Genomic DNA, 56,326 nt, shown 5'->3' on the forward strand with positions numbered 1-56,326 from the left:
GCTGCGGGGCAGAGCGTGCACTGGCTGCGCGGAATCGAGCCCGTGGCAGCCGTGATGGACCGCCTGGTGACCGAGACACGCCAGGCCTTGCAATCAATGGCGAGTTACATCGCCTAGAACCGGAGAGACAAGCATGGACCGTCGGCAATTCCACCTTCACCTGTTGCTGGCCGGCCTGGTGCCCGGCATGGCCCGCGCCGGCACCGCTCCGAGCCCGGACGGCTACCCCGATCGACCGATCCGCATCGTGGTGCCCTACCCCGCAGGCGGCGTCGTCGACGTGGTGCTGCGCGCCGTCTGCGACCCGCTGTCCAACGCACTGCCGCAACGCATCGTGATCGAGAACCGTCCCGGTGCCGATGGCCGCATCGGCCTGGATGCGGTGGCCAAGGCCCCGGCCGATGGCTACACGCTGCTGGGCGTAGCGCCGATCCTCGCGGTGGGCGAGCACCTGATGCCTGAGATGAAGGCGCGCAGCAAGGACTTCGTGGGAGTGTGCGGCGTGGCCGCGCCGCCGACGGTGTTCGTGGTGCACGACACGGTGCCTGCCAGGACGCTGAAGGAGTTCGTCGCGCTGGCTGCCGCCAGACCGGGCGAGTTCAACGCAGCCAACCCCGGCACCGGCAGCTCCATCCACCTGGCACAGGAACTGTTCTTCGAGCGCACCGGAATCCGCTTGACCAACGTGAGCTACAAGGGCCAGCCGCCGGCGCTGCTGGACCTGGGCTCCGGCCTGCTGCAGTTCGCGCTGATCTCGCAGAGTCTGGTGCTGCCGCTGATCCAGTCCGGCAAGGTACGGGCTCTGGCTGTCAACGCCGCAGCGCGCACGCGCTCGCTGCCCGAGGTGCCCACCATCGCACAGGCCGGCTATCCCGATATCCTGGTGCAGTCCTGGTACGGCATTGCCGCAGCGGCGAAGACGCCCACACCGGTGGTCGAGTGGCTGAGCCAGCAGTTCCAGCGCGCGCTGGCGATGCCTGAAGTGCGCGCGCGGCTGGCAGCCACCGATGCGGAAATCCTGGCGCTGGATGCGGCACGCTTCACCGAGCTTATCGCCGTGGAAACCAGGCGCTGGGGCGCGTTGATCCACAAGCGCGGCATACGGTTGTGAGCGCCCGCGCCAAGAGCCGCAACTAGGGAAGATGCGAGGCGCCGTGCGCCACGCCCTGCCCACAATCGATGACCATGCTCTCCCCCAGCCAAGTCATCGTTCTGGCCACGCCGGTCTTTTTCGCACTGATTGCCGTGGAATGGATCATCAGCCTCAGACGCGGGCGCAATGCCTATGCGCTGGCCGATGCCATCAGCTCGCTGAACCTGGGCATCCTGAGCCAGACCAGCGCCGTCTTCACCAAGCTGCTGACGCTGGGCATCTACACCGTCGTGGCCAGCCATGTGGCTCTGATCGAGGCCGATGCCTTCTGGCTCAGCCTGCCGGGCTGGCTGCTGGCCCTGCTGTTCTACGACCTCTGCTACTACTGGCTGCACCGCATGGGCCACGAAGTGGGCGTGCTCTGGGCCGCCCATGCCGTGCACCACCAAAGCCAGGCCTACAACCTCTCCACCGCGCTACGCCAGACCAGCTCCGGCGCGCTGCTGGGCTGGATCTTCTACCTGCCCATGGCCTTGGCAGGCGTGCCGCCACTGGTGTTTGCCGTGGTCGGGCTGATCGACCTGCTCTACCAGTTCTGGGTGCATACCGAGCAGGTCAGGAAGCTGGGCTGGTTCGACCGCTGGTTCTGCGCGCCCAGCAATCACCGCGTGCACCATGCCGTCAACGAGCGCTATCTGGACCGGAACTACGGCGGCATTCTCATCGTCTGGGACCGGCTCTTCGGCACTTACAAGACCGAGGACGACGAGGAGCCCTGCGTCTACGGCACACGCGGCCTGCTCAAGAGCTGGGACCCGCTCTGGGCCAACTTCAGCGTCTACCGCCAGCTGGCGCATGACAGCTGGCATGCACGCAGCTGGCTGGACAAGCTTCGCGTCTGGTTCAAGCCGCCGGGCTGGCGGCCAGCCGATGTGGCTCAGCGATTTCCCAGGCCCGTCTTCGATCTGGACGAGCACCGAATCATCTATTCGCCTCCCATGAGCACTGCGCTGCGCTGGTTTGCCGGCCTGCAGTTTGCAGCACTGGTTGCGGGCACCTCGGTCTTTCTCTGGCATGCCGACCAGTCACCGCTGGCCGCCAATCTGATCTGGTTCGGCGTGCTCCTCACCGGGCAATGGGCTCTGGGCGCTGCCATGCAGGGACGCATCAGTCTGTGGCTGGCACTGATGCTGCAAAGCGGCGCACTGGCCACGGCCACGGCAGCGCTCGGTCTGCAGCAATGGCATTGGCTGTTCAAGCCTGCCACCATGGTTTTTGCTCTTACATACATAGCTTCCTGCGCAATTCAGACAATGAAATCAATGCAAAACCTGCCTCAAAAGCATGTTCAACTGCTGCTGGCAGCTATTGTTTTTTCCATGGCTGGCGATGTCTTCCTGATGCTGGACGGACAGCTGCCATCCAGTCTGTTCATTCCCGGTCTGGTCAGCTTTTTGCTGGCCCATGTCTGCTACGTTGCGCTATTCAAGTTCGATATGCCCTGGTTTGCCGACCGCCGCGCTCTACTGCTGGTGGCTGCAATCGGCGCAGCCATGTATGTCTTTCTCTGGACCCATGGCCTGCCTGCCGCCCTGCGTCTGCCCGTGGCCGCCTATGTCGGCGTCATCGCCTTGATGGCGACGCAGGCCTGGGGACGCTACCAACTCCTGCAAAGCCGTCCCGCGCTACTGACCGCACTGGGCGCCAGCTTTTTCATGCTCAGCGACTCCATCCTGGCCATCAATCGTTTTGTGCAGCCTCTGCCCTGGTCGTCGGTGAGCGTGCTCGGCAGCTATTACACCGCACAGGCCCTGATCGTCTGGGGCTGTGTGCGCCAATGGGCCGAGCCTGCAAGCCGCCAGGCCCAGCCGCAATTGCAACTGAAAACCACCTAGGGTTGACCCTGAACCCGGTCTGGGCCGATAATTGCCAGATCGCAATTTCAGGAGTCCCCCGTGGACAGTGCCAGTTCAACCAGTGACAAACAGCGCGCCGCAATGGCTTCGCTGCAGGCTGACTGACCGACTCCCGTGATGGGGGCGGCCATGTCGGTCGGCTCTCATCCATTGCTGCGTTTCCCCTTGGATCCTTGCGCCCGGCCGGCGCATCAGGGTCATGGCGCGTGCCTACAGCATGCCGCTCATGCACCTCAGACTCCAGGCGCTGCTTTTCACTGACCGCGTGCCTGTGGCTGCCTTGATGCTGCCCCTGCCCACGCCGCTTGACGGCCCTGCTTCACGGCGGTCCTCCTGGTTCGCCAAGGAGAAAGCCATGACCACACCGTTCGTTCGCCCCGCCATGCACCGCCTGCAGCCTGCTGCGGCCGCACCTCGCCCTGGCGCCGCCGGCCAGTGCATGGCTGCGCCCCAGGCACAGATGCAGGCACAGGCCCCATCTGCCATGGAGCATGCCATGCACCTGGACCTACAGACCAGCTGGCCCACGCACCGCATCCGCAGCTTCCTGAGCCTGCAGCCACGCTGAGCGCGCGCAGCCGCCCTCCCCGCCCACCCGTCAGAAAGGAGTTCCGCCATGGACCCTGATCCGAGTCGATCTTGCCCTGACTTCGCCCCTGATGTCCGGCCGCGCACGCCTGCGGCCTGTCCATTCCTTCCCAAGGCCCCGGCCGGGAGGCCCGTGCACGTCCATTGACGGACAAGTGCCGGGCTTCTTTCGGCCGCAATGAAAGAAGCCCGCCATGCAACACATCATCACCCCGCTGCGCGCCACTCCCACCGCCCCACGCGCCAGCACGTCCCGCACCAGCACACTGCAGCTGGCACTGCAAGCCGCCATTGCGGCACGCCACACCGGACAACTGCACACCCTGCTGCAGCAGCACGGTCCTGACCTCTTCGCCCATGCCCTCGTGGCGCTCACGCAGCGCCAGCAGGCCGACGTTCTGTCCCTGCTGGCGGCGCAGGAGCGCGCCGAGGTGTACCGCCATCTGCCCGCCCATGCCCGGCGCCAATGGCTGCAGTCGGCCACCGTGGCCCGCCTGCCACTGCGCCGCCGCCTGCTGTGCGCCTGCCAGCGCAACTGGCACTGGCTGCGCACCACCCTTCGTTCGAGCCAGGCCTGAGCCACCGGGGAGGTCGCCATGAAAAACCTCAAGCACCTGTTCCAAGCCTTTCTGCGCAGCCGCCACGCCCTGGGGCTGTTTCGGCGCAACGCCCTGCCCTCGGGCACGGCTGTGCACCGCTCGGTGTCTCCCGCCCTCACGCGGGAGTTGCTGCGCGCCTCGCGCGACGACATCTCCACCGTGCTGGCGCGCACCGGCTCCAGCGAGGACGGATTGACGCGCGAGCAGGCCCGTGCTGCGCTCACGCGCTTCGGTCCCAACGAGGTGGAGCACGAAAAGCCCCTGCCCGCCTGGCTGCACCTGTGGTACTGCTACCGCAACCCCTTCAACCTGCTGCTGACGCTGCTGGCCGTGGTCTCTTATGTCACCGAGGACATGAAGGCCACGGTGGTCATCGCCTCCATGGTGCTGCTATCCACGCTGCTGCGCTTTGTGCAGGAAGGCCGCTCCAACCGCGCCGCCGCGCGGCTCAAGGCCATGGTCAGCAGCACGGCCACGGTGCTGCGCCGCAACGGCGGCCCCCATCTGCCAGCCGACGCCGAGGCCCCCGACGCCCAGCACAGCGGCTTCGGCCAGCAGGCGCGTCGCTACGAGGTGCCGCTGTGCGAGGTCGTGCCCGGCGACTTCGTGGTGCTGTCGGCCGGCGACATGATTCCCGCCGACTGCCGCGTGCTCAGCGCCAAGGACCTGTTCGTGAGCCAGTCCGCCATGACCGGCGAATCCTTGCCTGTGGAAAAGCGCGCCGACGCGGGAGCCTCGAATGGCGCAGGCGTGCTCGACGCCAGCAACCTGCTGTTCATGGGCACCAACGTGGTCTCGGGCACGGCGCTGGCCATGGTTCTGAGCACGGGCAACCGCAGCTACTTCGGCACCATCGCCACGAGGGTCACGTCCAATGAGCGTGCGCCCACGGCCTTCGAGACCGGCGTCAACAGCGTCAGCTGGCTGCTGATCCGCTTCGCCGCCGTGATGGTGCCCGTGGTGCTGCTCATCAACGGCTACACCAAGGGCGACTGGGCCGAGGCCTTCCTGTTCGCGCTGTCCGTGGCCGTGGGCCTGACGCCCGAGATGCTGCCCATGATCGTGACTTCCACCCTGGCCAAGGGCGCCGTGGTGCTGTCGCGCCGCAAGGTCGTGGTCAAGCGGCTGGACGCCATCCAGAACTTCGGCGCCATGGACGTGCTGTGCACCGACAAGACCGGCACGCTGACCCAGGACCGCATCGTGCTGGAACGTCACACCGACGCCTTTGGCCAGCCCTGCGACGAGACGCTGCGCTTTGCCTTCCTCAACAGCCACTACCAGACCGGCCTGAAGAACCTGCTGGACCGGGCCGTGCTCGAGCATGTGGAACTGCACACCCAGATGCGCGTGGCCGAGGACTACCGCAAGGTGGACGAAATCCCCTTCGACTTCGAACGCCGCCGCATGTCCGTGGTGGTGGCCGAGCGCAACCACCACCACGAGCTGATCTGCAAGGGCGCGGTCGAGGAAATCCTGGGCGCCTGCACCCACCTGCGCGAGGGCGACAGCACACGTCCGCTGGACGAGGAGCAGTTGGCCCGCGTGCGCCGCGTGACGCGCGAGCTCAACCGAGAGGGCCTGCGCGTGGTCGCCGTGGCCATGAAAGAAGTGCCACCGCAGAAGAGCGACTACGGCGTGGCCGACGAGTCGGAGCTGACCCTGATCGGCTACATCGCCTTCCTGGACCCACCGAAGGAAACCACGGCCGAGGCGCTGGCCGCCCTGGCCGCGCACGGCGTTGCCGTCAAACTGCTGACCGGCGACAACGAGCTGGTGGCCGCCAAGGTCTGCCGCGATGTGGGCCTGCCCGCAGACCACATCATCCTGGGCACACAGATCGAGCACATGAGCGACGAGAAGCTGCGCCAGACAGTGGAGCAGTTCCAGCTGTTCGCCAAGCTCACGCCGCTGCACAAGGAGCGCGTCGTGCACGCGCTGCGCGCCAACGGCCACATCACGGGCTTCATGGGTGACGGCATCAACGACGCCCCGGCCCTGCGTGCGGCCGACATCGGCATCAGCGTGGACAGCGCCGTGGACATCGCCAAGGAAGCCGCCGACATCATCCTGCTGGAGAAAAGCCTGATGGTGCTGGAACAGGGCGTGATCGAGGGCCGGCGCACCTTCAGCAACATGCTGAAATACATCCGCATGACGGCCAGCTCCAACTTCGGCAACGTGTTCTCGGTGATGGTGGCCTCGGCCTTCATCCCCTTCCTGCCCATGCTGCCGCTGCACCTGCTGGTGCAGAACCTGCTGTACGACCTCTCGCAGATCGCCATCCCCTTCGACAACGTGGACGACGAGCTGGTGCGCCAGCCGCTGCGCTGGAACCCTCAGGACCTGGGTCGCTTCATGCTCTTCTTCGGGCCCATCAGCTCGCTGTTCGACATCCTGACCTTCGCGCTGATGTGGTTTGTCTTCGCGGCCAACACGCCCGAGCAGCAGACGCTGTTCCAGTCGGGCTGGTTCGTCATCGGGCTGCTCACGCAGACGCTGATCGTGCACATGATCCGCACGCCCAGGATCCCCTTCCTGCAAAGCCGCCCGTCCTGGCCGCTGCTGCTGGCCACGGCGGCCGTGATGGCGGCCGGCATCTTCCTGCCGATGGGGCCGCTGGCCGGCTACTTCAAGCTGGAGGCGCTGCCGCCGACCTACTTTCCGTGGATGATTGCCATATTGCTGGGATACGCTTGCCTGGCCACGCTGCTCAAGCGCGTCTACATCCGCCGCTACGGCTGGCAGTGATGCCCCCTTCAACACATTCACCAGGAAAGCCCGGAACCCCATGCAGGCCCTCCAGAACTTCAACCCCGGCGCCATGCTGGACACCTTCGTCAGCCTGACCACGGCCTTCGTGTTCGGCGCCCTCATCGGCCTGGAGCGCCAGGTGCGCCAGCGCACGGCGGGGCTGCGCACCAACACCCTGGTTGCCGTGGGCGCGGCCGTCTTCGTTGACCTGGCCGTGCGCCTGGGCGGAGCCGAGGGCGCCACGCGCGTGGTGGCCTACGTGGTCTCCGGCGTGGGCTTCCTGGGTGCGGGCGCCATCATGAAGGAAGGGGCCAACATCACCGGGCTGAACACGGCGGCCACGCTCTGGGGCTCCGCCGCCGTGGGCGCCTGCGCGGGCGCCAGCCTGGTGGCCGAGGCCGGCCTGGCCACGCTGTTCGTGCTGGCCAGCAACACCTTGCTGCGTCCCGTGGTCAACCGCATCAACCGCCGCCCGGTGAATGACGAATCGACGGAATCGACCTACTACGTCTATGCCATCTGCCACCGGGGGGCTCAGGGCGATGTGCGCGAGCAGATGCTGGAGTTGCTGGAGAACGCCAGCTACCCCGTGCGCGGCGTGGAAACCCATGCCTTCGGCCCGCAGGACACCGAGATCGAGGCCATGCTCTACGCCACCTCGGTGGACTCCGACGAGCTGGACAGCGTGATAGCCGCCATCGAGGCCCTGCCCGGCGTGCTCCAGGCCTTCTGGAACGCCGGCACGGAGGAATGAGACAACAGGCCTGCGACGCTCAGGAAGCGTCGTCGCCCGGCACCGGCAATCCGAGATGGCGGTACGCCGCCTGGGTCGCCATGCGCCCGCGCGGCGTGCGCTGCAAAAAGCCCTGCTGGATCAGATAGGGCTCGATCACGTCCTCGATGGTGCCCGACTCCTCGCCAATGCTGGCGGCGATATTGTCCAGACCTACCGGGCCGCCGTCGAAACGATGCACCACGGCTTCGAGCAGCTTGCGGTCCATGATGTCAAAGCCCTGGGGGTCCACATCGAGCATGGCCAGCGCCCTGTCGGCAATCTCGCGCGTGATGCGGCCGTCGCCCTTGACATCGGCATAGTCGCGCACGCGGCGCAGCAGACGGTTGGCAATGCGCGGCGTGCCGCGCGAGCGACGCGCGATCTCGAAGCAGCCTTCCGCGTCAATCGGCGCATTGAGCAGTCCGGCGCTGCGCCTGACGATGCGCGAGAGCTCCTCCGAGGTATAGAACTCCAGCCGTGCCACGATGCCGAAGCGATCGCGCAGCGGGTTGGTGAGCATGCCGGCGCGCGTGGTCGCGCCCACCAGCGTGAATGGCTGGAGATCGAGCTTGATGGAGCGTGCAGCCGGACCTTCGCCGATCATGATGTCTATCTGATAGTCCTCCAGCGCCGGGTAGAGGATTTCCTCGACCACCGGGCTCAGGCGGTGAATCTCGTCGATGAACAGCACATCGTTGGGCTCGAGATTGGTGAGCAGTGCCGCCAGATCCTTGGGTTTTTCCAGCACCGGGCCGCTGGTCTGGCGCAGGTTCACGCCCAACTCGGCAGCGATGATGTGGGACAGCGTGGTCTTGCCCAGGCCCGGCGGGCCGAACAGCAGCACATGATCGAGCGCCTCGCTGCGCTTCTTGGCAGCGCCGATGAAGATCTCGAGCTGCTCTCGCGCCTTGGCCTGGCCCACATATTCGTCGAGCTGCTTGGGGCGCAGGGCACGCTCCAGCGCCTCTTCGCCCTGGGACGAATGCCCGGCCGAGACCATGCGCGGCGCAGCCGCCTCGGGGTCGGCGGCCGCGCTTCTGGCCTTGCGTGCAGGTGCGGGGCTGGCCGCAAATTCGTCCACATGAATCGTCATGGCGGCAATTGTGCCCCAAGCATGACAGGGACACTGATTAAAAATACAGGGGAAAACAAAATCCCACAGTTGCAGTGCCCCACATTGACGGCCGGCCCCTGGCTTTGCGCACAATGACGGCAAAGATCCGAGGAGCTTTTTCATGCGTATTCACACCCTGGCCTGTACGGCCGCCCTGCTTTGCCTGTCCGTCGCTGCCCAGGCTGCGCTCAAGGCCGGCGATGCAGCACCTGGCTTCAAGACGCCCGCAGCCGTTGCCGGCAAGGCCTTTGACTTCGATATGGCCGAGGCGCTCAAGAAAGGGCCGGTGGTGCTGTATTTCTTCCCCAAGGCCTTCACCCAGGGCTGCACGCTGGAAGCCCATGCCTTTGCCGAAGCCACGCCCCAGTTCGCGGCCATGAAAGCCACGGTGGTGGGCATGTCACATGACGATATCGACACCCTCAAGCGCTTTTCCACCGAGGCCTGCCGCGACCAGTTCGCCGTGGCATCGGACCCTCGGGCCGTCACCATCAAGGCCTATGACGCGGGTGCTGCCGCCAACCCTGCCAGGGCCGACCGCATCTCCTATGTGGTGGGCCAGGACGGCAAGGTGAAGTTCGCCCTTGTCAGCAGCGACCCGCTGGCCCATGTGGAGCAGACCAAGGCGGCCGTCAGGCAGTTGCAGGGGAAATAGGCCCTGCCCGGCCCTCGGTCACTGCGCCAACCAGTTTCCGATCTGGCTGCTGAAGGTCCGGTCGAAGCGGCTGTAGACGTCGGAGCCCCCGCTGACCGTACACGAGCTGCTACCGCCGGACAACGTGCCCACGACGCGTCCGCCCGCAAACATGGCCGAGCCACTGCTGCCGCCTTCGGTCACGCCCTTGCTCCAGCCGACGTTCACAAAATCGCTCTGGGCATTGCCCGGGCTGCAGGTGATGCTGCCGGCGCCCAGGCTGCAGTTTCTGTAGCTCTGCACTTGGCCTTCGCTGTATTTGAGCAAGTCGCCCTGCGGGTGATGCAGTCCGTAGATGGCCGTCCCCGTCACCGCCGTTCCTCTCGCATCCCAGCCGGCCAGCGTCGCACCGGCAGGTGGCACCTCATTGAGTCGCATCAGCGTGGCATCGGTCACAGCGGTCGAATACAGCAGCGTGGCACCGCGCTGCAGCGCCAAGGTGCTTGCATTCGGCTCGAAGCTATTGCAGCTTGCCGAACGGAAAAACCAGTCCGTGCGCAGCGAAGTGGCGGCTGCCTGCGTCGAGATGCAGTGACTGGCCGATAGAAAATACGGCGTGTAGTCCCGCTTGGTATTGTTCAGCAGGGAGCCCGTGCAGTAGTAGTAGCGGTTGTCGGGGCCCACATAGGTCATGCGCGCCACGGCATTGCGCTCGACCGCGTACTGATCGGCGCAGCTGGCATCGAGCTCGCAACCCGCGGCATCGCCCACATTTCTGGGCACAAGGCTATCGCGCAGCTCCAGCTCCACGGGCAAAGCCAGGTTGACATAGGCATGGGTGAGCGTGGGTATGGCAATGCGCAGCTGCGATGTCGACAGCCCCGCAGGCAGTGCGATCTCCAGCGTGACCTCATCGGCGCCCAGGTCGGGGGTCCACCAGATGCCAGCCGCCCGGGTGTCGCCGTCGGCGCGACGGTTGCGCGCAATGGCCTCGTTGATGGCCTTGCCCGTGGTCTCGAACCCGGTCTTGCTGCGATCCTTGCGGTACAGCCTGAGCTCGGCGGCATCGGGCATGGCATCGACCACCAGCCCCAGCCGCAGGCCATGGGCGCCGGTCGATGTGATGCTGATCGCCGCCACCTGTCCGCCGTCCGGTGCCCCGGCCCATCGCAACGTACGTGCCATGTCGCCTGCGGACTGCAGCGAAGACAGCGCCCGCGGCGCCCCGATCTGCATGGGCACACCAGGCATGGGCATGACCGGCAAAGGCGCGTCGTTCCACTGCGGCAATGCCAAATCGACGGCCTTGGGTCGCACGGCCACGGATGCCACGGCCACGCCTCTGGCCGAAGCCGCAGTCTGGGCGGCAGGCACTATCAGCGAATCCAGCACATAGGCCGTGGGCGGACCCGGCGGAGGACTGGTCTCTGCGACGCCCACACCATTGCCGCCGCCGTTACCGACACCTGCGCCGCCAGGGCCTGGGTCCGGAACACTGCCTCCGCCCCCTCCGCCGCCGCAAGCGGTCAGCACCACCAGCATCAGGCTTGCGCATAGAGAGGGAATGCGCCTGCCCTGTATCCACCAATGCATATCGTGTTCTCCTGCAGTTCACGATCAGACTGGCACAGGGCCAGCGAAGCTATTTGGTCAAAGCCTTGAGCGCGAGCTTAATGCCCTCGCTCACCCCTACATCGGGTGGGAGTTTCTTGAGGGCGGCCGAGGCCTCCTTGTCCGAGTAGCCCAGCGCCATCAGTGCCTGCAGAATATCGTTCTGGTCGTTGTTATTGGCAAACAGCGACTGCGCACCGGTATCCGCGCCGATCTTGCCCTTGAGCTCCAGCAGCAGCCGCTCGGCGGTCTTCTTGCCGATGCCGGGCACCTTGACCAATCGCCCTGCTTGCTGCTGCGATACCGCGTCCGCGAGATCATCGATGCTCATGCCGCTGAGCACGGCCAGTGCCATGCGCGGTCCTATGCCGGTGATCTTGATGAGTTCGCGGAAGGTCTGGCGCTCGCGGGCCGTTGCGAAGCCGAACAGCAGCTGGGCGTCTTCCCGCACCACGAAATGGGTCAGCAAGGCTACCTTGGCACCATTGGCAGGCAAGTTGTAGAAGGTGCTCATGGGCACCTGCACCTCATAGCCCACACCGGCACAGTCCACCAGGACTTCGGGCGGGTTTTTTTCCAGCAGCGTTCCAGTCAATTTGCCTATCATTGAAATCCTTTGCCGCACCGTGCGGCGATTCTTTTGAGAAATTATCCGCGTGATCCTGCGCCATACCTTCACACCCCATAACAATACGCGCCTGACCCATCTCTGCGGCCCGGCAGATGCGCATCTGCGCACCATCGAAATCGCGCTGGGCGTCAAGATCGCTCACCGCCACGAGCAGTTCAAGATCGACGGCCCCAAGGCCAAGGCCAATGAGGCGCTGGAGCTGCTTCAGGCTCTCTATGAGATCGCCGACTACGTGATTGCAGAAGATACGCTGCAGCTCATGCTGGCCGGCGATGTCGAGATGCTGGAGGCCGACCTGACGGCTCCGCAATTGACTACGCGCCGTGCCGATCTGCGCGCCCGCACGCCCAACCAAGCGCTGTATCTGGAAAACATCGCCAATCACGACATCAGCTTCGGCATCGGCCCGGCCGGCACGGGCAAGACCTATCTGGCCGTGGCCTGCGCCGTGGACGCGCTGGAGCGCAGCGCCGTGCAGCGCATCGTGCTGACCCGGCCCGCCGTGGAAGCCGGCGAACGCCTGGGCTTTCTGCCCGGCGACCTGACGCAGAAGGTGGACCCCTATCTGCGCCCGCTGTACGACGCGCTCTACGATCTGATGGGTTACGAGAAAGTGCAGAAGGCCTTCGAGCGCAATGCGCTGGAGATCGCGCCGCTGGCCTTCATGCGCGGACGCACGCTGAACAACGCCTTCGTGATCCTGGACGAGGCGCAGAACACCACGCCCGAGCAGATGAAGATGTTTCTGACCCGCATCGGCTTTGGCGCCAAGGCCGTGGTCACAGGCGACGTGAGCCAGGTCGACCTGCCCAAGGGAGCACCCAGCGGACTTGTCGATGCCGAGCGCGTCCTCAAACGCGTCAAGGGCATCTCCATCAACCACTTCACCAGCGCCGACGTGGTGCGCCACCCGCTGGTGGCCCGCATTGTGGACGCCTATGACGCACGCGGCCGCGTGTCCGAAGGCACTTCGGCGCCCAAGCACCGCAGCAGCCCCCGTTCGGCCCGCCCGCTGCCAACGGCAGACGAACTTTAATCAAAATCAATAGCTACTAGCGCTTACCTCATAAGGGCTAAAAGCCAAAATGACCTTAAATCAACTGCAACTATCGCTGCAATTCGGCCCCAGCGCCGAGGCCGCCGCCCATCGCGAACTGCTGAGCCGCAGCCGCGTCACGCGCTGGATCCGCCATGCGCTGGCCGTGGATGCCGAGATCACGGTGCGCATCGTGGATACAGAGGAAGGCCGCAAGCTCAATCGCGAGTACCGCAAAAAGGACTACGCGACCAATGTGCTGACCTTCGACTATCAGCAGGAGCCGACCGTGATGGCCGATCTGGTGCTCTGCGCCCCCGTGGTGGAGCGCGAGGCCCAGGAGCAGAACAAGAGCCTGGAAGAGCATTACGCCCACCTGCTGGTGCATGGCACGCTGCATGCCCAGGGCTGGGACCACGAGACCAGCGAGGAAGACGCCGAAGAGATGGAGGCTTACGAGACCGACATCATGAAGGAGATGGGTTACGAAGACCCTTACGCCAAATAATCCGCGACAACACCGGCCATCATGATCATCCCCCACTGGCGCCGCCCCCTGGCCTGGCTGCTAGCCTGGGCCCTGGTGGCCATTGCGGGCGCAGGCTGGCTCATGCATGCGCGGTTGCTGGCCCTGGAGGATGCATTCGTGACGGATGCACGCATCGTGCATCGGCTGCTGAGCCAGCGTGCCGTGCAACACGATGCGGTGATGGCCATGCTGCCCCTGCTACAGCCACCTGCGGAAGGCCGCAGTGCCAAGGCGGCCTTGCCGCTGCCGCGCCTGCCAGCCGCCTATCCGCAGATCATCGAAGTACTGCGCCGCCTGCCGGACAGCAGCTGGCCGGCTGACTGGCCTCATGACCTGGGTGCCGCGCTGGATATGGCAGAGGCCCGCTCGCTGCAAAACGGCCATGCCGAACTGGCCTGGGCCGACCTGCCCAAAGGCCGGGTATGGCTGGCGCTTGCCGGCCCAGCCGCCGACCACGCCCTGCTGCTGGATCTGCATGCCACCATTCCCTGGGACGAGTGGCCCATGGATGCCCAGACCAGTCCAGTGCGCGTGCGGCTTAAGTATCAGGGCCAAGCCTTTACCGTGCAGGCCGGGCGGCGTCTGGAGCATGGCTGGAATTACGACTTTCACAAGCTGCTTGCCTCGCAGAGCCAGCCCTTCGATGTGGTGCTGGAGCGCGACGTGGGCTGGAGCGAGCTGCCCTGGGCCACCATGCTGGCCTGGGTGGCGGCCAGCGCTGCAGCACTGGCCGCACTGCGCACCCTGCTGCGCCAGCGCGTGGCCGCACGCCGGGCAGAAGAGCTGCTGCGTCTGGGCCAGGTCGCCCGTCTCAACCAGCTCGGCGAACTGGCCGCGGGTATGGCGCATGAACTCAACCAGCCGCTGACCGCGCTGCTGGCCAATACCCAGGCGGCACAGCGCCTGCTGGGCGATGAGGAGCCAGATCTGGACATGGCGCGCCATGCCATGAGTCAGGCCGTGGCCCAGGCAAGGCGCGCCAGTGCCGTCGTGGGGCGCCTGCGCCGCGTGGTCGAGCGGCCCGATCTGTCGGGCCAGGTCCAGGCTCTGCCCCTGTCCACCGCCGTGCATGATGCACTGCACCTGCTGGAGCCCGAGCTGCGCCGCCGCAGCATTGCCGTGCAGGTGGATGCTCCCGCAGACCTGCCGGCCGTGCGCGCCGAGCCTGTGGCCTTGCAGCAGATCATCCACAACTTGGTGATGAACGCGCTGCAGGCCATGGAGCAGACCGAGCCCGGCCAGCGCCGCTTGCGCCTCACGCTTAGCCCCCAGGGCGCGCGAGTCCTGCTGAGCGTGCGCGACACCGGCCCCGGCGTGGCGCCCGAGGCGCGAGCGCGCCTGTTCACCCCGTTCTACACCACACGCTCCGGCGGCCTGGGATTGGGCCTGTCGCTGTCGGAAAGCCTGGCGCAGGCGATGGGAGGCGAGCTCACTTTGGCGCCCCCCTCTCCTTCGCCTGCCGACGGGCCTGGGGCCGAATTCCATCTGCAGCTCCCGCTGGCACACCTGCCTTGAACGCGACATGACCTCTTCCCTCTCGCCCCTGATTCACCTTGTGGACGACGATGCCGCCGTGCGCGACAGCCTGGCACTGCTCATAGGCACGGTAGGCCTGCGCGTCCAAACCTGGTCCGACCCGCATGTCTTTCTCGCCGAGTTCGACCGCAGCGACGTGGGCGCCATCGTGCTCGACGTGCGCATGCCCGGCACCAGCGGGCTGGCGGTGCTGGACAGGCTGGTGGCGCAAGGGGTGGATCAGCCTGTGATCATGCTCACGGGCCATGGAACCGTGGAGATGTGCCGCCGCGCCTTCAAGGCCGGGGCTGCGGAATTCCTTGAGAAGCCGGTCGATGACGAGCTGCTCATCGAGGCGCTGCAGGCCTCCGTGCGCCAGCATGTGCGCTCGCGCGAGCGCCACCAGGCCGACCGGCAGGCTCGCGAGCGTTATGCACAGCTCTCGAGCCGCGAATGCGAGGTGCTGGGCCTGATCGTGGAGGGGCTCACCAACAAGGAGATCGGCCGCGCGCTGTCGCTCTCGCCGCGCACGGTGGAGACCCACCGCGCCAACCTCTTCGCCAAGCTGGAGACCGACTCGCTGGCCATGCTCATCCGGCGCTACGCGGCCCTGGTCGAGGACGCCGCTCCGTAGTTCTACGGAGGTAGGCGCGTAGCCTGCCGCATGGACGCCCGAGTGGCGTTTTTCTACAGTTGCGTTCATACCCATCCCCCGGAAAAACGTATGAAACACACTCTGACACTTGCCGCCCTGACTCTGGCCATGCTGACCGCCGGCACCGCCAACGCCCAGGCCGTGCGCACGGAAAAGAATATGTCGCTGGAGCTGGCCAACCAGATCGCCACCCAGTCCGTCTCGGCCTGCGCCGCCAGCAGCTATGCCGTGACCGCCACCGTGGTCGATCGCGCCGGCGGCGTGCGCGCCGTGCAGCGTGCCGACAACGCCGGCCCACACACCGTGGCAGCCAGCCGCGAAAAGGCCTTCACCTCGGCATCGGCCAAGGCGCCAACGCTTGCCATCATGGAAAACTCCCAGAAGAACGCCGGCGCAGCCAACCTCAAGGACATCCCCGGCTTCCTGCTGCTGGGCGGCGGCGTGCCCGTGAAGGTGGGCAATGAGGTGATCGGTGCCGTGGGCGTGGCCGGTGCGCCCGGCGGTCATCTAGACGACCAATGCGCACAGGCCGCCCTGGCCAAGGTGCAGGACCTGCTGAAGTAATCGGATCTAGGATTTTTCGTGAAATTTCAACGCCTTGCCCCCCTGCTGATCCTGGCTGCCGCAGGCAGCGCTTTTGCCGACGATAGCTACTACGGCGCCCTGCGGATCAATTCCGCACGCTACCAGGCCCACGACATGGACTCCAGCGCCCGCCCCGGCCTGGGCCAGTTCGTGCCTGGCGACGAGTCGAATACCGCCACAGGTGGCTCTCTGGCCCTTGGTTATCAGCTCCCGTCGAACTGGCGCGTGGAAGCTGAGTACACCCTGCCCAAGAACAACGAGTTCACCAGCGGCTCTACCCGCTTCCCCACCAGCTTCAACCACCACCAGATCCGCTCGCAGCGCCTGATGGTCAATGCATACAAGGATTTCCCCCTGAACTCCCAGTTCTCGCTGTACGGAATGGCCGGCCTGGGCCTGGCACGTCTGGAGTCCAGCGGCTGGCAGGGCAATCCGGGCCGTCAGTACATCAGCGACACCCAGAACAATCTGGCGTATTCCGTGGGTTTTGGCGTCAGCTATTCGCCCGTCCAGAAGCTCAGCATCGATCTGGGCTGGCGCTATGTCGACATGGGCAAGGCCAAGAGCGGTGCCAACAACTTCGCCAACGTCCGCGGCCTGCAAGACGAGCAGATGCGTGCCAAGCTGACGGCCAGCGAAATCTCCATCGGCCTGCGTTACAGCTTCTGACCCAGTCCTCTAGAGCAAAGAAAAAGCGGCCCTCGGCCGCTTTTTCTGCTGGTGCGTAAAGCCGTTTACTCGACGCTCAGGCCAATGCTGCGCACCAGTTGGGCAACGCGCACATCTTCGGTCCTGATCTGTTTGGCAAACACTTGTTGGCCCTCAACCACGGGGGTGATGCCCTGCTGCAGCAGACTCTTGCGCAGCTCGGGGTCCCTGAGCGCCTTGTCCGTGTCCTGGGCAATGGCCTGAACCACGGCAGCGGGCGTGCCCTTGGGTGCGAACAAACCGAACCAGGCACCGGCCTCAAAGCCCTTGTAACTCTCGGCCAGGGTCTGCACCTGGGGCAGCAGTGCATGGCGCTGCAGGCCGGACACGGCCAGCGCCGTGAGCTTGCCGCTCTGGATCTGGGTAAGCGCCGGAGCAATCGCAATCAGCATCACATCGACCTGGCCGGCCAGCACATCCTGCAGGCCCTGAGGACCGCCGCGATAGGGAATATGCGTGGCGAAAAAGCCTGCGCGCTGCTTGAACTGCTCCATGGCCAGATGCTGGGCGCCGCCCGTGCCCGAGGAGGCGTAGTTGATCTTGCCCGGGTGGGTCTTGGCATAAGCCACAAAGTCCTGCAAGGTCTTGAAGCCCTTCCTGGGATTGGCCACCAGCACAAAGTCGGACTGGCCCAGCTTGGTCACCGGCACCAGATCGTTCTTGACGTCATAGGGAAGATTGCGCTGCACATTGGGCATGATGGTGATGGCGCTGTCGCCGCCCACCAGCAGGGTGTAGCCGTCGGGCTGGGCCTTGACCACGGCATCCACGGCCGAGACACCGCCGGCCGCGCCCTTGTTTTCCACCACGATGGCCTGCTTCCAGTCCCTGCCCACCAGATTGCCCACCTGACGGGCCAGCAGATCCGGAGCGCTGCCCGGACCGTTGGCCACCACCAGCTTGACGGAGCGCGCCGGAAACTCCGGCTGCTGGGCCATGGCTGCGCCCGATACACAGCTTGCAGCCAGCATGGCCCAGGCGGTGCGGGAGAAGAAACGGGGCAGATTCACGGCAAAACTCCTTAACTAAGGAGTTGATTGTCAAAACAATCACTTATTCCTCAAAATACTGTTTTCACATTCTTTTATTTCCAAAAATAATTAACTACGCAAGAAAAAGAAAAGAGGTGACGCGAGCCAGCGCCTAAGATCGACCCCAACCACAAGGCGCAATGCCGATAGAGAAAATCAGGAGACAAGAACATGGAGAACCTGGGCCACCTCGCCCTTTTGCTGGCCGCCGCTTTCACGGCCGGCGCGCTCAACGCCGTCGCCGGTGGCGGCAGCTTTCTGACCCTTCCCGCACTGGTCTTCACCGGCGTGCCACCCGTGATTGCCAATGCCACGGGAACCGTGGCCCTGCTGCCAGGCTATATGGCGGGCGCCTGGGGTTTCAAGGACGATATGCAATCCCCGCCTGGACTGTCCATGAAGCAGGTGGTGGCTCTGTCCCTGATCGGCGGCTCCGCCGGTGCGGCGCTGCTGCTGTTCACGCCCGACGCCACCTTCCGCAAGGTCGTGCCCTGGCTGCTGCTGGCCGCCACCGCCATGTTCGCCTTCGGCCCGCAGCTGCGCGCCTGGGCTGCGGGCAAGAATTCCGCTCATGCCACCCCATCGATGGCCAAGGCCGCTGCAGGCATGCTGATCGTGGCCATCTATGGCGGCTACTTCAACGGCGGCCTGGGCATTTTGCTGCTGGCCTTGTTCGGCCTGCTGGGCCAGACCTCGCTCAACGCCATGAACGGCATGAAGAACCTGGTCTCGGCCCTGCTGACGGCGATTGCCGTGGTGATCTACGCCGTGGGCGGCATTGTGGAGTGGAAGCTGGCCCTGGTCATGATGGCGGCCGCCACCCTGGGCGGCTATCTGGGAGCGCGCGTGGCGCGCAAGATTGCGCCCCATGTCCTGCGCTGGGGCATTGTGGCCACGGGACTCGTGATGGCAGGGCTGTTCTTCGCCAAAGGCTGAAGCGGCGTCCAAAGCAAAAAGCCTTCTCGTGACCGAGAAGGCTTTTTTGTGAGCATCCCGCGCTTTGTGGGAAAGCGCTGGAGATCAATTTGATGGACGGTGCTTAGAACGTGTTGACGTGCTTAGAGCAGCCGCGCCTTGACGGTCTTGCCCTTGACCTTGCCTGCATTGAGCCTGGCGCAGGCCGCCGAGGCAATCTTGCGATCCACGGCCACATAGGTGGAAAAGTCGTTGACGCTGATCTTGCCGATCTGCTCGCGGCTGTAGCCGAAGTCCGCGCACATGGCGCCCATCACGTCGCCGGCGCGGATCTTTTCCTTGCGCCCGCCAATGATCTGGATGGTCATCATGGGTGGCAGCAGCTCGCCACCGGCGGCAGGCGTGAGTTCGTCAACGGGGAAGAATTGCGAAGCACGGCCTTGCAGCTGCTCGATCTTTCCCACGCTGCCCATCTCGTCCATGCTGACCAGATTCAGCGCCAGGCCTTCGGCATCGCCACGGCCCGTGCGGCCGATACGGTGGATATGGACCTCGGGGTCGGGCGTGACATCTACATTGATGACTGCAGACAGGTCGGCGATGTCCAGGCCACGCGCCGCCACATCGGTAGCGACCAGCACGCTGCAGCTCTTGTTGGCAAACTGCACCAGCACCTCGTCGCGCTCGCGCTGCTCCAGCTCGCCGAACAGGGCCAGAGCGCTGAAGCCCTGGGCCTGCAGCTCGCTCACCACATCGCGGCATTGCTGCTTGGTATTGCAAAAGGCAATGCTCGACTCGGGGCGGAAGTGCGCCAGCAGCTTGGCAACGGTGTCCACCTTGTCACGAGCGCCAACCTCGTACCAGCGCTGTGCGATCTTGCCGGCGCTGTGCTGGGTCGCGACCTTGACGGTCTGAGGATCGCGCATGAAGCGGCTGGCCAGCGAGGCAATGCCTTCGGGGTAGGTCGCCGAGAACAGCAAGGTCTGACGATCCGCCGGGCATTGGCGCACCACGGTTTCGATGTCGCCGAGAAAGCCCATGTCCAGCATGCGATCGGCCTCGTCCAGCACCAGGGTCTTGAGGTTGCCGATGTCGAGCTTGCCGCGCTCCATAAGATCCATCACGCGCCCGGGTGTACCGACGACGATGTGCGCGCCGTTTTCCAGCGAAGCGATCTGGTTGCGCGAGGGCACGCCGCCATAGACGGTGACGACCTTGATGTTGTCCTGCGCACGCGCCAGGCGGCGGATTTCGGTGGCGACCTGGTCGGCCAGTTCGCGCGTGGGGCACAGCACCAGGGCCTGGACGGCAAACCAGCGCGGGTTCAGGCGGTCCACCATGGGCAGGCCGAAGGCAGCCGTCTTGCCGCTGCCGGTGCTGGCCTGGGCGATCAGGTCCTTGCCCTGCAGGGTCAACGGCAGGCTGGCGGCCTGGATGGGCGTCATCTGCGCATAGCCGAGCTGCTGGAGGTTGGCCAGCATTTCGGGGGACAGGGGCAGCGCCGAGAAAGCGGTGGAATCAGAGGCCTGGGCGGCGCTGGTGGAGGTATTCATGGGAGCGGATTATCCCGGGCCTGCGCCGCAAAAGCCTTGAGCCATCGCTATTCACGGTGTCGTTTGCGGGTTGCCCCTCTTCAATTCGAGCCGGCCATGCTCCTAGTCTGAAAGCGCGGTCTTCAATGGCCGCCTCTGTTTGAAGCCAACCACAGACCCTCACATGCACCCTAGCCTTACCCGCAAGTTCTGCGCCGTCGCCACGCTGGCCTTCACCCTGGGCTCGACCCAGGCAGCAGAGCTGGATCCCCAGCCGCTCAAACCCCAGCTGCAGCAGCTGATCGCCCAGATGTATCCGCAGTTGCGCGGCATCTACGAAGACCTGCATGCCAACCCCGAGCTGGGTTTTCAGGAAACACGCACCGCCGCCAAGCTGGCTGCCGAGATGCGCAAGCTGGGCTTTGAAGTCACCGAGGGCATTGGCAAGACCGGCCTGGTCGCCATCTACCGCAATGGCGCGGGCCCCACCGTCATGGTACGCACCGAGCTGGACGCCCTGCCCATGGAGGAAAAAACCGGCCTGCCCTATGCGAGCAAGGCCAAGGCCCAGTACAACGGCAAGGAGAGCTTTGTCGCCCATAGCTGCGGCCACGATATGCACATGACCAGCTGGCTGGGCACGGCCCAGGCACTGCTGGGCCTGAAGAAGCAATGGAAGGGCACGCTGATGTTCGTGGCCCAGCCCTCCGAGGAAACCGTGACCGGAGCCAAGGCCATGCTGGCCGACGGTCTGTTCAAGAAATTCGGCAAACCCGACTACGCTTTTGCTCTGCATACCGGCTCCATGCCCTACGGCATGGTCGGCTATGTGGCCGGGCCGGCGACCTCCAATTCGGACTCGCTGGACATCACGTTTCACGGCCGTGGCAGCCATGGCTCCATGCCCGACAAAGGCATAGACCCCGTGCTCATGGCCTCGCGCTTCGTGGTGGATGTGCAAGGCGTGATCAGCCGCGAGAAAGATCCCATGGAGTTCGGCGTGGTCACCGTGGGCGCCTTCAACTCGGGCAGCGCGGGCAATATCATTCCCGACCAGGCGCGGCTGCTCGGAACAATCCGCAGCTACAAGAGCGAGGTGCGCACCAGAATGCACGAAGGCATTGAGCGCACGGCCAAGGCCGAAGCCGCCATGTCGGGCGCTCCTGCCCCCGAGATCAAACTGACCAAGGGCTCGGATGCAGTGGTCAATGACGCGGCACTGGTAGACCGCACGGTCAAGCTGTTCAAGGCCGCACTCGGCGACCGCAATGTGATCCCCATCTCACCCATCACGGCCAGCGAAGATTTCTCGGACTTCATCAATCAGGGCGTTCCATCCATGTTCTACACCCTGGGCGTGTACGACCCCAAGAAGGTGGCCGAGGCCAGTCAGCCCGGTGGCAAGCCGCTGCCCTTCAATCACTCACCCTTCTTCGCCCCCGAGCCAGAACCCACGTTCAAGACCGGCGTGGAAACCATGACCCTGGCGGTCATGAACGTGATGCAGTAAGCAGCGCCAGCCCCGCCATCGGGGCTGCGCCTTGCCTTCAGCGCATCACTGCATCTGCTTCAGATTGCCGATGCGCACCAGCATCTCGGTGAACATCTGCATGTCCGTGCGCAGATCCGGCAGCTCCTGGTACTCCAGCGCATTGTGGGCCGTGTACTTCTTGCCGGGCATGGCCGGGCCGAAGTTGATGGCGTTGGGCATGAGCTTGGCCGTGGTGCTGCCTGCGGTCGGCACGGGCCTGGCGTCCAGTCCCGTGGTGTCGCCAAAGATATTGAGCAGGGTGCTCAGCCATGCGCCCTTGGGGTCGCGAGCCATCCAGTTGCCCTGGGTGTACTGCACGCTGACCGGCACCTTGGCCGCCTCACTCCAGCGGGCAATGCCCTGCTCCACCTCGGCGCGCAGCTGCTCCGGCGTCTTGCCCCGCGGCATGCGCGCATTGGCCGTCACCTCCAGCTTACCGTCCGCCGACTTGATGAGATTGGGCGACAACGTGAGCGGCCCCATGAAATCATCGGCATAGGCAATACCCAGCTGCTTGCCGAAGTAGTCGAGACCAAACACACCATTGATATAGCGCAGGGCCTGGCTGTATTGATTGGGCTGCAGCAGCGCCGCGCCCTGCTCGGGCATCAGGCTCTGCTGCAGGAACAGCGCCAGGCGCGGCACGGGATTGACCCCTTCCTCAGGGCGCGACCCGTGAGCGGATACGCCGCTGACCTTGACCGTGACCTGACCCTCGGCGCGCTGCACGTCGATGGTGAACTTGCCCTGCGCCTCATGCTGGCGCACAAAGTCGTCCTTGTCCTTGGACAGCCGCTGCGCAATCCGGTCCAGCGCAGCCGCATCGGTGGCGGAGACGGTAGCGCTGGCCGTCTGCGCAATGGAGTTGGCCGAGGCGGCGCCGCTCATGGCGGTAATGGCAGGCCTGGCGGCATCCACGGCGACATCCGTAAACAAGGCCTTGAGCGCGCCCGTGCCCTTTTCAGCGACCACGGCCGGGTACTTGCTGTCCAGCACGATGTTGTACTGCGGCAGCGAGGTCTTGCTCTGGTAGTACTTCATGGCATCGCCGCCGGTTTCCTCGGTGGTTTCTATCATCAGACGAATGCTGCGCGACAGCGGCAGACCGCTGTCCTTGACCGCCTTCATCGCATACAGCACGGTGGCTATCGAGCCCTTGTCGTCAATCGTGCCGCGCCCATAAAGCCGATCGCCCACACGGGTGACCTGAAAAGGGTTGATCTGCCTGCCGTCCAGCACCCACTCGGCGGCCACCACCGGCACCACATCGGCATGGGTCAGGATGCCGAACTCGGTGGCCTCGCTGGCGCGGCTCGCCGCATCGGCTGGCAGCGTCACTTCAAAAATGCGGTTGTCCACATTGCGAAAGCGCAGCCCGAACTCGGTGGCCATGGATGCCACGAGCTTGCCGAAGTCCAGGATGGCCGGACTCTCATGCGGGGGCACCTTGGGATCGCGCACCGTGGGCAGCGCCACCATGCGCTGCAGACTTTCCAGCACCGCTGTCTCCTGTGTCAGACGGTTGTACACACCCAACAATCGCGCGATATCCGCGAGCTCGCCATCCGACAGCGTCTGGCCGCGCGTGTATCGCTGCACGGCTGGCGCCACACCCGGCTCGGCCCTGGCAGCCTGCTGCGCAAAGGCCTTGAAGGATTCGGGCGGGGTCGGGGCGGACGATGCGATCAGTGCGTCCAGCGCGGGTTTCTTCAAGGTCTGCGCCTGGATGGGCAGACTGGCGCTTGCCAGACCCAGAATCAGGCCGGCGGCTATGAGGGACAAAGAGGAATTGCAGGATTGCTTCATGAACAGCTCTTGGTGGAATCGTGGTGACGGATGGGTTCGCAGGCCCGGAACTGCCTAGGCCTGCGGCTCCATGCGCATGGGAATGGTGACGGGTCCGTCATTGACCAGGTGCACCTGCATGTCGGCGGCGAACTCGCCGGTCTGCACCTGAGCGTGGGCAAGCCTGGCCTGGTCCACAAAGTATTCGTAGAGGCGTCGGCCTTCGTCGGGCGCGGCGGCTGCGGTAAAGCTGGGGCGATTGCCGCCTCTGGTGTCGGCCGCCAGCGTGAACTGGCTGACCACCAGCAGTCCTCCGCCAATGTCCTGCAGGCTTTTATTCATCTTGCCGGCCTCATCGCTGAAGATGCGCAGCTTGAGCATCTTGGCCAACAGCTTGTCGGCCTCGGCCTCGGTATCGCCGCGCTCGGCACAGACCAGCGCCAGCAAGCCCTGGTCGATCTGGCCCGTAATACGGCCGTCGACCTCCACGCGCGCCTGCTTGACGCGCTGAATCACACTCATCATGTACTCAAACCTTCCTTGGCCGCACCCTGTGCTTCGCCGCCCTGCTCTCCATCGGCCACTTCGCTGACCGTGTTCATGCCCATGGGCAGCAGCTCGATGCGGGCATACAGGCCTGGAATGGCCTGCAGCAGCGCGGCTTCAATCTCGGAGCGCAATTGTGCCGCTCGCTGCACGCTCCACTGGCCGGGAACATGCATGTGAAAGTCCACAAAGCTGCGCTCCCCCGCCTGGCGGCTGGAGATATTGTCAAAGTTCACCCCCTCGTTGCTCTTGACATAGCCGTCCAGCAAAGTGTCAATCTTGAGACGCTGCGGCGCGTCCAGCGCCTGATCCATCAGTCCTTGCGAGGACTGCCAGACCAGTTGCACCCCCTGCACGCAGATATGCACAGCCACTGCCAGAGCCACCAGTGCATCCACCCACAGCCAGCCCGTCAAGGCGGCGGCCAGCAGCCCGACCACCACACCCACCGAAGTCCAGACATCGGTCAGCAAATGCCGCGCATCGCCCTCCAGCGCCATGGAGCGGTATTTGCGTGAAGAGCGCAGCATGACCCAGGCCAGCAGCCCGTTGAAGACGGTGCTGAGCAGCGACAGCATCAGGCCCCAGCTCAATTGCTCCAGTGGTTGCGGGTTCCACAGCCGCGACAGCGCCGCCCAGGCAATCGCCAGGCTGGCGCCTATGACCAGCACGCCCTCGAAACCGGCCGAGAAGTACTCTGCCTTGTAATGTCCATAAGGGTGCTCGGTATCCGCCGGTCGCTTGGCCACGGTCACCATGGTCAGAGCAAACATGGCTCCGGCCAGGTTCACAAAGGACTCCAGCGCATCGGACAGCAGGCCTACCGAACCGGTCAGCCACCAGGCCAGGGTCTTGAGCACAATGGTGAGCAGTGCCACCACCACGGACAGGCGCAGCAAATTGTGCGGCTGCAGCCATTGTGAATATGTTGAGACGTCAGATTTGGACATGTTCAGGTTCTACAGCCTCTATATCACCAAGTGCTTTGATACATCAATAGTCTTTGCAAGTTGTCTATAAAGCAACCCAGAATCCCTTATCGTGATGGACATGTCATGGTCGAGGCTGACCTGATTCCTATATAAATACTCCCAGAAAAAAGGGAGGCGCATGCCTGATACGTTGATAGCACAGCAACCGAGGGATGAGGACGCCATTCTTCGACTGGTGGCCGATACAGCGCCCGCTATGCTGGCTTATTTTGATGCCGACACACGCGCCTGTCGTTTTGCCAACGCGCGCTATGCAGAGCACTTTGGCCACACCATGCAAACCATAGTGGGCATGGATGTGCGTGACATTGTGGGCGAGCTGGTCTGGACACAGATCGAACCTTATCTGGACTCCGTGGCCGTCGACAACACTCAGACGCTGCGCTACACCCGCCAGGTCGAAAACGAAATTGGCCGGCTGCAGCACATCGAGGCAGTGCTGCGCCCTCACGAGGAAAAAGGCGTACTCAAGGGCGTTGTGGCGCTGATGACCGATGTCAGCCACCACCATCTGGCGACACAGCAGATACGCGACAGCGAAGAGCGCATGCGCAAGTTCGCTGCCATCACCACCGAGGCCATCGTGCTGCATCGTGACGGCATCATCACGGACGGCAATGACGCACTGGCCCGGCTGGTTGGCTACTCGCTTGGCGAACTGCGCGGCACGCCGGTTCTCGATTACGTGGCACCTGAAGCGCGCCTGCGGGCGCTGCAGAACATGCGCAGCGAGCGAGAAGATCGCCTCGAGTCCGTGATCATGCACAAGAACGGCCAGCTAATCCCCGTAGAGATAGAGGCCTGCACCATGCCTGGAGAAAAGGACAGGCATCGCATCGTCCTGCTGCGCGACCTGACCGCAAGCCTTCAGACCCGGCAGCACATGGACTATCTGACCCAGCATGACCTGCTGACACATCTGCCCAACCGAGCGCGTCTCAACCATTTGCTGGCCGATGCCATCGCCAGGGCTGCCGGCGAGCAATCACGACTGGCGGTGCTGTCACTGGACCTGGACCAGTTCAAGGCGGTGAACGATTCGCTCAGTCATCAGGCAGGGGATCTGCTGCTGTGCGAGCTTGCAAAGCGGCTCCGGAGCACTGTGGGTGCTCAGGACATCGTGGCCCGCACCGGCAGCGACGACTTTGTGGTCGTGCTGCCCGACAACCCCGGCCTGCTGGAGACCGAGGCCCTGCTGACTCGACTTCGGGCCACAGCAGAGGCTCCCTATCTGATCGAGGGTACCCAACTGGTGATTTCCGTGAGTGTCGGCATCGCCATGTATCCCAAGGACGGGAGATGTCCGGCGTCCCTGCTGAGCAATGCCGAGGCCGCCATGCAGATGGCCAAGAGTCGCGGCCGCAGCTTCTCCCAGTTCTACACTCCTGCACTCGAAAGCCGGGCCACACGCATGCTGATGCAGGAGCAAATGCTGCGCAACGCCGTGGAACGCGGTGAGTTCGAGCTGCATTACCAGCCGCAGACCCTCATGCAGACCGGCGAGCTTTCAGGCTTTGAAGCCCTGGTGCGCTGGAAGCACCCGCACCGCGGCCTGGTCTCGCCCGACGAGTTCATCGGCTTTGCTGAAAACCGGGGGTTGATCGCGGCCGTGGACCGCTGGGTGCTCTATCAGGCCTGTCGTCAAGCCCGTGCCTGGCAGCAACAAGGCTTTCCCGCCATCCCCGTGGCCGTCAACCTGTCGGCACAGGAATTCCGCCAGCGCGATGTAGTCAAGGAAGTGGCGCAGGCACTGGCCGACACGGGGCTGGACGCCTGCTATCTGCACATCGAGGTCACAGAAACCACGCTGATGCTCTCGGGCAATCAGATGCAGCAGACTCTGCATGCCCTCAAGGCACTGGGCGTGGGACTGGCAATCGACGATTTCGGTACCGGCTACTCGTCTCTTGCCTATCTGCGCAAGCACCCCATAGACCGACTCAAGATCGACCGCTCATTCGTGACCGATCTGCCCCACAACCCTGATGCGGCCGCCATTGTCAATGCCATCGTGCAGATGGGCCGTAGCCTGCATCTGGAGATTCTGGCCGAGGGTGTGGAAAGCACTGAACAGCTGCAACTTCTGAGGGAGATGGGCTGTGCCATGATGCAAGGGTTTCTCGTGTCAGCGCCATTATCTGCCGAGCAGGCTTCGGCATGGATGTCGCAACACTGTCAACTGCTACAAAGACAATAGTGCATGGCCTCGAATACACCGACACCCTCTCATAAAAGCAGCAGCATGTTTCATACGGATGCCCCTCAGGCATTGGCCCATGTGCAGCAGCTGTACCGCGAGCAAATCGATCATCTGCGAGCTGCCATGCAGCGTTTCGTGGCGGGTGAAACTCCGGCCGCGCCCATTCATGCCTACTACCCGTTCGTACGCATCAAGACCACCACGGTGGCGCAAGCCGATACCAAGCTGACCTACGGCTTTGTGGAAGGCCCGGGCACCTACGAGGCCACGCTGACCCGGCCCGACCTGTTTGCCAGCTACTTCGGCGAGCAACTGCGCCTGCTGATCCTGCACCACCAGGTCCCCATCGAAGTGGGCCTCAGCGACAAACCCATCCCGATTCATTTCTCGTTCGCCGACAACGACCATATCGAAGGCTCTCTCTCGCCAGAGCGCCGCATGCTGATGCGCGATGTGTTCGATCTGCCCGACCTGGAATCCATGGACGACGGCATCGCCAACGGCACCTGGCGCGCGGCGGCAGGCGAGGCCCTGCCTCTGTCGCTGTTCACCGCCCCGCGCGTGGATTACTCGCTGCATCGCCTGCGCCACTACACAGGCACGGCCCCCGACTGGTTTCAGAACTTCGTGCTGTTCACCAACTACCAGTTCTATATCGACGAATTCATCCGCCTGGGCCACGCCGAAATGGCCAAGGAGGACAGCGAATACATTGCCTTTGTCGAACCCGGCAATGTGGTGACCCGCCGCGCCGGCCTGCCCGCGGAAGCCGTCGACGAACTCGGCACGGCGCCGCCGCGCCTGCCGCAGATGCCGGGATACCACCTGGTGCGCGCGGACAACAGCGGCATCACCATGGTCAATATCGGAGTGGGCCCGGCCAATGCCAAGACCATCACCGACCACATCGCCGTGCTGCGCCCCCATGCCTGGATGATGCTGGGCCATTGCGCAGGCCTGCGCAACAGCCAGCAGCTGGGCGACTATGTGCTGGCCCACGCCTATGTGCGTGAAGACCATGTGCTGGACGAAGAGCTTCCTCTATGGGTGCCGATTCCTGCGCTGGCCGAAATCCAGGTCGCGCTGCAGCAGGCCGTGGCCGATGTGACGCAGATGGAGCGTGCCGATCTCAAGCGCATCATGCGCACCGGTACCGTGGCCAGCACCGACAACCGTAACTGGGAACTGCTGCCCGACAACCTGCCCCAGCGCCGCTTCAGCCAGAGTCGAGCCGTGGCGCTGGATATGGAGTCGGCCACCATTGCCGCCAACGGCTTCCGCTTCCGCGTGCCCTATGGCACCTTGCTGTGCGTGAGCGACAAGCCGCTGCACGGCGAAATCAAGCTGCCTGGCATGGCCAACCATTTCTATCGAGAGCGTGTGGACCAGCACCTGCGCATCGGCATGCGTGCCGTCGACATACTGCGCGAAGGCGGCTCCGACCGCCTGCACAGCCGCAAGCTGCGCAGCTTTGACGAAGTGGCCTTCCAGTAAAGCCCAGCCATGCCGGAAACCGACCCGTTTTCCATGACATTGATGGTGGCCGTCAATTTGATGACGGTCGCTTTTGCACTGCCATGGTTTATGGGTCAGCAAATGAGCCGGGCGACCAGAAATGCTCAGCAATTCCTACTTTTGCAGGGGCTGGCCTGGTTGCTCGTCTTCTGCGCCGGGCATGTACTCCCCTTCACATGGAATGCGCTGCTGTCGATATCCAGTGCCGCTGCTGCAACCGGCGCACTGTGGCAGCTGCATAAAGCACTCAAGGGTTGGCTTGGACCTCGCAACAAGATACTCACCCGCTCCCTGGCCGTTCTGTGCCTGCTGACACTTGCGGGCGTGCTGGTTCTGATCGAGAGCAAGCCCTACCGGTTGGCTTGGTTCAATATCAGCTACGGCTTGAGCCTTGTCACTCTGGTCTGCCTGACCTTATCGCCTCAAACCAACTCGGCCACGGCCTGGCGTTATCTGCTATTGGGTGCTGGCCTTTGCATCGCAAGCATTCTGCTCATACGCGGCTACTTCACCTTGAACGCTCCCTGGCTGCGCAGCTTTGCAGAGGAACCCAGCCCACATATGCTGCTTTCGTGGCTGATCCCCATGGGTTCCGCCATTCTTTTCGTATCGATCCTGATGGCCTGCCGTGACGAAGAAGTCCGCCAGCGATCCGCAAACGCACCAGAAGACAGCCTGACCGGCCTGCCGCTGCGCCAGGCCATCAAGAACCAGGCCCGCTTCATGCTGAACAGAGCTCGACGCGAAGGCCTGCCGCTGGCCTTGATTCTGATCGACATGGATCACTTTTCCCGGGTCAACAGCCGCCATGGCTATCAGGCCGGAGACGCGGCGCTGCAGCTCATGTCACGCACTCTGCGAAAGCAGATGCGCGGCGACGAGGTCGTGGCCAGATGGCAGGGTGAATCCTTTTGCCTGCTGATTCACGCCGATCAATTGGGTGTCAGGTCGCTGCTGACCCGCATCCAGTCCGCATTCCAGATCGGCGCGCAGTACGAACTGCAGATGGATCTGGACTTCAGTGCGGGTTGTGCCCTGGTCCCCTCAGCCTGGAAGAGCCTGAGCCTCAACGAGCTGGCCAGCCATGCCGGCACCGCCCTGCAACATGCCAAGAATCAGGGCCGGGGAAGGGTGGAATGCACCACTCTGACGCCTCCGCCCGGCGAGGATCATGCCCCCTCCGACTTGGCTCCGCTGGCCTGAGTCAGCACTCGGCCTTGATCAGATCTGCCGCCTTCTCGGCGATCATGATGGTCGGCGCATTCGTATTGCCGCTCACGATGCGCGGCATGACCGATGCGTCGACCACGCGCAGCCCTTGCACGCCATGCACCCGCAAGCGTGCATCGACCACATCCTTCACGCCAGGCCCCATGCGACAGCTTCCCACAGGGTGATAGATGGTGTCGGCGTAATTGCGGATGAACTGCTCGATCTCCGCATCGCTGCGCGCCTGTGCCGAATACTCCAGCTCCCGCCCCTCGAAACGGGCCAGCGCAGGCTGCCCGAGAATTTCGCGCATGCGGCGTACGCCGCGCACCAGGCGCTGCATATCGTCGGCCTCGGCAAAGAAGGCAGGGTCTATGAGCGGCATGGCTCTGGCATCGGCAGAGGCCAGCTTCACGCTGCCCCGGCTCCTTGGCTGCAGCAGACAGACATGGCAGGAATAACCGTGACCCAGCACCGTCTTGCGACCGTGGTCGACCAGCTTGCCCACCACAAAATGCAGCTGCAGATCGGGTGCACGCTCCTGCGGCCCGCTGCGGACAAAGCCGCCGGCCTCGGCAAAGTTGCTGGTCAGCATGCCCCGGCGCTCATTGCGCCAGCGTCCCATGCCCTGCCAGACATTCCTGAGGCCGGCAAACGACAGGCCAAAGCTGTCCGTCATCTGCGGGCCGTCCACCACCTGCACCACATCGGGGTGGTCATGCAAATGCTCGCCCACACCGGGAAGGTGATGCACGACATCAACGCCTGTTTGCTGCAGGTGCTCGCCCGGCCCTATGCCAGAGAGCATCAGCAGCTGCGGCGACTGCAGCGCCCCCGCACAAAGCAAAACCTCGCGCCGGCAGCGCAGCTGCCGGGTCTGACCACCCTGCACATACTCCACTCCGACAGCTCGGCGACCTTCCATCAGCACCCGCAGCACCTGCACACCGGTCAGGATTTCCAGATTGGGCCTGCTGCCTCGCACCGGTGTCAGATAAGCCTTGGCGGCACTGCAGCGCTCGCCCTTGTGATGCGTGACCTGATACAGACCCACGCCCTCCTGAGCTGTGCCGTTGAAGTCCGGATTGTGCGCATGACCGGCCTGCACGCCTGCGCGCACAAAGGCCTGCGCCAGCGGATTCGGGTCGCAGAGATCGCTGACATGCAAAGGGCCGCTTGCGCCATGCAGCACATCTGCACCGCGCGCATTGCATTCGGCCTTCAGAAAATAGGGCAGAACATCGCTCCAGCCCCAGCCTGGATTGCCCTGAGCGCTCCAATATTCGTAGTCCGCGGGCTGGCCGCGCAGATAGATCATGGCATTGATGGAGCTGGAGCCGCCCAGCACCTTGCCGCGCGGCTGGTAGCCCCGCCGACCATTGAGGCCGGCCTGCGGCACTGTGCTCATGGCCCAGTTGAAGTTTTTCTGCTTGGCCATCAGCGCCAGCCCTGCCGGGCAGTGGATGAGCACGCTTTTGTCTTCGCCACCGGCCTCCAGCAAGGTCACGCTGACCTGCGAGTTCTCGCTGAGCCTGGCTGCCAGCACCGCACCAGCGGAGCCGCCTCCCACTACCAGATAGTCACGCATGTCCGCACTCCTTTTGCCGCAAATTCTGACCAGAGGTCTGCAGCGGCGAAACGCGGAAAAACACGGTCGTGCAGAAAAAATACTGTCATCGTGATGACTCTTAACACCCCAACCATGCCCGACTAGGGTCAAACCCGGTCAGAACCGGGATAACATTTTCCCGTTCAAACGCACTTATCTGAATGGAGACAAAAAATGGCAATCCAAACCGTAGGCATCATCGGCGCCGGCACCATGGGCAACGGCATCGCGCAGGCTTGCGCCGTGTCTGGCATCGACGTGGTGATGGTGGACATCTCCGAGGCCGCCGTGCAAAAAGGCCTGGCCACCGTGGCCGGCAGCCTGGACCGCCTGATCAAGAAGGAAAAGATCAGCGAAGCCGACAAGAACGCAGCGCTGGCACGCATCAAGACCTCGACCAGCTACGACGATCTGAAGTCGGCCCAGCTGGTGATCGAAGCCGCCACCGAGAACTACGAGCTCAAGGTCAAGATCCTCAAGCAACTCGATACCCTGCTGGCACAGGACGTGATCGTTGCCACCAACACCTCGTCCATCTCCATCACCCAGCTGGCAGCTGCCACGCAGCGTGCCGACAAGTTCATCGGCATGCATTTCTTCAACCCCGTGCCCATGATGGCCCTGGTGGAGATCATCCGCGGCCTGCAGACCAGCGACGCCACCCACGATGCCGTCAAGGCCCTGTCGGAAAAACTGGGCAAGTCGCCCATCACCGTCAAGAACGCTCCCGGCTTTGTGGTCAACCGCATTCTGGTGCCCATGATCAACGAGGCCTTCCAGGTGCTCAGCGAAGGCACGGCCTCGGCCGAGGACATCGACGCCGGCATGAAGCTGGGCTGCAACCAGCCGATTGGCCCGCTGGCCCTGGCCGACATGATCGGCCTGGACGTCTGCCTGGCCGTGATGGAGGTCTACCTCAAGGAATTCGGCGACAGCAAGTACCGCCCCTGCTTCCTGCTGCGCGAAATGGTGGCTGCCGGTCGTCTGGGCCGCAAGACCGGCCAGGGTGTTTACACCTACTAAATCGCCGGCCTCCAGGTCTTGTGCGCGACTGCGGCGGCTGCGACAGCCGTCTAAGGTTGCAGCAGGAGACCTGCCATGCAAATCGACCATCCCAGCCCTCCGCCCGAGGGCTGCATTTCTTGTGAAGTCCGCGGCCATGTGCTGCTGATAGGCATCAACCGCCCAGCCAAGCGCAATGGCTGGACGCCGGCCATGTTCCAGCAACTGGCAGAGGCCTATACCCGGCTCGACGACGAGCCAGAATTGCGCGTGGGCCTGCTCCATGCTTTCGGCGAACATTTCACGGCGGGACTGGATCTGCCTGTCATCGCCGAGTTCATGAAAAGCGGCCAGAAGGTCATCCCTGCAGGTCTCGTGGAGCCTCATGACTATGGCCTGCCCGGCTACCGCCGCCGCACCAAGCCCATGGTCGCAGCCGTCAAGGGCATCTGCTTTACCGTCGGCATAGAGCTGATGCTGGGCGCCGATATCGTCGTCGCAGCCGACAGCAGCCGCTTTGCACAGATGGAAGTACAGCGCTGCATCATGCCCACGGGCGGCGCCACGCTGCGCATGCCCGAGCGCGCCGGCGTGGGCAATGCCATGCTGCATCTGCTGACCGGCGACGCCTTCGATGCAGCCGAAGCCCTGCGCTGCCACTTTGTGCAAAAAGTGGTGCCTGCAGGCCAGGAACTGGACGAAGCTTTTCGCATTGCCGAGCGCATTGCCGCCCAGGCGCCGCAGGCCGTGGTGGCCACGCGCCTCAATGTCCTCAAGGCCATAGAGCTGGGCCAGGCCGCCGCCGTGGCCGATTTCATCCCCGTGCAGCAGCGCCTAGCCAACAGTGAGGACGCCGCCGAAGGCGTGCGCTCCTTTATCGAGAAACGCCCAGCCCGTTTTACCGGTCGTTAACCCCAAGTCCAAGAGGTGATGATGAGCTTGAAGTCTTTTTCGCGCAAAGCGCTTGTGCCACTTGCGCTGACAGCTATGGTTTCTGTAGTCTATGCACAGGCTGCCGCACCCGCCTTGCCCGACCCGGCCAGCACCAGCGTACGGGCCATGGGCTGGATGCAGGGCTTTCCGCCCGCTGCCGACAAGCTCATCACCTTCGACAACCCCGTGGGCAACACCTTTCCGCGAATACGCTGGACCTTCTCGCATATCCGCGAAATCACGCCCACGGCCAATGTCTGGCGCGGCCCGGGCGCTCCCAGCGCCCTGCGCTCAGCTCCGGTCGACATCGAGCAAGTGCGCTTCAAGGTCATGGGCACGGGCGAGGAGCTGACCTTTGCCCAGGCACTGGATCGCAACTACACCGACGGCATTCTGGTCATGCACAAGGGCCGAGTGATCTATGAGAAATATCTGGGTGCGCTGGAGCCGCAGCGCCCGCACCTGGCCATGTCGGTCACCAAGTCATTTGTCGGCACCCTGGCCGCCCTGCTGGCCCACGAGGGCCTCATCAAGCCCGAGGCACCGGTGACCGACTATCTGCCCGAGATGAAGAACACCGCCTATGGCGACGCCACGGTGCGCCAGGTGATGGACATGACGATCGGTGTGAAGTACTCCGAGAACTACGCCGATCCCAAGGCCGAAGTCTGGGACTACGCCCGCGCCGGCGGCATGATGCCCCAGGGCAAGGACTATGCCGGGCCCAGGAGCTTCTACGAATTTCTGCAGACCCTGCAGAAAGAGGGCGAGCATGACCAGGGATTTGCCTACAAGACAGTCAACGCCGAAGTTCTGGCCTGGATCGTGCGCCGCGCCAGCGGCAAGCCTCTGGCCCAACTGCTGTCCGAACGCATCTGGAGCCGCATCGGAGCCGAGCAGGACGCCTACTTCATGGTGGATCGCATAGGCACGGAATCGGGCGGCGGCGGGCTCAACACCACGCTGCGCGACCTGGCCCGCTTCGGCGAGCTGATGCGCAACGAAGGCCGCGCCGCCAGCGGCCAGCAGGTGCTGCCCAGGGCCGTGGTCCAGGACATCCGCCGCGGCGCCGACCCGGCCAAGTTCGTGAAGGCCGGTTATGCCACGCTGCCCGGCTGGTCGTATCGCAATATGTGGTGGGTCTCGCACAACCCCAACGGGGCCTATATGGCGCGCGGCATTCACGGTCAGGCCATCTACATCGACCCCAAGGCCCAGATGGTGGTGGTGCGCTACGCCTCCCACCCGATTGCTGGCAATGCGGGCATAGACCCGACCAGCCTGCCCATGTACCAGGCGCTGGCCGATGCACTGACCACCCGTTAGGCACTTGCCCGCTAGGCACGAGACAGCCTCAGCCGCGACAGGCTCCGCTCACGGAGCCTGTTTGCATTGCACCAGACCTCTGCACTGTCTCCTGCGGTTTGGTGATCTGCAAATTAAATTGCACACAATTTAATTGTCTGCAATAATTCAGCCCATGCGATCCGATAACGACCTTCTCCCCGACGGCTCCGAGCTGCTGCGCCTGGACAATCAGGTCTGCTTTGCGCTGTACTCGGCATCGCTGGCCATGACCAAGCTCTACAAACCCTTGCTGGATGCCATAGGCCTGACTTACCCTCAGTACCTGGTCATGCTGGTGCTATGGGAAGGTGACCAGCTCACGGTCTCGGAACTGGGCGAACGTCTTTACCTGGATTCAGGCACGCTGACGCCCTTGCTCAAGCGACTGGAGAGCGCAGGCCTGCTGGCACGCCAGCGCGATGCACAGGACGAACGCCGCGTGCGCATCGCCCTCACGGATACCGGCCGGGCACTGCGCGCCGAAGCCGAAAAAATACCTGCCTGCGTGCTTCGGAGCACGCAGTGCACCCTGCCCGAACTGCAGGCTCTCACGGGCCAGCTCGGCACACTGCGCGCACGGCTGGCACCGCGCCGCAGCCACTCCTGACGATTTCCTCCACCCGCCCGCATTGCCGGGCAATCTCGCAAAGGAAGACACCATGGCCCAACTCGACAAGGTTCTCTACACCGCCCACACCCACACCACCGGCGGCCGCGAAGGCGCTTCGCGCACCGATGATGGCCGTCTGGACATCCAGCTGAGCTCGCCCGGCGGCGCCGGCAAGGGCACCAACCCCGAGCAGTTGTTTGCTGCCGGTTACTCCGCGTGCTTTATCGGCGCCATGAAGGCCGTGGCCGCTCGCCAGAAGCTGACCCTGCCTGCCGACCTGTCGGTAGACGCAGAAGTCGATCTGGGCCCCGTGGGCGAAGTGTTCGGCATCGCCGTGCGCATGAAGATCAGCCTGCCCGGCATGGACAAGGCTGCGGCCCAGCAACTGGTGGACGCCGCTCACAAGGTCTGCCCCTACTCCAACGCCACGCGCGGCAATATCGACGTGACGCTGACCATCGCCTAAAGCGGCTCAGGCCACAGGGCACCGGGCGCTGCAACATAGCGCCCGGTGCCCAGTTCGAAGATGCCTTCAAGCGTCAGCGGCCCGGCAATATCGGCCGCCGCATAGCGGGCCAGCGCCAACACCCTTACCTCGAAGACCGGCAAGTCCTGGATCAGTGCCAGCAACTTGTCCACAGCCTCTCGCAGTGGCAGCCGTCTCGCATAGTGGCCCAGGGTCACATGGGGTACATAGCGCCAGCCCGGCGCGGGCTCCATGGGCACCAGCGCCTTATGCAGGCGCTGCAAGCATTCCTGCCCCCGGCCGACGCCCAGATAAGGCACGGTGGTGAAGCTGCCAGCCCCCGCGACTTGCACGGCAAAAGGGCGCAGCCGCAGGCTTTGCAGCATGGCGACATCGGCGCGCAGCGCCAGCCGGTCATATTCCCGCGCCTCATGCCTGTCCCCGCCCCTGCACAGCCCCCTATAGGCCAGCGTGATATGCGGCTGGCGCGCATGGCGCGGCAACAGGGCATCACCGAGTCTGGATCTGGCCTGCTGCAGCAAGGACTCCAGGTCAGGGCCTTGCAGCATCACCACCCAGACGGCGCACCAGGGGCAGCCTTTGTGCCACTCGGCAAAATCCCGGTCCTCGCAGGGCTGTGAAAGTTCTTCGCTCTCTTGCATGCGGGCAGTGTGCCAGCTTCGGCCGCATGCACGGCACCAGGACAGTTTTCCCACTCTTCAGGCCGCCAAGCCTGGCCTGTCAAATGGGTACCGCTATCAAATCAAAAGCAATCTTGTCGGCGTATGCGCAACCCCGTCCGACCCGGACTGGCCTGTTTGGGCCTGACAATGCAGGGATGAGCGATACACAAGACCCCTCTCACCCCTATGCGGACCTCACGCCGGACTGCGTGATCGATGCGCTGTGCAGCACGGGCCTTGTGCCGGACGGACGGCTGACGGCGCTGAGCTCCTATGAGAACCGCGTCTATCTGGCCCACCAGGACGAGGGCGACAAGGTCGTCGCCAAGTTCTACCGCCCCGGCCGCTGGAGCCGCACCCAGATCGAGGAAGAGCACGCCTTCTCCCAGGAGTTGGCGGACGGGGAAGTTCCCGTGGTTGCGCCGCTGGTGCTGCAAGGGCAGACCGTGCATGAACATGCGGGCTTTCTGTTCAGCATCAGTCCCTGGCGCGGCGGGCGCCGCCCCGAGCTGGACGACTGGGAGGTGCTGGAATGGACAGGCCGCTTTCTGGCCCGCATCCACACCGTGGGTGCCGCTCGGCCCTTTGCGCATCGTCCGGCGCTGAACCTGAAAAGCTTCGGCTACGAATCCATGCACTATCTGCTCGAACATGAGGTCGTGGCGCTCGAAGTGCGCAGCCGCTGGCAGCAGGCTTGCGACAAAGCTCTCTCATTAATAGCACCATCCGCTGACGGATTAAGCGCCGCAGGCCATTTTGGCTTGCATTCTGCAACGCAAATTCGCCTGCATGGCGACTGCCACCCGGGAAACATTCTCTGGACGCCGCTGGATGACGAAGGCCACGGCGGCCCGCATTTTGTCGATCTGGACGATGCACGCAGCGGTCCTGCCGTGCAGGATCTGTGGATGCTGCTCTCGGGCGACCGGGGCCAGCAGACCCAGCAGCTGTCGGCCCTGCTCGAAGGCTATGAACAGTTCCGCAGCTTCGACCGGCGCGAGCTGGCACTGATCGAGCCGCTGCGCACCCTGCGCCTGCTGCATTACAGCGCCTGGCTGGCGCGCCGCTGGCAGGACCCGATCTTTGCCATCAACTTCCCCTGGTTCGGCAGCACAGACTACTGGCAGAGCCAGGTAGACATGCTGAACGAACAGATCGAAGCCATGCAGCAGGAGCCACTCTACGCCTAGGGCGGTCAATACCTGCAAAGAGCTAGCAGCGCCCCTGCAAGCGGCATTCGGGCACGAGCTGCCCGCGTGCATCGCGCCATTGCACGGCATCGCTGCTCTGCGCGGGGGCCGGCGGCGGCGCGGGCTGCGCCTGCGGTGCCTGCGGTGCCTGCGGTGCCTGCGGTGCCTGCGGGCGGTTGGGATCATGCAGCACGGTGGAGGATCCCACCCCGACACCCACGCTGGCACCGCCCACACCAGTGGAAGCGCCGACACCAGCACTTCCCAGCACCTGCCCGCGCTGGTTGACGCCTACGCCCACACCGACAGGCCCGACGCCCGTGCCGACGCCTGCGCTGAGACCGCCGCTACCCAGACCCACGCCCACGGAAAACGGCCCCACCGGAATCCCGACGCCCACTCCGGCCCCGACGGAGCCGCAGGCGGGCAAGGCCAGCACCAGAGCAGCGGCGCAAACCGTGCTCAGGATTCTGTGATGACCGGGCTTGATGGTGACTGGCATGGAATTCATCTCACTGACTCTCACTGACGTTTGACAGCCGCATTGTCACCGGCCGTGCCCGCAAAAAGGTTATCAATCAGTAGCTCGACCAGCGGCTTGAGGGCCAGTTTCTGCGAGCCCTCGGAGGCCAGCAGGTTGTTGTGCACTAGCGCCATCCAGAACGGGCTGGCCAGCAACTGGGCACTGCGGCTGACCGAGCGGGTCTTGAGCTCACCCTCTTTCACGGCCAGCGCCAGCAAGTCCTGCACATAGTTCTGCCAGGCATCAAAAGCCAGCTCTTTGTACAGTCTGGCCAGCTCGGGCGCATGCCGTGCCTCGCTGAGCACCAGGCGTGCCAGCATGCCACGCTCGCTGCTGTCCACGGCCTCCAGCGTCGGCAGCAGACTGCGGCGCAGTAAGGAGCGCACCGTTTCGCCCTTGCGGCGCCGGAGCGGCTGATAGACGGCCGAGTGCCGCAGCGCATGCTCCACCACACCCCGCAGCAGCTCGTCCTTGGAGGGGTAGTAGAGATACAGCGTGCCCTTGGCCACCTGCGCGCGGCAGGCAATGCGCTCCATGGTGCTGCGGGCCACGCCACACTCCACGAACTCGGCCAGTGCGGCCTCCGCAATCTGCTGACGGGTCTGCGCTGTCTTGTCGAGACTCGGGCCACGCGTGCGCCGCTGACGCTTTGCCTGGGTGCCGATATCCGGGTCTGCGCAAGGGGCAGCCGCTGCGCCATTCGCCATGCGCTGAAATCCTTTTCTAGAATTCATAAAATTGACCAATTAGTCATTTTTAATAATTTTAGGCCAAGCCGACTTGCCCGCACCGGGCATGCGGATGACTGCTCCACCAAAGCCTTCCCAATGCAATCCCGTCTGAGCCCCTATGCCTGGGTCTGCTTTTCCATGTGCGTCGGCGTCATGGGAACGGCGCTTGCCAGCCCGCTCTACCCGCTCTACCAGCAGGCCTGGGGGCTGCAACCCAGCCATATCACGCAGATTTTCGTGACCTATATGCTGGGCGCCTTGATCAGCCTGCTGTTTCTGGGCCGTCTGACCAACCTCTTCGGTTTTCTCAAAGTGCTGCGCCTGGGACTGATGGTGATGACCGTGGGCGTCATCGGCTCGGCCCTGTCCTGGAATGCCTGGAGCCTGGGTGCCTCCCGCTTCGTCATCGGCCTGGCTTCGGGCCTGATCACCACCTCGGCTTCCATAGGCATGACCCAGCTCAACAACAAGGGGGACCTGCAGCGTGCGGCTGCGACCACCAGCCTGACGATTGCCTTCGGCTTCGGCCTGGGGCCCGTGGTGGGCGGCCTGATAGCACAATGGGTGCCATTCCCCCTGGTCAGCAGCTATCTGCCGCCCATCGCCCTGAGCTTTCTGGGCATCCATGCGCTGTTCAAGATCCAGCTGCCGGCGACCAGTGCGCCTGTCCACAACGCTCCCGGCCTGACGCTGAAAGATGTTCTGCCCAGCATCTCCCAGCCGCGCAAGCCCTTTCTCTACCACTATGCGCTGGGCTGCATGGCGGCGTTCTCCGCCTTCGGCATGTTCAGCCTGTTTGCCGCCATGGCCCCCAGCTTTATGGCCCAGATGCTGCCCTGGCACGGACCGGCAGTCTCTGGTCTGTCCATTGGCGTCATCCTGTTTCTGTCGGCCGGCATCCAGCTCGTCGCCCGACCCTACCCCACCAAGCGACTGATCATCATCGGCTTCTTCGCCCTGGCGGCGACCAATGCCCTGCTGGTTCTCAATCTGTTTGCCGGCTCGCCATGGCTGTTCGCTCTGAGTGTTCTGAGCATGTCCTGCGGTCATGCACTGTGCAATCTGTCGGGCATGGCCGTGGTCAACAAGGTCTCCAAGCCCGTCAACCGCACTGGCCTGCTTTCCACCTATCTGGTCGTGGGCTATGTAGGCACCATCGTCCCCATCCTGGGCATGGGCTGGCTGTCCGACCATATCGGGCTGACGGGCGCACTGATAGCCTTCTGTGCCTGTCTGGGCCTGCTGTCCGCACTGCTTGGCATCATCAGCGCAAGGGCACGCGTGCTGCCCGTTCCGCGCCAGTAGGCACGACTATCTGAAATGCGGGCCGGCTCCCTGCGCCGCCAGACAGTCATGGTCGTTGCGCAGCGGGCAGGCCTGCAGAGACAGGCAACCACAGCCTATGCAGGAATCGAGCTGATCCCTGAGCTGAGTCAGCATCGCGATGCGTGCATCGAGCTGTGCCTGCCAATGCAAGGACAGGCGACTCCAGTCGGCCTTGCCGGGCACGCGGTTGGCCGGCAGATGGGCCAGTGCCTGCGCGATCTCGGCCAAAGGCACTCCCATGCGCTGGGCCACCTTGATCACGGCCACCCGCCTCAGCACCGCTCGTGCATAGCGGCGCTGATTGCCTGCGGTGCGCGCACTCTCGATCAGGCCCTGCTTCTCATAGAAATGCAGGGCCGATACCGCCACCCCGCTGCGGCTGGCGACCTCTCCCACACTGAGATCCGGCATTCCCTCAGCCTCGGCCACCAGGCCGCTGCCGCATCCATTCATATCGCCAGCCTCTTCACACTGCACAGTCATCTCCCGCTGCTTCCCGTTGTCCCTGCCTGGCCGCCATGACCGCAATCCTGTGTGGTCATACAAACCGCTTGACCTCAAGCTTAGTTGAGGTTGAACAATTCCAGCAGCTTCCAAAACAAAGGCCTGCCGCTGACGGGCCCTGCCGAAGCCGCCTTGCCTGAAAGACTTTCATGGACGCCAAGCCCAGTTTCATTGCCCAAGCCCCTTCCCCGCAACCGTGCTATCTGCAGCCCGCCGGTCTTTATGACAGCCTGCCCAATGGCTACACCCACGTGGTCACCGTCCAGGAGCCGCTGCGCTGGCTCTTCGTCTCGGGCCAGGGCGGAGAAAACGCCCTGGCCGAGCTGCCAGACAGCTTTGCCCGGCAGGCTGCGCAGGCTCTGGCCAATATCAAGACCGCCCTGGCCGCCGGCGGCGCGGACATGGGCCATGTGCTCAAGCTCACCGTGCTCATCGTCGATCATTCGCTGGAGCGCTTCGAGCACTGGCAAAGCGCCGTGAGACAGCATTGGGGCAGCGGCGAGGCCGGCGACCAGCGGCCGCGCTTTCCGGCCTGCACGCTGATTCCCGTGCCCAAGCTGGCCCTGCCCGGCATGCTGATCGAGGTGGAGGCCACGGCGGCCCTGCCCATGGCGGTGGGCGCCAAAGCCGCCACTCCCGCCTGACACCCTGCACCTGAACGCCTCATGAAGACCACAACACCAGCGGCCACTACCGTCCTCTCCAGAACCACCCTGCTGCTCATGGCCACGGCCTGCGGTCTGTGCGCCGGAGCCAACTACTTCAACCAGCCCTTGCTCAACTCCATGGTCCGGCATCTGCAGATCAGCGATGCCCAGGCCTCCAGCACCGTGACCATGGCCCAGGTCTCCTACGGCCTGGGGCTGCTGTTTCTCGTGCCGCTGGGCGATATGCTGGAGCGCCGCCGCCTGGTTCTGACGCTGATGCTGCTGGCCGCCTGCGGCATGCTGCTCTCGGGTATCAGCGGCCTGGCAGGCAGTTTTGCGCTGCTGGCTGCCGGCACGCTGATGGCCGGTGTCTTCTCGGTGGCCGCCCAGGTACTGGTGCCCATGGCGGCCACCTTCGCCGCCCCCGGCACCAGCGGCCGCGCCGTAGGGCTGGTCATGAGCGGCCTGCTGATAGGCATTCTGGCCTCGCGCAGCGTGGCGGGGATCCTGTCCGATCTGGGCGGCTGGAGCACCGTCTACTGGGCAGGTGCCATCGCTACGGTCTTCATGGCCCTGCTGCTGGCACGTGCCCTGCCCAAGGCGGCTCCCGCCGCTCCCGTCAGCTATGGCGAAGTCATGAAGTCCCTGGGGGACTTGCTGCGCCGGCATCCGCGCCTGCGCAGCCGCGCGCTGATTGGCGGCACCGGCTTTGCCACCGTGAGCGTGCTGTTCTCCACCATGGCGCTGCTGCTGGCCGGGCCGGGCTTTGAACTCTCGGATCTCATGATCGGCCTGATCGGCATAGTCGGCATTGCCGGCGCACTGATGGCCAATGTGGCAGGCCGCATGGCCGACAAAGGGCTGGAGCAGTCCACCACGCTGGCCGGCGCCATTCTGATGCTGCTGGGCTGGCTGTGCCTGTGGCTGGGCGGCAGCAGCATCTGGTGGTTCATGCTGGGCCTACTGGTGGTCGACGGAGCCTTGCAGGCCCTGCACATCAGCAACCAGAACGTGGTCTATGCATTGGCGCCCGAAGCCAGATCGCGCCTCAATGCCGTCTATATGACCACGTACTTCCTCGGCGCCTCCCTCGGTTCGGCACTGGGCTCGTGGGCCTGGCTACACCATGGCTGGACCGGCACCAGTCTCATGGGCGGCCTGCTGGGCCTGCTCACCCTGACCATGGTGCTCTGGGATCGCAGCCTGCTTGAACGTTCACGCAGCTAATCAATTTTGATAGCTGTTAGCACTCTACCCATAAGCGATACAGCCAGAAATCATGAAAAAATCCCCGCAGAGCCACCACTCTGCGGGGATTTTTATCGGGGAGAACGAACCGCTCAGGCCAGCAGCGCGTTCACACGCTTGACATAAGCAGCCGGATCTTCGGGCATGCCGCCCTCGGCCAGCACGGCCTGGTCGAACAGTATCTGGGCCAGATCGTTGAAGTGGACCGAGCCGTCCAGCTTCTTGACCAGGGCGTGATCGGGGTTCACTTCCAGCACCGGCTTGGACTCGGGCGCTGCCTGGCCGGCCTGCTTGAGCAGTCGGGCCAGTTGCAGGCTCATTCCGCCGTCGCTGACCACCAGGCAGGCGGGCGAGTCGACCAGGCGGCTGGTGGCGCGCACGTCTTCGGCACGGTCCTTGAGTGCTTCCTTGAGCTTGGCCAGCACGGGCTTGAAGGCTTCGGCGGCTTCCTCGGCGGCCTTCTTCTCTTCCTCGTTCTGCAGCTTGCCCAGATCCACGGCGCCCTTGGCCACGGACTGCAGCGGCGTGCCGTCAAAGTCGTGCAGATAGTTGAGCGCCCACTCGTCCACGCGATCGGTCATCAGCAGGACTTCGATGCCCTTCTTCTTGAACACTTCGAGCTGCGGGCTGTTCTTGGCCGCAGCCAGGGTGTCGGCCGTGATGTAGTAGATCGCGTCCTGACCTTCCTTCATGCGTGCCTTGTAGTCGGCAAACGAGGTGTTCAGGCCTTCGTGCGTGGTGGTGGCAAAGCGCAGCAGCTTGGCAATGCGCTCCTTGTTGCCGAAGTCCTCGCCCAGGCCTTCCTTGAGCACGGCGCCGAACTCGTTGTAGAACTGTGTGAACTTGCCTTCCTTGGCCTTGTCCTCTTCGCTGACCACGTCCTGCACGCCATCGGCAGCCTCGGCCGCAGCTTCGTGCCTGTCGTGCCGTGCCAGGTCTTCCAGCATCGACAGCACGCGCTTGGCCGAGCCATCGCGGATCAGGCGCACATCGCGGCTTTCCTGCAGCAGCTCGCGGCTCACGTTCAGCGGCAGATCGGCAGAGTCGATCACGCCCTTTACAAAGCGCAGGTACTGGGGCATCAGCGCTTCTGCATCGTCCATGATGAAGACGCGCTTCACATAGAGCTTGATGCCGGCGTGCTTGTCGCGCTGGTACAGGTCGAACGGGGCCTTGGCGGGGATGTAGAGCAGCTGCGTATACTCGGTATTGCCTTCGACGCGGTTGTGGCTCCAGGTCAGCGGGTCCTCGAAGTCATGGCTGATGGCCTTGTAGAACTCCTTGTACTGCTCTTCCGTGATGTCCTTCTTGGCGCGGGTCCACAGGGCGCTGGCCTTGTTCACGGTTTCCCATTCGCCGGTCTTGACCATCTCGCCGGGCTGATCGTTCTCGCCTTCCTTCCACTCTTCCTTTTCCATCAGGATGGGCAGGCTGATGTGGTCGGAATATTTGGAGATGACCTGCTTGAGCTTGTAGCCGTTGAGAAACTCCTCGGCATCTTCACGCAGGTGCAGGATGATGCTGGTGCCGCGCTGGGCGCGTTCGATCTGCTCGATCTCGAAGTCGCCCGTGCCGCCGCTGATCCAGCGCACGCCGGCCGATGCCGGAGCACCGGCGCGGCGGGTTTCCACGGTGATCTTGTCGGCCACGATGAAGCCCGAGTAAAAGCCCACGCCGAACTGGCCGATCAATTGCGAATCGGCCTTCTGGTCGCCGCTGAGCTTTTCCATGAAGGCCTTGGTGCCGCTCTTGGCAATCGTGCCCAGATTGTCGATGGCCTCCTGCTCGCTCATGCCGATGCCGGTATCGGTGATGGTCAGCGTGCGGGCAGCCTTGTCGAAGGAAACGCGCACTTCCAGCTCAGGCTGATCGCCGTAGAGGCTGGCGTCGCCCAGCGCTTCAAAGCGCAGCTTGTCGCAAGCATCCGAAGCATTGGAGATCAGCTCGCGCAGGAAGATTTCCTGGTTGGAATACAGCGAATGCGTGACCAGGTGCAGCAGCTGGGCCACTTCGGCCTGGAAGGAATGGGTTTGCTTTGTCATGTCTTTGTGAGCGAAAAACTGAAAATCAAAAGCCGCCCGGAGAACCTCTCAAGGCGATTCGCAGTCATAGCTAGGGCCTGCCCCTGATATTTCAAGGGCTATTCGGGCAAGAAAAAAGCGCAAGCGCTTATTCAAAAAGAATAGCTACTTGCGCTTATCAATAAAGGGGCATAGGCCAATTTCACTGAAAAACTGGCGCACCCCACAACCGGAGACAGCGAGCAAGGGCCTGGGCGGCCCCGCCGTCCCGCAGCGAGGCTGTCGTCCCCCTCCCAAAGAGAGAGGGGGAAGGCGCGAAGCGCCTCAGGGGGTGTCAGAAGTTTTCATGCGCAGCCAGATAGCGCCATTGGCCGGTGGGCAGATTGCCCAGGGTCACGCCGCCGATGCGGATGCGCTTGAGGCCCACGACCTTGAGGCCGACCTGTTCGCACATGCGGCGAATCTGGCGCTTCTTGCCTTCGGTCAGCACAAAGCGCAGCTGCTCGGGGTTTTGCCAGTCCACCTGGGCCGGCTTGAGCGGCTGCTCGTCCAGCGACAGGCCGTGGCGCAGCAGAGCCAGCTTTTCCTCGGGGAAGACGGACTGCACATCCACGTCGCGATCGCCGAAGGTCACTCGCACCAGGTATTCCTTGTCGACTTCCGAGTCCTCGCCAATGATCTGGCGCGCCACGCGGCCGTCCTGCGTCAGCACCAGCAGACCCACGGAGTCGATGTCCAGACGGCCGCAGGGAGCCAGGCCCTTGAGCTGGCTGAAGTTGAAGCGCGTCTTGCTGCGGTCTTCGTTCCAGCGGTTCTCGTTGGTGATCAGCACCACGGCGGGCTCATGGCCGTCCTCGGCCTGACCGCTGACATAGCCCATGGGCTTGTTCAGCAGGATGGTGACCTGCTGGTCCTGGCGCTCCTGAGCCTTCTGGTCGATCTCGATCCTGTCGCCGGGCACCACGTTCTGGCCCATGGTTGCGACTTCGCCGTTGACTGTGACCCAACCGTTTTCCACCCACTCATCGGCTTCGCGACGCGAGCACATACCCATGTCGGCAATGCGCTTGTTGATGCGCACGGCACCGGGACGATCGTCCTGGCGCGCCTCCACTTCGGGCGCACGCTTGACGGGAATTGCGCGATCCGAGCCATCGGCTGCGGGGCGATAGGTGCGAATACCGGTAGTGGGCCGGCGTGTGGCCTCCGACACAAACGAGCCGGGGATATGGCGCTTTTCAGGCTCGCCACCACGCTCGTCGCGGCGTTCGCCACGGCGCTCGTCGTTGCGGCGGTCGTCGTTGCGGCGGTCGTCGTTGCGGCGGTCGTTACCGCGACGGGCATCCCCGCGACGGTCGTCACGATCAAAGGAGCGGCCTTCGGGACGGTCACCGTAGCCACGGTTCTGCGGACGATCACCAAAGTCGCGGCCTTGCGGGCGATCGCCACCACGGCGCTCGCCATCACGGGGCTGGTATTCGCGGCGTTCGCCACCTTCGGAGCGGTCTTGGCGACCAAAACCACGGTTTTGCGGACGGTCACCAAAGTCACGACCCTGAGGACGCTCATCGCGGCGGCCTTCAAAGCGATCACCGCCACCGCCACGACGTTCGCCGTCGCGTGGACGGAATTCACGGCGCTCGCCGCCTTCGGAACGCTCAGGACGGCCCTGGTCAGGACGGCCAAAACCGGACGAACGTGGACGGTCGCCAAAGTCACGACCGCCTTGAGGACGGTCATCACGGCGGTCGTCACGAGGACGGAATTCACGACGCTCGCCGCCTTCGGAGCGCTCAAAGCGGCCCTGGTCGGGACGGCCAAAACCGGACGAACGTGGACGGTCACCAAAGTCACGGCCGCCTTGAGGGCGGTCATCACGGCGGTCGTCACGAGGACGGAACTCGCGGCGCTCGCCACTGCGATCACCATCACGCGACTCGCCATAGGGGCGGAAACCGCGGTCACCGCCGCCAAAGCGGCGCTCGCCGCCTTCGTCGCGATCGGCGCGGGGACGGCGCTCATCACGCTGCGAGAAGCCGCCGCGACGTTCACCGTCGTCACGAGCAGGACGGCCGCCGTCCGGTCGACCAAAACCGGAAGCACGAGGGCGCTCGTCGCGCTCACGCTGAGGGCGTGCGCCACGCTCGCCACGCGGGCCTTCGCCGCGCGGGCCACGATCTGTGCCGCCAGCAGGCCTGGAGCCACGGGCTGCCGCAGGCTTTTCGGCCTTGGCTGGCCTGGCCGGTGCACGCAAAACAGGGCGCGCCGACGAGGAATCCGAGGGCGCGGAGGATTTGCCAGCACCAGGGGCGCCGGACTCTTTAGGAGGTTTGACTGACATTTGGGCGTAATTGTCTCGCGACGCGCGGGCGCGAGGCGAGAGTTATCCACAATTCCAGCGCGGAGCTAGGTTATAGGGCGTACCTCAGGCAAGCGCCTTGCGCGACGCGCAGAACTCACCATGCCGCAGCGCTTCCAGGTCCAGTACGCGCAGACCGCCATACTCGATCTGGATCACGCGCTCGCGCTGCAGCACGGACAAGGCCTCGTTCACACGCTGACGCGACAGGCCGACCAGATTGGCCAGCTCCTGCTGGGTGATGCGCAGAATCTGCCCCACGCCGGGATAGAGCAAGGGGTTGAACAAGGCGGCCAGAGTGCGCGCCACGCGCAGATCGGGATTGCTCATGCGGTCGATCTCGCGCGCCGCGATGAACTGGCCCAGGCGCTCGTTGAGCTGGTTCATCACAAAACGGTTGAAACCTATGGAGTGATCAAGCAGCCAGTGGAACATGTCTATGGGCAGGCCGCCCACAACAGTCTTGCGGATGGCCTGCACGTTGTAGCGATAGGGCTCGCGCTTGATGACCGTTCCCTCGCCAAACCAGCCGCCGGGAGGCAGGCCGGCCAGCGTCATGCTGACTCCGTCGGCGCTTTCGGTGTTCATCTTGAGCAGGCCGTCGACCACGCCAAACCAGTAGGTAGGCGGGCGACCGGTGCGGCAGACATAGTCACCCGGCTCGGCATCGCCGACGAGCAGCACGCGTGCCACGTTTTCACGCTCTATGGGCAACAGAACGGGCCACCAGGGAATGCCATCGAGTTCTGAGCTCAAAGGCTTGCGCCGCCTTTGATGCAGGGACAGTTCTTGACTCATGCCCAGAAGCATTGCCAAAGCCGCGCTGGCGCAACAGCGGGATTTCCACGAGGCAGCAAATGCGCCATTTTCAGCAGCATTTGTTACAGCGGATTTTCACTATGCAGGCTTTCCCTCAAATTGTCGTCAAACAGACATCCTGACGTCAAAGTCGCTCATAGCATGTCTGCAAGACTTTCGTGAAGGGTAGCCGCGGCGGCTCCAACCCCAACCAAGAGGATCAGGCATGACAACCACGTTCCCGCAACTGCTGCTCAAGCACGCGACAGAACGCCCCGATGCGCCCGCCCTGCGCGAAAAGGAGTATGGCATCTGGCAAACCTGGAGCTGGCGCGAAGCCGCACAGACCGTGCGCCACATGGCCTGCGGCCTGCGCGCACTGGGGCTTGAAAGTGGCCAGAACCTGGCGTTCATCAGCGATAACCGGCCCCATGTCTACATGGGCTTTCTGGCCGTTCAGGCCTGTGGCGCAGTGCCCATTCCGCTGTACCAGGATGCCGTGGCCGCCGAGATGCGCTTTGTGATGGAGGACGCGGAGATCGCGTTCGCCTTCGCCGAGAACCAGGAACAGGTGGACAAGCTGCTGGAAGTGCGCGAGAGCGTTCCCGGCATTCGTCACATCATCTATGACGATCCGCGCGGCCTGCGCAAATATGACCAACCCGGACTCATCAGCACCGATGAGCTGCTGGCCAAGGGCAAGGAATGGGATGCACGGCACGCGGGAGCCTATGAGGCCATGGTCCAGGCTGTCTCGCCCGACGATGTCTCGGTCATCCTCTACACCTCGGGCACCACGGGCAAGCCCAAGGGGGTGTGCCAGACCCACGCCAGCTTTGGCGAATCTGCCCGCGGCGGCGTGCAGACCGATGGCCTGAATGCTTCGGACAATGTGATCTGCTACCTGCCGCCGGCCTGGGTGGGAGACCATCTGTTCTCGTTTGCGCAATGGCTGGTGGCGGGCTTCACCATCAACTGCCCGGAATCCGCCTCGACCATCGCCATCGACCTGCGCGAGATCGGACCCAGCTACTACTTTGCTCCGCCGCGCATATTCGAGGGCATGCTGACCTCGGTTTCCATTCGCATGGAAGATGCCTCGCCGCTCAAGCAATGGATGTATGCCAAGGCCATGGAGGTGGCACGTCGCGTAGGCTCGGACATTCTGGACGGCAAGAGCGTCAGTGCCATGGATCGCTTCAAATACCAGTTGGGCAGCTTGTTCATCTACGGGCCGCTGCGCAATGCTCTGGGCCTTTCGCGCATCCGCGTGGCCTATACGGCAGGCGCTGCCATCGGCCCCGAGCTGTTTCGCTTCTTCCGCTCCATCGGAATCAACCTCAAGCAGCTCTACGGTCAAACCGAAACCTGTGCCTATGTCTGCCTGCAGCGCGACCGTCAGGTGGAACTCTCCAGCGTGGGCCAGGCGGCTCCGGGCATCGAGCTCAAGATTGCCGACAATGGCGAGGTGCTGGTCAAGGGTGTGTCAGTGCTCAAGGAGTACTACAAGCGTCCCGACGCCACGGCCGAGGTGATCGACGCCAGCGGCTACTTCCATACCGGCGATGCCGGCGTGATCGACGCCAACGGCCAGTTGCGCATCATCGACCGCGCCAAGGATGTGGGCAAGACCAGCCGCGGCGCCATGTTCGCGCCCAACTACATAGAGAACAAGCTCAAGTTCTTCCCGCATATCAAGGAAGCCGTTTGCTTCGGCCATGGCAAGGACGAGGTCTGCGCCTTCATCAACATCGACTACGAGGCCGTGGGCAACTGGGCCGAGCGCCAGGGTCTGCCCTACGGCGGCTATGTGGACCTGGCCAGCAAGGCCAAGGTGCTGGAGCTGGTGGCCGACTGCATAGACAAGGTCAACGCCGACCTGGCCAGCGAGCCCGGCATGGCCGACACCCAGGTGGCGCGCTTTCTGGTGCTGCACAAGGAACTGGACCCCGATGACGACGAGCTGACCCGCACCCGCAAGGTACGCCGCAACTTCATCGCCGACAAGTACGGCGTGCTGGTGGATGCGCTCTACACCGGCAAGCAGCAGCAGTTCATCGAGACCCTGGTGAAGTTCGAGGACGGCCGCACAGGCAGCGTCAGCGCCACGCTGACCATCGTCGAAGCCAAGCTCCACCCGGCTGCCGCCTGAGAGGAATTTTCATGAATACAAGAACCAGCGGCGAAGTGATTCTGGACATCAAGAACATCAGTCTGCGTTTCGGCGGCGTCAAAGCCTTGACCGATATCTCGTTCAATGTCAAAGAGCACGAAATCCGCTCCATCATCGGCCCCAACGGCGCCGGCAAGAGCTCCATGCTCAACTGCATCAACGGCGTCTATACACCGTCCGAAGGCTCCATCACCTTTCGCGGCCAGACCTTCAGTCATATGAACAGCCGCCAGGTGGCCGAGATGGGTGTCGCACGCACCTTCCAGAACCTGGCGCTGTTCAAGGGCATGAGCGTGATCGACAACATCATGACCGGCCGCAACCTCAAGATCAGGAGCAACATCCTCATGCAGGCCCTGCGCATCGGCCCTGCGCAACGCGAGGAAATGCAGCACCGCGAGTTCGTCGAGCACATCATCGACTTTCTCGAAATCCAGGCTTATCGCAAGACTCCCGTGGGCCAGCTTCCCTATGGCCTGCAAAAGCGCGTGGACCTGGGCCGGGCCCTGGCCATGGAACCTCAGGTTCTGCTGCTGGACGAGCCCATGGCCGGCATGAATGTGGAAGAAAAGCAGGACATGTGCCGCTTCATCCTCGATGTGAACGAGGAGTTCGGCACCACCATCGTGCTCATCGAACACGATATGGGCGTGGTCATGGACATTTCGGACCGTGTCGTGGTGCTGGACTATGGCAAGAAGATCGGCGACGGCGCTCCCGATGAAGTACGCAACAACGAAGACGTGATCCGCGCCTATCTGGGCGCAGGCCACTGAAGGAGCAGTCATGGGATTTTTCTTAGAGACATTGTTCGGCGGCCTCATGGTGGGCACGCTGTATGCACTGATCGCCATCGGCTTTGTGCTGATCTTCAAGGCCTCTGGTGTCTTCAACTTTGCGCAAGGCGCCATGGTGCTGTTTTCGGCCCTGGCCATGGCGCGTTTTTCGCAATGGATTCCCAGCTGGCTGGGCATGGAGCCCGGTCTCGTCGGCAACCTGCTGGCCATCGTCGTCACCCTGGCGCTGATGGTGGTCGTGGCCTGGGTGATAGAGCGGCTGGCCCTGCGCCATCTGGTCAATCAGGAGCCCATCACCTTGCTGATGGCCACGCTGGGCATTGCCTATCTGCTCGACGGCCTCGGTCCCATGGTCTTTGGCAGCGAGGTCTACAAGATTGACGTAGGCATGCCCAAGGACCCCGTCTTCATCATGGACAGCCTGTTTCAAGGCGGCGTGATGATCAGCCTGGAAGACCTGTATGCGGCCTGCATCGCCGCCATTCTGGTGATCTGCCTGAGCATCTTCTTTCAGAAAACCAAGACCGGACGCGCGCTGCGTGCCGTGGCCGACGACCACCAGGCCGCCCAGTCCATCGGCATTCCGCTGTCGCGCATTTGGGTCATCGTCTGGTCGGTGGCCGGCGGCGTGGCTCTGGTCGTCGGCATCATCTGGGGCAGCAAGCTGGGCGTTCAGTATTCGCTGTCGCTGGTGGCCCTGAAGGCCCTGCCCGTGGTGATTCTGGGCGGCCTGACATCACTGCCCGGCGCCATCATCGGCGGCCTGATCATCGGCGTGGGAGAGAAGCTCTCCGAGGTCTACATCGGTCCCATGGTGGGCGGCGGCATCGAGACCTGGTTTGCCTATGGTCTGGCCCTTTGCTTCCTGCTGGTACGACCCCAAGGTCTGTTCGGCGACAAGATCATTGACCGCGTCTGAACGGGGAGAACAAGAATATGTTTTATCGTGAAAACGGCCAGTTCAAGACCAGCTACGCGGCAGACCAGCAGATCTTCGGCGTCGCGCAGGACCGCTGGGTCATCCTTCTAGTGCTGGCCTTTGCCTTCCTGGCCATTCCCTTCATTGCCAGCGACTACACCTTTCAGGCGATTCTGATTCCTTTCGTCATCATGTCGCTGGCGGCGCTGGGACTCAATATCCTCGTCGGCTACTGCGGCCAGATTTCGCTGGGTACCGCCGCCTTCATGGCCGTGGGTGCCTATGCGGCCTACAACCTGCAGGCCCGCATTGAAGGCATGCCTTTGCTGGTAGCACTTCTGGGCGGTGGCGTGGTGGCCATGGCGTTCGGCGTGGTGTTCGGTCTTCCCAGCCTGCGCATTCGCGGCCTGTATCTGGCCGTGGCCACGCTGGCCGCCCAGTTCTTTGTGGACTGGCTGGCGACCCGCGCGGCCTGGGTGACGAACAACTCCTCTTCCGGCTCGGTCAGCGCCAAGCCCCTGGCCATTCTGGACTGGGCCATCGACACGCCCATGGAAAAGTACCTGCTCTGCCTGGCAATTCTGTGTCTGCTCGGCCTGGCCGCCAAAAATCTGGTGCGCAGCTCTGTAGGACGTGAATGGATGGCCATGCGCGACATGGACGTGGCAGCTGCAGTGATCGGCATTCGCCCCACCTACGCCAAACTGTCGGCCTTTGCGGTCAGCAGCTTTATCGTCGGCGTGGCCGGCGCGCTCTGGGGCTTTGTCCACCTGGGTGCCTGGGAACCCGCGGCCTTCAGCCTGGACCGCTCGCTGCAGCTGCTGTTCATGATCATCATCGGCGGCCTGGGCTCGGTCGTGGGCAGCATCTTCGGCGCCGCCTTCTTCGTGCTGCTGCCGCTGCTGCTCAACCAGGTGCCCCACTGGCTGGGCCTGCCGCTGTCCACTGCCACGGCGACCTATCTCGAGCACATGATTTTTGGTGCGCTCATCGTGTTCTTCCTGATTGTGGAACCCCACGGATTGGCCAAGCTCTGGGCCACGGCCCGTCAGAAGCTGCGCGTCTGGCCGTTTCCGCATTGATATGAAACACCTCCTGAGTCGCTACGCGCCTTCCTCCTCTCTCGCTTCGCGGGAGGAGGACGACATCCTCGCGGCGGGACGCCCCTTGCTCGATGTCTCTGAGATGGCTGTTGCCAAATCCAAAGACAGTTTCCAATGCTTGAGCCCTAGCTCTTATTAATCAAGACACCGCAGAGTGCCTGCAACCGGGACAGCGTCCCATACAACCCAAGGAGACAGTCGATGATGTTCAAGAAAGTTGCGATTGCTGCCGCTGCTATTGCTGCAGGCATGGGAGCCTTGATGGCCTCGCCTGCGGCTCAGGCCCAGGAGCAGTTCGTGCCTCTGCTGGTGTATCGCACGGGCCAGTTCGCGCCCCTGGGTATTCCATGGGCGGACGGCAAGCAGGATTACCTCAAGCTGGTCAATGCCAAGGGTGGCGTCAACGGTGTGAAGATCAAATTCGAGGAATGCGAAACCGCCTATGACACGGCCAAGGGTGTGGAATGCTACGAGCGCCTCAAGAACAAGGACGGCGGCGCCTCGGGCTTTGACACCCAGTCCACCGGCATCACCTTTGCCGTGACCGACAAGGCTCCCGGCGACAAGGTGCCGGTGGTCACCCCAGGCTATGGTCTGTCCCAGTCCGTGGACGGCAAGGTCTTCGAGTGGAACTTCCCGCTGCTGGGCAACTACTGGACAGCCGCCGACTCCATCGTGCAGGACATTCTGAAGAAGGAAAAAGGCAACCTCAAGGGCAAGAAGATCGCTCTGGTCTATCACGACTCGCCTTATGGCAAGGAGCCGATTCCGCTGCTGGAAAAGCGCGCCGCCAAGGATGGCTTTGAGCTGATCAAGCTGCCCGTGACCGCCCCCGGCGTGGAGCAAAAATCCACCTGGCTGCAGATTCGCCAGAACCGCCCCGACTATGTACTGCTGTGGTCGGCCGGCGTGATGACTCCTACGGCCGTGCGTGAGGCGCAGGCCACGGGCTACCCACGCGAGAAGATGTATGCCGTCTGGTGGGGCGGCTCCGACCATGACGTCAAGGACATCGGTGCCGGCGCCAAGGGCTACAACACGGTGACCATCCACAACACGGCCGAGAGCGACAAGGTGCATGGCGACATCAAGTCCATGCTCTACGACAAGGGTCAGGGCACGGCCAAGGACGCCAAGGAACTGGGCCAGCTGGCACATACTCGCGGCATGGTGATCTCCATGCTGCAGGTAGAGGCCATCCGCACCGCTCAGGAAAAGTTCGGCAAGGGCAAGGTCATGACACCCGAGCAGGTGCGCTGGGGCCTGGAGAACCTGAACATGACGCAGGAACGCCTGAACGAGCTGGGCTTCGGCAAGATCATCCGCCCCTTCAAGACCAGCTGCGACAACCACCTGGGCGCCGATTGGGCCCGTATTGCCACCTGGGATGGCAGCAAGTTCAAGGTGACTTCCGACTGGTACCAGGCCGACAAGTCCATGGTCGATCCGCTCTACAAGGAATTTGCGGAAAAGTACGCCAAGGAAAAGAACGTCAAGGTAAGAACCTGCACCCCCTGAGGCGATTCACGCCTTCCCCCTCACTGGCGCCAAGCGCCTGAGGGGGACGACGGCGCGGCCTGCCCAGGTCCTTGCTTGATGTCTCTGACCAAGGCCCGCCTCGTCGCAACCGGATTTATAAAAATCAGCCTCGAGCGCTTATCCATAAAGTGCAGACAGCTATCTATTTTGAGTTATCAGGTGACCGCATGACCGATATCGCGCACACAGTTTCCACTTCTGCCCAGACCGCACCGCTGGTGGAAGTCAATGGCATCGAGGTCATCTACAACCATGTGATCCTGGTGCTCAAGGGCGTCTCGCTACAAGTACCCCACCAGAGCATCGTGGCTCTGCTGGGCGGCAATGGCGCAGGCAAGACCACCACGCTGCGCGCCATCTCCAACCTGCTCAAAGGCGAGCGCGGCGAAGTCACCAAGGGCGGCATTACGCTGGAGGGCGAGCAGATCGCCAACCTCTCGCCCGCCGAACTTGTCAAGCGCGGAGTGGTCCAGGTCATGGAAGGACGCCACTGCTTCGCCCACCTGACGATCGAAGAAAACCTGCTCACCGGCAGCTACACACGCACGGACAAGGGCGAGATTGCAGCCAATCTCGAGAAGGTCTACAACTACTTCCCGCGCCTCAAGACCCGGCGCACCAGCCAGGCGGCCTACACCTCGGGCGGCGAGCAGCAGATGTGTGCCATTGGCCGTGCGCTGATGAGCAACCCGCGTATGGTTTTGCTAGACGAGCCCTCCATGGGCCTGGCGCCGCAGATCGTGGACGAGGTCTTTCACATCGTCAAAGACCTCAACAGCAAGGAAAAAGTCACCTTCCTGCTGGCCGAACAGAACACCAACATGGCGCTCAAATACGCCGACTACGGCTACATCATGGAAAGCGGGCGCATCGTCATGGACGGCTCCGCCAAGGATCTGGCCAGCAACGAGGACGTCAAGGAGTTCTATCTGGGCGTGGGCGGCGGCGAACGCAAGAGCTTCAAGGACGTCAAGAGCTACAAACGCAGAAAACGCTGGTTGGCTTGATGGCGGCCCCCTGAGGCGCTTCGCGCCTTCCCCCTAGGGGGACGACAGCCTCGCTGCGCGGCGGTGCTTGCTCGCTGTCTCTGGCTTGGTGCGCGCCAGTTTTTAGCTTGCGCCCATTGACTTCCGTTTTGCTTGCAGATTTTCTCTACAGGATTTGCCATGAGTGATTTCTACGATGCCCTGGAAACCCGCAGCCCCGAACAGCGCGAAGCCGACTGCATGGCCAGCCTGCCGCTGCAGATTGCCCATGCACAGCAGCGCTCCAGCGCTTTTGCCGAAATTCTCAAAGGTGTGGATGCATCCCGTATCACCAGTCGCGCAGCGCTGGCCACCTTGCCTGTGACGCGCAAGAGCGAGCTGCTGGAGCGCCAGGCCGCACAGCGTCCGCAGCAGATTTTTGGCGGATTCAATGCCATTGGCCTTGGCCACGACATGCCCAGGCTGTTTTCCAGCCCCGGCCCCATCTACGAGCCCGAAAGCCGCCGCCCCGACTACTGGCGCATGGCCCGCTCCATGTACGCCGCAGGCTTCAGGGCTGGTGAGCTGGTGCATAACTGCTTCAGCTATCACTTCGTGCCCGCCGGATCGATGATGGAAACCGGCGCCCAGGCCCTGGGCTGCACGGTGTTTGCGGGCGGCACGGGCCAGACCGAGCAGCAGGTGCAGGCCATGGCCGATCTGCGGCCTGCGGCCTATGTGGGTACGCCCAGTTTTCTGAAAATTATTGTGGAAAAGGCCCTGGAGATGGGAGTGAAGCTGCCCAGCCTGACCAAGGCCATGGTCAGCGGCGAA

51 protein-coding genes (2 of these 51 cut by a window edge) are annotated in these 56,326 nt (G+C 63.6%); 35 read left to right on the forward strand and 16 right to left on the reverse strand.

What is annotated here, in order from left to right; all coding sequences use genetic code 11:
* The 7 genes from V8Z78_RS06240 to V8Z78_RS06270 all read left to right on the forward strand — a co-directional run.
* A protein-coding gene (locus V8Z78_RS06240) for an NAD(P)H-dependent flavin oxidoreductase (RefSeq protein WP_349731090.1) crosses the window boundary here: on the forward strand, positions 1–117 show its 3' portion. It extends 978 nt beyond the left edge of the window; the window shows 117 of its 1,095 coding nt (coding positions 979–1,095); the start codon falls outside the window, past its left edge; the stop codon is at positions 115–117.
* Between the two features lie 16 nt (positions 118–133).
* Positions 134–1,111, forward strand: coding sequence for a Bug family tripartite tricarboxylate transporter substrate binding protein (locus V8Z78_RS06245; protein ID WP_054459493.1), 978 nt, complete (start codon positions 134–136; stop codon positions 1,109–1,111).
* Positions 1,112–1,185: 74 nt separating this feature from the next.
* Positions 1,186–2,988, forward strand: coding sequence for a lysoplasmalogenase family protein (locus V8Z78_RS06250; protein WP_349731091.1), 1,803 nt, complete (start codon positions 1,186–1,188; stop codon positions 2,986–2,988).
* 247 nt (positions 2,989–3,235) lie between these two features.
* Positions 3,236–3,577 (forward strand): hypothetical protein, encoded by a 342-nt coding sequence (locus tag V8Z78_RS06255; RefSeq protein WP_349731092.1) that lies wholly within the window; start codon positions 3,236–3,238, stop codon positions 3,575–3,577.
* A 214-nt stretch (positions 3,578–3,791) separates the two neighbouring features.
* Complete coding sequence (locus V8Z78_RS06260; RefSeq protein ID WP_279087125.1) at positions 3,792–4,175, forward strand: hypothetical protein; 384 nt, start codon at positions 3,792–3,794, stop codon at positions 4,173–4,175.
* Between the two features lie 18 nt (positions 4,176–4,193).
* A complete protein-coding gene (gene mgtA, locus V8Z78_RS06265; RefSeq protein WP_349731093.1) occupies positions 4,194–6,947 on the forward strand; it encodes a magnesium-translocating P-type ATPase in 2,754 nt (917 codons plus the stop codon).
* A gap of 40 nt (positions 6,948–6,987) precedes the next feature.
* Positions 6,988–7,704, forward strand: a complete 717-nt coding sequence (locus tag V8Z78_RS06270) for an MgtC/SapB family protein (protein ID WP_003068744.1) — start codon at positions 6,988–6,990, stop codon at positions 7,702–7,704.
* A 19-nt stretch (positions 7,705–7,723) separates the two neighbouring features.
* Here V8Z78_RS06270 and ruvB read toward each other — a convergent pair whose 3' ends face one another.
* Entirely contained in the window at positions 7,724–8,818 is a 1,095-nt protein-coding gene (ruvB, locus tag V8Z78_RS06275) for a Holliday junction branch migration DNA helicase RuvB (protein WP_003068741.1), read from the reverse strand.
* Positions 8,819–8,960: 142 nt separating this feature from the next.
* Between ruvB and V8Z78_RS06280 the strand changes: the two genes are divergently transcribed.
* Positions 8,961–9,494, forward strand: coding sequence for a peroxiredoxin (locus V8Z78_RS06280; protein ID WP_003068738.1), 534 nt, complete (start codon positions 8,961–8,963; stop codon positions 9,492–9,494).
* Between the two features lie 18 nt (positions 9,495–9,512).
* Here V8Z78_RS06280 and V8Z78_RS06285 read toward each other — a convergent pair whose 3' ends face one another.
* Together V8Z78_RS06285 and ruvA are read right to left on the reverse strand one after the other, a co-directional pair.
* The gene (locus V8Z78_RS06285) at positions 9,513–11,066 is read right to left on the reverse strand and encodes a trypsin-like serine peptidase (protein ID WP_349731094.1); all 1,554 of its coding nucleotides are present in this window, start codon (positions 11,064–11,066) and stop codon (positions 9,513–9,515) included.
* 49 nt (positions 11,067–11,115) lie between these two features.
* Positions 11,116–11,691 (reverse strand): Holliday junction branch migration protein RuvA, encoded by a 576-nt coding sequence (ruvA, locus tag V8Z78_RS06290; RefSeq protein WP_003068733.1) that lies wholly within the window; start codon positions 11,689–11,691, stop codon positions 11,116–11,118.
* Between the two features lie 49 nt (positions 11,692–11,740).
* On the opposite strand from ruvA, the gene V8Z78_RS06295 reads away from it, so the two are divergent.
* The 6 genes from V8Z78_RS06295 to V8Z78_RS06320 all read left to right on the forward strand — a co-directional run bounded on the left by V8Z78_RS06295 (position 11,741) and on the right by V8Z78_RS06320 (position 16,704).
* Positions 11,741–12,751, forward strand: coding sequence for a PhoH family protein (locus V8Z78_RS06295; protein WP_003068731.1), 1,011 nt, complete (start codon positions 11,741–11,743; stop codon positions 12,749–12,751).
* 49 nt (positions 12,752–12,800) lie between these two features.
* Entirely contained in the window at positions 12,801–13,259 is a 459-nt protein-coding gene (ybeY, locus tag V8Z78_RS06300; protein ID WP_046460526.1) for an rRNA maturation RNase YbeY, read from the forward strand.
* 21 nt (positions 13,260–13,280) lie between these two features.
* Complete coding sequence (locus V8Z78_RS06305) at positions 13,281–14,795, forward strand: sensor histidine kinase (protein WP_349731095.1); 1,515 nt, start codon at positions 13,281–13,283, stop codon at positions 14,793–14,795.
* A 7-nt stretch (positions 14,796–14,802) separates the two neighbouring features.
* Complete coding sequence (locus V8Z78_RS06310; protein WP_003068724.1) at positions 14,803–15,429, forward strand: response regulator transcription factor; 627 nt, start codon at positions 14,803–14,805, stop codon at positions 15,427–15,429.
* A 90-nt stretch (positions 15,430–15,519) separates the two neighbouring features.
* The gene (locus V8Z78_RS06315) at positions 15,520–16,014 is read left to right on the forward strand and encodes a GlcG/HbpS family heme-binding protein (RefSeq protein WP_046460524.1); all 495 of its coding nucleotides are present in this window, start codon (positions 15,520–15,522) and stop codon (positions 16,012–16,014) included.
* A gap of 18 nt (positions 16,015–16,032) precedes the next feature.
* A complete protein-coding gene (locus tag V8Z78_RS06320) occupies positions 16,033–16,704 on the forward strand; it encodes an outer membrane protein (RefSeq protein ID WP_046460523.1) in 672 nt (223 codons plus the stop codon).
* 65 nt (positions 16,705–16,769) lie between these two features.
* Here V8Z78_RS06320 and V8Z78_RS06325 read toward each other — a convergent pair whose 3' ends face one another.
* Positions 16,770–17,753 carry a Bug family tripartite tricarboxylate transporter substrate binding protein gene (locus tag V8Z78_RS06325; protein WP_314352758.1) on the reverse strand — a complete coding sequence of 328 codons (984 nt, stop codon included), beginning with the start codon at positions 17,751–17,753 and terminating at the stop codon, positions 16,770–16,772.
* A gap of 192 nt (positions 17,754–17,945) precedes the next feature.
* Here V8Z78_RS06325 and V8Z78_RS06330 point away from each other — a divergent pair, with 192 nt between their 5' ends.
* A complete protein-coding gene (locus V8Z78_RS06330; RefSeq protein WP_046460521.1) occupies positions 17,946–18,710 on the forward strand; it encodes a sulfite exporter TauE/SafE family protein in 765 nt (254 codons plus the stop codon).
* A 122-nt stretch (positions 18,711–18,832) separates the two neighbouring features.
* Here the strand turns inward: V8Z78_RS06330 and dbpA are convergent, their stop codons facing one another.
* A complete protein-coding gene (gene dbpA, locus V8Z78_RS06335) occupies positions 18,833–20,242 on the reverse strand; it encodes an ATP-dependent RNA helicase DbpA (protein ID WP_314352760.1) in 1,410 nt (469 codons plus the stop codon).
* A gap of 163 nt (positions 20,243–20,405) precedes the next feature.
* Between dbpA and V8Z78_RS06340 the strand changes: the two genes are divergently transcribed.
* Positions 20,406–21,731 (forward strand): amidohydrolase, encoded by a 1,326-nt coding sequence (locus V8Z78_RS06340; RefSeq protein WP_003068713.1) that lies wholly within the window; start codon positions 20,406–20,408, stop codon positions 21,729–21,731.
* Between the two features lie 45 nt (positions 21,732–21,776).
* Here V8Z78_RS06340 and V8Z78_RS06345 read toward each other — a convergent pair whose 3' ends face one another.
* Genes V8Z78_RS06345 through V8Z78_RS06355 form a run of 3 tightly spaced genes read right to left on the reverse strand, consistent with a single transcriptional unit; the run spans position 21,777 to position 25,033 of the window.
* Complete coding sequence (locus tag V8Z78_RS06345; protein ID WP_349731096.1) at positions 21,777–23,558, reverse strand: dipeptidase; 1,782 nt, start codon at positions 23,556–23,558, stop codon at positions 21,777–21,779.
* 54 nt (positions 23,559–23,612) lie between these two features.
* Positions 23,613–24,062: a D-aminoacyl-tRNA deacylase gene (dtd, locus tag V8Z78_RS06350; protein ID WP_003068709.1), complete on the reverse strand. Its 450-nt coding sequence runs from the start codon at positions 24,060–24,062 to the stop codon at positions 23,613–23,615.
* The gene (locus V8Z78_RS06355) at positions 24,059–25,033 is read right to left on the reverse strand and encodes a cation diffusion facilitator family transporter (protein WP_057093707.1); all 975 of its coding nucleotides are present in this window, start codon (positions 25,031–25,033) and stop codon (positions 24,059–24,061) included. Before V8Z78_RS06355 ends, dtd begins: the two co-directional genes overlap by 4 nt.
* Before the next feature lie 160 nt (positions 25,034–25,193).
* Between V8Z78_RS06355 and V8Z78_RS06360 the strand changes: the two genes are divergently transcribed.
* Genes V8Z78_RS06360 through V8Z78_RS06370 form a run of 3 tightly spaced genes read left to right on the forward strand, consistent with a single transcriptional unit; the run spans position 25,194 to position 29,993 of the window.
* Positions 25,194–27,272 carry a putative bifunctional diguanylate cyclase/phosphodiesterase gene (locus V8Z78_RS06360; protein ID WP_349731097.1) on the forward strand — a complete coding sequence of 693 codons (2,079 nt, stop codon included), beginning with the start codon at positions 25,194–25,196 and terminating at the stop codon, positions 27,270–27,272.
* 45 nt (positions 27,273–27,317) lie between these two features.
* Positions 27,318–28,769 (forward strand): AMP nucleosidase, encoded by a 1,452-nt coding sequence (locus V8Z78_RS06365; protein ID WP_034354761.1) that lies wholly within the window; start codon positions 27,318–27,320, stop codon positions 28,767–28,769.
* Positions 28,770–28,778: 9 nt separating this feature from the next.
* Positions 28,779–29,993, forward strand: coding sequence for a GGDEF domain-containing protein (locus V8Z78_RS06370; RefSeq protein ID WP_179626941.1), 1,215 nt, complete (start codon positions 28,779–28,781; stop codon positions 29,991–29,993).
* Between the two features lies 1 nt (position 29,994).
* Here the strand turns inward: V8Z78_RS06370 and V8Z78_RS06375 are convergent, their stop codons facing one another.
* Positions 29,995–31,587, reverse strand: coding sequence for a GMC family oxidoreductase (locus V8Z78_RS06375; RefSeq protein ID WP_179626942.1), 1,593 nt, complete (start codon positions 31,585–31,587; stop codon positions 29,995–29,997).
* Positions 31,588–31,782: 195 nt separating this feature from the next.
* Here V8Z78_RS06375 and V8Z78_RS06380 point away from each other — a divergent pair, with 195 nt between their 5' ends.
* The 5 genes from V8Z78_RS06380 (at position 31,783) to V8Z78_RS06400 (ending at position 35,966) form a co-directional block, all read left to right on the forward strand.
* Positions 31,783–32,631 carry a 3-hydroxybutyryl-CoA dehydrogenase gene (locus V8Z78_RS06380; protein ID WP_003068696.1) on the forward strand — a complete coding sequence of 283 codons (849 nt, stop codon included), beginning with the start codon at positions 31,783–31,785 and terminating at the stop codon, positions 32,629–32,631.
* Positions 32,632–32,706: 75 nt separating this feature from the next.
* Positions 32,707–33,522, forward strand: a complete 816-nt coding sequence (locus V8Z78_RS06385) for a crotonase/enoyl-CoA hydratase family protein (RefSeq protein WP_039050101.1) — start codon at positions 32,707–32,709, stop codon at positions 33,520–33,522.
* A gap of 21 nt (positions 33,523–33,543) precedes the next feature.
* The gene (locus V8Z78_RS06390; RefSeq protein ID WP_349731098.1) at positions 33,544–34,869 is read left to right on the forward strand and encodes a serine hydrolase domain-containing protein; all 1,326 of its coding nucleotides are present in this window, start codon (positions 33,544–33,546) and stop codon (positions 34,867–34,869) included.
* Positions 34,870–35,023: 154 nt separating this feature from the next.
* A complete protein-coding gene (locus V8Z78_RS06395; RefSeq protein ID WP_179626944.1) occupies positions 35,024–35,497 on the forward strand; it encodes a MarR family winged helix-turn-helix transcriptional regulator in 474 nt (157 codons plus the stop codon).
* 52 nt (positions 35,498–35,549) lie between these two features.
* Positions 35,550–35,966: an organic hydroperoxide resistance protein gene (locus V8Z78_RS06400; RefSeq protein ID WP_349731099.1), complete on the forward strand. Its 417-nt coding sequence runs from the start codon at positions 35,550–35,552 to the stop codon at positions 35,964–35,966.
* Here V8Z78_RS06400 and V8Z78_RS06405 read toward each other — a convergent pair.
* Positions 35,963–36,628, reverse strand: coding sequence for a 2'-5' RNA ligase family protein (locus V8Z78_RS06405; protein ID WP_003068686.1), 666 nt, complete (start codon positions 36,626–36,628; stop codon positions 35,963–35,965). The genes V8Z78_RS06400 and V8Z78_RS06405 overlap by 4 nt on opposite strands.
* A 176-nt stretch (positions 36,629–36,804) precedes the next feature.
* Between V8Z78_RS06405 and V8Z78_RS06410 the strand changes: the two genes are divergently transcribed.
* Positions 36,805–37,839 carry a serine/threonine protein kinase gene (locus V8Z78_RS06410; RefSeq protein WP_046460512.1) on the forward strand — a complete coding sequence of 345 codons (1,035 nt, stop codon included), beginning with the start codon at positions 36,805–36,807 and terminating at the stop codon, positions 37,837–37,839.
* Positions 37,840–37,861: 22 nt separating this feature from the next.
* Here the strand turns inward: V8Z78_RS06410 and V8Z78_RS06415 are convergent, their stop codons facing one another.
* Complete coding sequence (locus V8Z78_RS06415) at positions 37,862–38,350, reverse strand: hypothetical protein (RefSeq protein WP_502878835.1); 489 nt, start codon at positions 38,348–38,350, stop codon at positions 37,862–37,864.
* 11 nt (positions 38,351–38,361) lie between these two features.
* Complete coding sequence (locus V8Z78_RS06420; RefSeq protein ID WP_003068679.1) at positions 38,362–39,069, reverse strand: TetR/AcrR family transcriptional regulator; 708 nt, start codon at positions 39,067–39,069, stop codon at positions 38,362–38,364.
* A gap of 120 nt (positions 39,070–39,189) precedes the next feature.
* Between V8Z78_RS06420 and V8Z78_RS06425 the strand changes: the two genes are divergently transcribed.
* The gene (locus V8Z78_RS06425) at positions 39,190–40,398 is read left to right on the forward strand and encodes an MFS transporter (protein WP_080944384.1); all 1,209 of its coding nucleotides are present in this window, start codon (positions 39,190–39,192) and stop codon (positions 40,396–40,398) included.
* A 6-nt stretch (positions 40,399–40,404) separates the two neighbouring features.
* Here V8Z78_RS06425 and soxR read toward each other — a convergent pair whose 3' ends face one another.
* Positions 40,405–40,872 (reverse strand): redox-sensitive transcriptional activator SoxR, encoded by a 468-nt coding sequence (gene soxR / locus V8Z78_RS06430; RefSeq protein ID WP_003068674.1) that lies wholly within the window; start codon positions 40,870–40,872, stop codon positions 40,405–40,407.
* A gap of 200 nt (positions 40,873–41,072) precedes the next feature.
* Here soxR and V8Z78_RS06435 point away from each other — a divergent pair, with 200 nt between their 5' ends.
* Both V8Z78_RS06435 and V8Z78_RS06440 read left to right on the forward strand, forming a co-directional pair.
* The gene (locus tag V8Z78_RS06435) at positions 41,073–41,567 is read left to right on the forward strand and encodes a RidA family protein (protein ID WP_003068672.1); all 495 of its coding nucleotides are present in this window, start codon (positions 41,073–41,075) and stop codon (positions 41,565–41,567) included.
* A gap of 21 nt (positions 41,568–41,588) precedes the next feature.
* Positions 41,589–42,797, forward strand: coding sequence for an MFS transporter (locus V8Z78_RS06440; RefSeq protein ID WP_349731100.1), 1,209 nt, complete (start codon positions 41,589–41,591; stop codon positions 42,795–42,797).
* 113 nt (positions 42,798–42,910) lie between these two features.
* Here the strand turns inward: V8Z78_RS06440 and htpG are convergent, their stop codons facing one another.
* The 3 genes from htpG to V8Z78_RS06455 all read right to left on the reverse strand — a co-directional run bounded on the left by htpG (position 42,911) and on the right by V8Z78_RS06455 (position 47,996).
* Entirely contained in the window at positions 42,911–44,860 is a 1,950-nt protein-coding gene (gene htpG, locus V8Z78_RS06445; protein ID WP_179626948.1) for a molecular chaperone HtpG, read from the reverse strand.
* A 313-nt stretch (positions 44,861–45,173) separates the two neighbouring features.
* Positions 45,174–47,180, reverse strand: coding sequence for a pseudouridine synthase (locus V8Z78_RS06450; protein WP_349731101.1), 2,007 nt, complete (start codon positions 47,178–47,180; stop codon positions 45,174–45,176).
* An 84-nt stretch (positions 47,181–47,264) separates the two neighbouring features.
* On the reverse strand, positions 47,265–47,996 hold the full coding sequence (locus tag V8Z78_RS06455; RefSeq protein WP_003068662.1) for a Crp/Fnr family transcriptional regulator: 732 nt from the start codon (positions 47,994–47,996) through the stop codon (positions 47,265–47,267).
* A 226-nt stretch (positions 47,997–48,222) separates the two neighbouring features.
* On the opposite strand from V8Z78_RS06455, the gene V8Z78_RS06460 reads away from it, so the two are divergent.
* From V8Z78_RS06460 to V8Z78_RS06490, 7 genes are all read left to right on the forward strand, one after another.
* Positions 48,223–50,148 carry an AMP-dependent synthetase/ligase gene (locus V8Z78_RS06460; RefSeq protein ID WP_012839998.1) on the forward strand — a complete coding sequence of 642 codons (1,926 nt, stop codon included), beginning with the start codon at positions 48,223–48,225 and terminating at the stop codon, positions 50,146–50,148.
* Positions 50,149–50,159: 11 nt separating this feature from the next.
* Positions 50,160–50,945 carry an ABC transporter ATP-binding protein gene (locus V8Z78_RS06465; protein WP_003068658.1) on the forward strand — a complete coding sequence of 262 codons (786 nt, stop codon included), beginning with the start codon at positions 50,160–50,162 and terminating at the stop codon, positions 50,943–50,945.
* Between the two features lie 10 nt (positions 50,946–50,955).
* Positions 50,956–51,885 carry a branched-chain amino acid ABC transporter permease gene (locus V8Z78_RS06470; protein WP_039050110.1) on the forward strand — a complete coding sequence of 310 codons (930 nt, stop codon included), beginning with the start codon at positions 50,956–50,958 and terminating at the stop codon, positions 51,883–51,885.
* Positions 51,886–51,902: 17 nt separating this feature from the next.
* On the forward strand, positions 51,903–52,967 hold the full coding sequence (locus V8Z78_RS06475; RefSeq protein WP_349731102.1) for a branched-chain amino acid ABC transporter permease: 1,065 nt from the start codon (positions 51,903–51,905) through the stop codon (positions 52,965–52,967).
* A 222-nt stretch (positions 52,968–53,189) separates the two neighbouring features.
* Positions 53,190–54,506: an ABC transporter substrate-binding protein gene (locus V8Z78_RS06480; protein WP_003068651.1), complete on the forward strand. Its 1,317-nt coding sequence runs from the start codon at positions 53,190–53,192 to the stop codon at positions 54,504–54,506.
* A 188-nt stretch (positions 54,507–54,694) separates the two neighbouring features.
* Positions 54,695–55,534, forward strand: a complete 840-nt coding sequence (locus V8Z78_RS06485) for an ABC transporter ATP-binding protein (RefSeq protein ID WP_012840001.1) — start codon at positions 54,695–54,697, stop codon at positions 55,532–55,534.
* A 159-nt stretch (positions 55,535–55,693) separates the two neighbouring features.
* Positions 55,694–56,326 carry the 5' portion of a phenylacetate--CoA ligase family protein gene (locus V8Z78_RS06490; RefSeq protein ID WP_003068645.1) on the forward strand. The gene runs 615 nt beyond the window's last position, so only the first 633 of its 1,248 coding nucleotides appear in the window; its start codon is at positions 55,694–55,696; the stop codon falls past the right edge of the window.

This window comes from Comamonas sp. wu1-DMT, from assembly GCF_040187805.1.
GTDB lineage: Bacteria > Pseudomonadota > Gammaproteobacteria > Burkholderiales > Burkholderiaceae_C > Comamonas > Comamonas thiooxydans.

What these genes read in the sequence shown, in the direction of transcription:
- V8Z78_RS06460 (WP_012839998.1), top strand. Translation starts at nt 48,223, where the DNA reads ATGACAACCACGTTCCCGCAACTGCTGCTCAAGCACGCGACAGAACGC.
- V8Z78_RS06440 (WP_349731100.1), top strand. Translation starts at nt 41,589, where the DNA reads ATGAAGACCACAACACCAGCGGCCACTACCGTCCTCTCCAGAACCACC.
- V8Z78_RS06330 (WP_046460521.1), top strand. Translation starts at nt 17,946, where the DNA reads ATGGAGAACCTGGGCCACCTCGCCCTTTTGCTGGCCGCCGCTTTCACG.
- V8Z78_RS06355 (WP_057093707.1), bottom strand. Translation starts at nt 25,033, where the DNA reads ATGTCCAAATCTGACGTCTCAACATATTCACAATGGCTGCAGCCGCAC.
- dtd (WP_003068709.1), bottom strand. Translation starts at nt 24,062, where the DNA reads ATGATGAGTGTGATTCAGCGCGTCAAGCAGGCGCGCGTGGAGGTCGAC.
- mgtA (WP_349731093.1), top strand. Translation starts at nt 4,194, where the DNA reads ATGAAAAACCTCAAGCACCTGTTCCAAGCCTTTCTGCGCAGCCGCCAC.
- V8Z78_RS06365 (WP_034354761.1), top strand. Translation starts at nt 27,318, where the DNA reads ATGTTTCATACGGATGCCCCTCAGGCATTGGCCCATGTGCAGCAGCTG.
- V8Z78_RS06435 (WP_003068672.1), top strand. Translation starts at nt 41,073, where the DNA reads ATGGACGCCAAGCCCAGTTTCATTGCCCAAGCCCCTTCCCCGCAACCG.
- V8Z78_RS06400 (WP_349731099.1), top strand. Translation starts at nt 35,550, where the DNA reads ATGGCCCAACTCGACAAGGTTCTCTACACCGCCCACACCCACACCACC.
- ruvB (WP_003068741.1), bottom strand. Translation starts at nt 8,818, where the DNA reads ATGACGATTCATGTGGACGAATTTGCGGCCAGCCCCGCACCTGCACGC.
- dbpA (WP_314352760.1), bottom strand. Translation starts at nt 20,242, where the DNA reads ATGAATACCTCCACCAGCGCCGCCCAGGCCTCTGATTCCACCGCTTTC.
- V8Z78_RS06310 (WP_003068724.1), top strand. Translation starts at nt 14,803, where the DNA reads ATGACCTCTTCCCTCTCGCCCCTGATTCACCTTGTGGACGACGATGCC.
- V8Z78_RS06465 (WP_003068658.1), top strand. Translation starts at nt 50,160, where the DNA reads ATGAATACAAGAACCAGCGGCGAAGTGATTCTGGACATCAAGAACATC.
- V8Z78_RS06450 (WP_349731101.1), bottom strand. Translation starts at nt 47,180, where the DNA reads ATGTCAGTCAAACCTCCTAAAGAGTCCGGCGCCCCTGGTGCTGGCAAA.
- V8Z78_RS06425 (WP_080944384.1), top strand. Translation starts at nt 39,190, where the DNA reads ATGCAATCCCGTCTGAGCCCCTATGCCTGGGTCTGCTTTTCCATGTGC.
- V8Z78_RS06345 (WP_349731096.1), bottom strand. Translation starts at nt 23,558, where the DNA reads ATGAAGCAATCCTGCAATTCCTCTTTGTCCCTCATAGCCGCCGGCCTG.
- V8Z78_RS06270 (WP_003068744.1), top strand. Translation starts at nt 6,988, where the DNA reads ATGCAGGCCCTCCAGAACTTCAACCCCGGCGCCATGCTGGACACCTTC.
- V8Z78_RS06385 (WP_039050101.1), top strand. Translation starts at nt 32,707, where the DNA reads ATGCAAATCGACCATCCCAGCCCTCCGCCCGAGGGCTGCATTTCTTGT.
- V8Z78_RS06285 (WP_349731094.1), bottom strand. Translation starts at nt 11,066, where the DNA reads ATGCATTGGTGGATACAGGGCAGGCGCATTCCCTCTCTATGCGCAAGC.
- V8Z78_RS06375 (WP_179626942.1), bottom strand. Translation starts at nt 31,587, where the DNA reads ATGCGTGACTATCTGGTAGTGGGAGGCGGCTCCGCTGGTGCGGTGCTG.
- ruvA (WP_003068733.1), bottom strand. Translation starts at nt 11,691, where the DNA reads ATGATAGGCAAATTGACTGGAACGCTGCTGGAAAAAAACCCGCCCGAA.
- V8Z78_RS06260 (WP_279087125.1), top strand. Translation starts at nt 3,792, where the DNA reads ATGCAACACATCATCACCCCGCTGCGCGCCACTCCCACCGCCCCACGC.
- V8Z78_RS06415 (WP_502878835.1), bottom strand. Translation starts at nt 38,350, where the DNA reads ATGAATTCCATGCCAGTCACCATCAAGCCCGGTCATCACAGAATCCTG.
- V8Z78_RS06360 (WP_349731097.1), top strand. Translation starts at nt 25,194, where the DNA reads ATGCCTGATACGTTGATAGCACAGCAACCGAGGGATGAGGACGCCATT.
- V8Z78_RS06305 (WP_349731095.1), top strand. Translation starts at nt 13,281, where the DNA reads ATGATCATCCCCCACTGGCGCCGCCCCCTGGCCTGGCTGCTAGCCTGG.
- V8Z78_RS06250 (WP_349731091.1), top strand. Translation starts at nt 1,186, where the DNA reads ATGCTCTCCCCCAGCCAAGTCATCGTTCTGGCCACGCCGGTCTTTTTC.
- V8Z78_RS06395 (WP_179626944.1), top strand. Translation starts at nt 35,024, where the DNA reads ATGCGATCCGATAACGACCTTCTCCCCGACGGCTCCGAGCTGCTGCGC.
- soxR (WP_003068674.1), bottom strand. Translation starts at nt 40,872, where the DNA reads ATGAATGGATGCGGCAGCGGCCTGGTGGCCGAGGCTGAGGGAATGCCG.
- V8Z78_RS06405 (WP_003068686.1), bottom strand. Translation starts at nt 36,628, where the DNA reads ATGCAAGAGAGCGAAGAACTTTCACAGCCCTGCGAGGACCGGGATTTT.
- V8Z78_RS06315 (WP_046460524.1), top strand. Translation starts at nt 15,520, where the DNA reads ATGAAACACACTCTGACACTTGCCGCCCTGACTCTGGCCATGCTGACC.
- V8Z78_RS06245 (WP_054459493.1), top strand. Translation starts at nt 134, where the DNA reads ATGGACCGTCGGCAATTCCACCTTCACCTGTTGCTGGCCGGCCTGGTG.
- V8Z78_RS06340 (WP_003068713.1), top strand. Translation starts at nt 20,406, where the DNA reads ATGCACCCTAGCCTTACCCGCAAGTTCTGCGCCGTCGCCACGCTGGCC.
- ybeY (WP_046460526.1), top strand. Translation starts at nt 12,801, where the DNA reads ATGACCTTAAATCAACTGCAACTATCGCTGCAATTCGGCCCCAGCGCC.
- V8Z78_RS06370 (WP_179626941.1), top strand. Translation starts at nt 28,779, where the DNA reads ATGCCGGAAACCGACCCGTTTTCCATGACATTGATGGTGGCCGTCAAT.
- V8Z78_RS06410 (WP_046460512.1), top strand. Translation starts at nt 36,805, where the DNA reads ATGAGCGATACACAAGACCCCTCTCACCCCTATGCGGACCTCACGCCG.
- V8Z78_RS06380 (WP_003068696.1), top strand. Translation starts at nt 31,783, where the DNA reads ATGGCAATCCAAACCGTAGGCATCATCGGCGCCGGCACCATGGGCAAC.
- V8Z78_RS06390 (WP_349731098.1), top strand. Translation starts at nt 33,544, where the DNA reads ATGAGCTTGAAGTCTTTTTCGCGCAAAGCGCTTGTGCCACTTGCGCTG.
- htpG (WP_179626948.1), bottom strand. Translation starts at nt 44,860, where the DNA reads ATGACAAAGCAAACCCATTCCTTCCAGGCCGAAGTGGCCCAGCTGCTG.
- V8Z78_RS06485 (WP_012840001.1), top strand. Translation starts at nt 54,695, where the DNA reads ATGACCGATATCGCGCACACAGTTTCCACTTCTGCCCAGACCGCACCG.
- V8Z78_RS06255 (WP_349731092.1), top strand. Translation starts at nt 3,236, where the DNA reads ATGCACCTCAGACTCCAGGCGCTGCTTTTCACTGACCGCGTGCCTGTG.
- V8Z78_RS06455 (WP_003068662.1), bottom strand. Translation starts at nt 47,996, where the DNA reads ATGAGTCAAGAACTGTCCCTGCATCAAAGGCGGCGCAAGCCTTTGAGC.
- V8Z78_RS06280 (WP_003068738.1), top strand. Translation starts at nt 8,961, where the DNA reads ATGCGTATTCACACCCTGGCCTGTACGGCCGCCCTGCTTTGCCTGTCC.
- V8Z78_RS06480 (WP_003068651.1), top strand. Translation starts at nt 53,190, where the DNA reads ATGATGTTCAAGAAAGTTGCGATTGCTGCCGCTGCTATTGCTGCAGGC.
- V8Z78_RS06420 (WP_003068679.1), bottom strand. Translation starts at nt 39,069, where the DNA reads ATGGCGAATGGCGCAGCGGCTGCCCCTTGCGCAGACCCGGATATCGGC.
- V8Z78_RS06470 (WP_039050110.1), top strand. Translation starts at nt 50,956, where the DNA reads ATGGGATTTTTCTTAGAGACATTGTTCGGCGGCCTCATGGTGGGCACG.
- V8Z78_RS06475 (WP_349731102.1), top strand. Translation starts at nt 51,903, where the DNA reads ATGTTTTATCGTGAAAACGGCCAGTTCAAGACCAGCTACGCGGCAGAC.